The sequence below is a fragment of the Mycobacterium lentiflavum genome, assembly GCF_022374895.2.
Classification (GTDB): Bacteria; Actinomycetota; Actinomycetes; order Mycobacteriales; family Mycobacteriaceae; genus Mycobacterium; species Mycobacterium lentiflavum.
The window spans coordinates 173,015-224,738 of record NZ_CP092424.2; the positions used below are offsets into that span (position 1 = coordinate 173,015).

At 64.8% G+C, this 51,724-nt stretch carries 45 protein-coding genes and 4 pseudogenes; 19 read left to right on the forward strand and 30 right to left on the reverse strand.

The features are described from left to right. Positions 1 to 104 precede the first annotated feature (104 nt). Genes MJO58_RS28265 through MJO58_RS28280 form a run of 4 tightly spaced genes read right to left on the reverse strand, consistent with a single transcriptional unit; the run spans position 105 to position 4,146 of the window. Complete coding sequence (locus MJO58_RS28265; protein WP_232530498.1) at positions 105 to 1,853, reverse strand: hypothetical protein; 1,749 nt, start codon at positions 1,851 to 1,853, stop codon at positions 105 to 107. A 47-nt stretch (positions 1,854 to 1,900) separates the two neighbouring features. Then, positions 1,901 to 2,200, reverse strand: a complete 300-nt coding sequence (locus MJO58_RS28270) for a DUF2694 family protein (RefSeq protein WP_061559590.1) — start codon at positions 2,198 to 2,200, stop codon at positions 1,901 to 1,903. A gap of 4 nt (positions 2,201 to 2,204) precedes the next feature. Further along, the gene (locus MJO58_RS28275) at positions 2,205 to 2,522 is read right to left on the reverse strand and encodes a type VII secretion target (RefSeq protein WP_061559589.1); all 318 of its coding nucleotides are present in this window, start codon (positions 2,520 to 2,522) and stop codon (positions 2,205 to 2,207) included. A gap of 34 nt (positions 2,523 to 2,556) precedes the next feature. Beyond that, entirely contained in the window at positions 2,557 to 4,146 is a 1,590-nt protein-coding gene (locus tag MJO58_RS28280; RefSeq protein WP_239723496.1) for a DUF4226 domain-containing protein, read from the reverse strand. An 832-nt stretch (positions 4,147 to 4,978) separates the two neighbouring features. Between MJO58_RS28280 and MJO58_RS28285 the strand changes: the two genes are divergently transcribed. Next, positions 4,979 to 6,100: a helix-turn-helix domain-containing protein gene (locus MJO58_RS28285; protein WP_061559587.1), complete on the forward strand. Its 1,122-nt coding sequence runs from the start codon at positions 4,979 to 4,981 to the stop codon at positions 6,098 to 6,100. Positions 6,101 to 6,118: 18 nt separating this feature from the next. Here MJO58_RS28285 and MJO58_RS28290 read toward each other — a convergent pair whose 3' ends face one another. Continuing rightward, positions 6,119 to 6,424, reverse strand: coding sequence for a hypothetical protein (locus tag MJO58_RS28290; RefSeq protein ID WP_061559586.1), 306 nt, complete (start codon positions 6,422 to 6,424; stop codon positions 6,119 to 6,121). A gap of 342 nt (positions 6,425 to 6,766) precedes the next feature. Here MJO58_RS28290 and MJO58_RS28295 point away from each other — a divergent pair, with 342 nt between their 5' ends. Beyond that, on the forward strand, positions 6,767 to 7,300 hold the full coding sequence (locus MJO58_RS28295) for a hypothetical protein (RefSeq protein ID WP_061559585.1): 534 nt from the start codon (positions 6,767 to 6,769) through the stop codon (positions 7,298 to 7,300). Here the strand turns inward: MJO58_RS28295 and MJO58_RS28300 are convergent. The 4 genes from MJO58_RS28300 to MJO58_RS28315 form a co-directional block, all read right to left on the reverse strand. Continuing rightward, positions 7,297 to 7,662, reverse strand: a complete 366-nt coding sequence (locus tag MJO58_RS28300) for a hypothetical protein (RefSeq protein ID WP_061559584.1) — start codon at positions 7,660 to 7,662, stop codon at positions 7,297 to 7,299. The genes MJO58_RS28295 and MJO58_RS28300 overlap by 4 nt on opposite strands. Further along, positions 7,662 to 8,321 (reverse strand): DUF4226 domain-containing protein, encoded by a 660-nt coding sequence (locus tag MJO58_RS28305; protein ID WP_061559583.1) that lies wholly within the window; start codon positions 8,319 to 8,321, stop codon positions 7,662 to 7,664. Before MJO58_RS28305 ends, MJO58_RS28300 begins: the two co-directional genes overlap by 1 nt. 46 nt (positions 8,322 to 8,367) lie before the next feature. Beyond that, positions 8,368 to 10,797, reverse strand: a complete 2,430-nt coding sequence (locus MJO58_RS28310) for a S8 family peptidase (RefSeq protein ID WP_239723497.1) — start codon at positions 10,795 to 10,797, stop codon at positions 8,368 to 8,370. A 140-nt stretch (positions 10,798 to 10,937) separates the two neighbouring features. Then, positions 10,938 to 11,900: an AAA family ATPase gene (locus tag MJO58_RS28315; RefSeq protein WP_061559581.1), complete on the reverse strand. Its 963-nt coding sequence runs from the start codon at positions 11,898 to 11,900 to the stop codon at positions 10,938 to 10,940. Between the two features lie 739 nt (positions 11,901 to 12,639). Between MJO58_RS28315 and MJO58_RS28320 the strand changes: the two genes are divergently transcribed. The 4 genes from MJO58_RS28320 to MJO58_RS28775 all read left to right on the forward strand — a co-directional run bounded on the left by MJO58_RS28320 (position 12,640) and on the right by MJO58_RS28775 (position 16,775). Then, complete coding sequence (locus MJO58_RS28320) at positions 12,640 to 13,356, forward strand: ParA family protein (protein ID WP_061559580.1); 717 nt, start codon at positions 12,640 to 12,642, stop codon at positions 13,354 to 13,356. Beyond that, positions 13,356 to 14,246, forward strand: a complete 891-nt coding sequence (locus tag MJO58_RS28325) for a ParB/RepB/Spo0J family partition protein (protein WP_061559579.1) — start codon at positions 13,356 to 13,358, stop codon at positions 14,244 to 14,246. The genes MJO58_RS28320 and MJO58_RS28325 overlap by 1 nt, the downstream gene beginning before the upstream one ends. A gap of 341 nt (positions 14,247 to 14,587) precedes the next feature. Continuing rightward, complete coding sequence (locus tag MJO58_RS28330) at positions 14,588 to 15,673, forward strand: hypothetical protein (RefSeq protein ID WP_061559578.1); 1,086 nt, start codon at positions 14,588 to 14,590, stop codon at positions 15,671 to 15,673. Positions 15,674 to 15,731: 58 nt separating this feature from the next. After that, a complete protein-coding gene (locus tag MJO58_RS28775; RefSeq protein WP_276553231.1) occupies positions 15,732 to 16,775 on the forward strand; it encodes a C40 family peptidase in 1,044 nt (347 codons plus the stop codon). On the opposite strand, the gene MJO58_RS28340 is transcribed toward MJO58_RS28775, so the two are convergent. Next, entirely contained in the window at positions 16,723 to 17,349 is a 627-nt protein-coding gene (locus MJO58_RS28340; protein ID WP_239723498.1) for a helix-turn-helix domain-containing protein, read from the reverse strand. The genes MJO58_RS28775 and MJO58_RS28340 overlap by 53 nt on opposite strands. A gap of 346 nt (positions 17,350 to 17,695) precedes the next feature. Between MJO58_RS28340 and MJO58_RS28345 the strand changes: the two are divergent. After that, positions 17,696 to 17,869: pseudogene (locus MJO58_RS28345) on the forward strand (WhiB family transcriptional regulator); the annotation flags it as partial. 15 nt (positions 17,870 to 17,884) lie between these two features. Here the strand turns inward: MJO58_RS28345 and MJO58_RS28350 are convergent. After that, positions 17,885 to 18,070 (reverse strand): hypothetical protein, encoded by a 186-nt coding sequence (locus MJO58_RS28350; RefSeq protein WP_061559560.1) that lies wholly within the window; start codon positions 18,068 to 18,070, stop codon positions 17,885 to 17,887. A gap of 37 nt (positions 18,071 to 18,107) precedes the next feature. Between MJO58_RS28350 and MJO58_RS28355 the strand changes: the two genes are divergently transcribed. The 8 genes from MJO58_RS28355 to MJO58_RS28390 all read left to right on the forward strand — a co-directional run bounded on the left by MJO58_RS28355 (position 18,108) and on the right by MJO58_RS28390 (position 28,665). After that, the gene (locus tag MJO58_RS28355; protein ID WP_061559559.1) at positions 18,108 to 18,668 is read left to right on the forward strand and encodes a hypothetical protein; all 561 of its coding nucleotides are present in this window, start codon (positions 18,108 to 18,110) and stop codon (positions 18,666 to 18,668) included. Then, entirely contained in the window at positions 18,665 to 19,153 is a 489-nt protein-coding gene (locus MJO58_RS28360) for a hypothetical protein (protein WP_061559558.1), read from the forward strand. The genes MJO58_RS28355 and MJO58_RS28360 overlap by 4 nt, the downstream gene beginning before the upstream one ends. 678 nt (positions 19,154 to 19,831) lie before the next feature. Continuing rightward, entirely contained in the window at positions 19,832 to 20,743 is a 912-nt protein-coding gene (locus MJO58_RS28365) for an alpha/beta fold hydrolase (protein WP_061559557.1), read from the forward strand. Continuing rightward, the gene (locus MJO58_RS28370) at positions 20,740 to 21,147 is read left to right on the forward strand and encodes a hypothetical protein (protein WP_139043407.1); all 408 of its coding nucleotides are present in this window, start codon (positions 20,740 to 20,742) and stop codon (positions 21,145 to 21,147) included. The genes MJO58_RS28365 and MJO58_RS28370 overlap by 4 nt, the downstream gene beginning before the upstream one ends. Next, on the forward strand, positions 21,144 to 21,689 hold the full coding sequence (locus MJO58_RS28375; RefSeq protein ID WP_061559555.1) for a hypothetical protein: 546 nt from the start codon (positions 21,144 to 21,146) through the stop codon (positions 21,687 to 21,689). Before MJO58_RS28370 ends, MJO58_RS28375 begins: the two co-directional genes overlap by 4 nt. Beyond that, a complete protein-coding gene (locus tag MJO58_RS28380; RefSeq protein ID WP_061559554.1) occupies positions 21,686 to 22,273 on the forward strand; it encodes a hypothetical protein in 588 nt (195 codons plus the stop codon). Before MJO58_RS28375 ends, MJO58_RS28380 begins: the two co-directional genes overlap by 4 nt. Before the next feature lie 276 nt (positions 22,274 to 22,549). Beyond that, positions 22,550 to 23,155 carry a hypothetical protein gene (locus MJO58_RS28385; RefSeq protein WP_061560265.1) on the forward strand — a complete coding sequence of 202 codons (606 nt, stop codon included), beginning with the start codon at positions 22,550 to 22,552 and terminating at the stop codon, positions 23,153 to 23,155. A gap of 248 nt (positions 23,156 to 23,403) precedes the next feature. Continuing rightward, the gene (locus MJO58_RS28390; RefSeq protein ID WP_139043406.1) at positions 23,404 to 28,665 is read left to right on the forward strand and encodes a helicase-like domain-containing protein; all 5,262 of its coding nucleotides are present in this window, start codon (positions 23,404 to 23,406) and stop codon (positions 28,663 to 28,665) included. A 712-nt stretch (positions 28,666 to 29,377) separates the two neighbouring features. Here MJO58_RS28390 and MJO58_RS29010 read toward each other — a convergent pair. The 4 genes and pseudogenes from MJO58_RS29010 to MJO58_RS28410 all read right to left on the reverse strand — a co-directional run bounded on the left by MJO58_RS29010 (position 29,378) and on the right by MJO58_RS28410 (position 34,213). Beyond that, positions 29,378 to 31,429, reverse strand: a complete 2,052-nt coding sequence (locus MJO58_RS29010; RefSeq protein ID WP_276553232.1) for a serine/threonine-protein kinase — start codon at positions 31,427 to 31,429, stop codon at positions 29,378 to 29,380. Positions 31,430 to 32,666: 1,237 nt separating this feature from the next. Then, positions 32,667 to 33,503 (reverse strand): annotated as a pseudogene (locus tag MJO58_RS29015) (serine/threonine-protein kinase); the annotation flags it as partial. After that, positions 33,490 to 33,624: a hypothetical protein gene (locus MJO58_RS28405; protein ID WP_254902471.1), complete on the reverse strand. Its 135-nt coding sequence runs from the start codon at positions 33,622 to 33,624 to the stop codon at positions 33,490 to 33,492. The pseudogene MJO58_RS29015 and the gene MJO58_RS28405, both read right to left, overlap by 14 nt. Positions 33,625 to 33,709: 85 nt before the next feature. Beyond that, positions 33,710 to 34,213, reverse strand: a complete 504-nt coding sequence (locus MJO58_RS28410; RefSeq protein WP_061559439.1) for a hypothetical protein — start codon at positions 34,211 to 34,213, stop codon at positions 33,710 to 33,712. Positions 34,214 to 34,349: 136 nt separating this feature from the next. Between MJO58_RS28410 and MJO58_RS28415 the strand changes: the two genes are divergently transcribed. Together MJO58_RS28415 and MJO58_RS28420 are read left to right on the forward strand one after the other, a co-directional pair. After that, positions 34,350 to 34,616 carry a type II toxin-antitoxin system Phd/YefM family antitoxin gene (locus MJO58_RS28415; RefSeq protein WP_061559440.1) on the forward strand — a complete coding sequence of 89 codons (267 nt, stop codon included), beginning with the start codon at positions 34,350 to 34,352 and terminating at the stop codon, positions 34,614 to 34,616. Between the two features lie 4 nt (positions 34,617 to 34,620). Beyond that, the gene (locus tag MJO58_RS28420; RefSeq protein WP_061560252.1) at positions 34,621 to 35,016 is read left to right on the forward strand and encodes a type II toxin-antitoxin system VapC family toxin; all 396 of its coding nucleotides are present in this window, start codon (positions 34,621 to 34,623) and stop codon (positions 35,014 to 35,016) included. 180 nt (positions 35,017 to 35,196) lie between these two features. Here the strand turns inward: MJO58_RS28420 and MJO58_RS28425 are convergent, their stop codons facing one another. The 3 genes and pseudogenes from MJO58_RS28425 to MJO58_RS28875 all read right to left on the reverse strand — a co-directional run. Beyond that, positions 35,197 to 35,547 (reverse strand): hypothetical protein, encoded by a 351-nt coding sequence (locus MJO58_RS28425; RefSeq protein ID WP_061559441.1) that lies wholly within the window; start codon positions 35,545 to 35,547, stop codon positions 35,197 to 35,199. A 119-nt stretch (positions 35,548 to 35,666) separates the two neighbouring features. Continuing rightward, positions 35,667 to 36,923, reverse strand: coding sequence for a DUF5631 domain-containing protein (locus MJO58_RS28430; protein WP_338048819.1), 1,257 nt, complete (start codon positions 36,921 to 36,923; stop codon positions 35,667 to 35,669). 11 nt (positions 36,924 to 36,934) lie between these two features. Further along, a pseudogene (locus tag MJO58_RS28875) lies at positions 36,935 to 37,268 on the reverse strand (hypothetical protein); the annotation flags it as partial. Between the two features lie 526 nt (positions 37,269 to 37,794). Between MJO58_RS28875 and MJO58_RS28435 the strand changes: the two are divergent. Further along, the gene (locus tag MJO58_RS28435) at positions 37,795 to 38,910 is read left to right on the forward strand and encodes an IS110 family RNA-guided transposase (protein ID WP_239723499.1); all 1,116 of its coding nucleotides are present in this window, start codon (positions 37,795 to 37,797) and stop codon (positions 38,908 to 38,910) included. Positions 38,911 to 38,999: 89 nt separating this feature from the next. On the opposite strand, the gene MJO58_RS28440 is transcribed toward MJO58_RS28435, so the two are convergent. Beyond that, positions 39,000 to 39,731 carry a sensor domain-containing protein gene (locus MJO58_RS28440; RefSeq protein WP_082811594.1) on the reverse strand — a complete coding sequence of 244 codons (732 nt, stop codon included), beginning with the start codon at positions 39,729 to 39,731 and terminating at the stop codon, positions 39,000 to 39,002. 636 nt (positions 39,732 to 40,367) lie between these two features. On the opposite strand from MJO58_RS28440, the gene MJO58_RS28445 reads away from it, so the two are divergent. Further along, positions 40,368 to 40,532, forward strand: a complete 165-nt coding sequence (locus MJO58_RS28445; RefSeq protein WP_239723513.1) for a hypothetical protein — start codon at positions 40,368 to 40,370, stop codon at positions 40,530 to 40,532. 15 nt (positions 40,533 to 40,547) lie between these two features. Here the strand turns inward: MJO58_RS28445 and MJO58_RS28450 are convergent. The 11 genes and pseudogenes from MJO58_RS28450 to MJO58_RS28500 all read right to left on the reverse strand — a co-directional run. Next, positions 40,548 to 40,781: pseudogene (locus MJO58_RS28450) on the reverse strand (WhiB family transcriptional regulator); the annotation flags it as partial. Then, positions 40,739 to 41,206 carry a hypothetical protein gene (locus tag MJO58_RS28455; protein WP_061559444.1) on the reverse strand — a complete coding sequence of 156 codons (468 nt, stop codon included), beginning with the start codon at positions 41,204 to 41,206 and terminating at the stop codon, positions 40,739 to 40,741. The gene MJO58_RS28455 and the pseudogene MJO58_RS28450, both read right to left, overlap by 43 nt. Beyond that, entirely contained in the window at positions 41,203 to 42,201 is a 999-nt protein-coding gene (locus MJO58_RS28460; RefSeq protein ID WP_082811596.1) for a sensor domain-containing protein, read from the reverse strand. Before MJO58_RS28460 ends, MJO58_RS28455 begins: the two co-directional genes overlap by 4 nt. 68 nt (positions 42,202 to 42,269) lie before the next feature. Then, a complete protein-coding gene (locus tag MJO58_RS28465; RefSeq protein WP_090609997.1) occupies positions 42,270 to 43,337 on the reverse strand; it encodes a sensor domain-containing protein in 1,068 nt (355 codons plus the stop codon). 439 nt (positions 43,338 to 43,776) lie between these two features. Beyond that, positions 43,777 to 44,817: an FHA domain-containing protein gene (locus tag MJO58_RS28470; RefSeq protein WP_217809327.1), complete on the reverse strand. Its 1,041-nt coding sequence runs from the start codon at positions 44,815 to 44,817 to the stop codon at positions 43,777 to 43,779. Positions 44,818 to 45,158: 341 nt separating this feature from the next. Next, positions 45,159 to 46,202, reverse strand: a complete 1,044-nt coding sequence (locus MJO58_RS28475) for a sensor domain-containing protein (RefSeq protein ID WP_139813810.1) — start codon at positions 46,200 to 46,202, stop codon at positions 45,159 to 45,161. A 395-nt stretch (positions 46,203 to 46,597) separates the two neighbouring features. Next, positions 46,598 to 47,089 (reverse strand): DUF7373 family lipoprotein, encoded by a 492-nt coding sequence (locus MJO58_RS28480; RefSeq protein WP_061559449.1) that lies wholly within the window; start codon positions 47,087 to 47,089, stop codon positions 46,598 to 46,600. A 61-nt stretch (positions 47,090 to 47,150) separates the two neighbouring features. Then, complete coding sequence (locus MJO58_RS28485; RefSeq protein WP_061559450.1) at positions 47,151 to 48,017, reverse strand: NHL repeat-containing protein; 867 nt, start codon at positions 48,015 to 48,017, stop codon at positions 47,151 to 47,153. A gap of 25 nt (positions 48,018 to 48,042) precedes the next feature. Beyond that, positions 48,043 to 49,482, reverse strand: coding sequence for an FAD-dependent oxidoreductase (locus MJO58_RS28490; RefSeq protein WP_061559451.1), 1,440 nt, complete (start codon positions 49,480 to 49,482; stop codon positions 48,043 to 48,045). A gap of 83 nt (positions 49,483 to 49,565) precedes the next feature. Next, positions 49,566 to 50,660 carry a phosphate ABC transporter substrate-binding protein PstS gene (pstS, locus tag MJO58_RS28495; RefSeq protein ID WP_061559452.1) on the reverse strand — a complete coding sequence of 365 codons (1,095 nt, stop codon included), beginning with the start codon at positions 50,658 to 50,660 and terminating at the stop codon, positions 49,566 to 49,568. Between the two features lie 49 nt (positions 50,661 to 50,709). Further along, a complete protein-coding gene (locus tag MJO58_RS28500; RefSeq protein ID WP_090609996.1) occupies positions 50,710 to 51,384 on the reverse strand; it encodes an arsenate reductase/protein-tyrosine-phosphatase family protein in 675 nt (224 codons plus the stop codon). Positions 51,385 to 51,724 lie beyond the last annotated feature (340 nt).

Consider the following 51,724-nt stretch of genomic DNA (forward strand, 5'->3'; position numbering starts at 1 on the left):
CCCCCCAACGTCGTCGGAAGCTATGTCATGCTGCAGCGCGGACAAGGCAGTCGACACACGATCGATCCGCGCGATGGCCGCGGCGATCAGAAACCCGTTGACGGTCACTGGGAGTCGCCGCCGGGGTCGGGGTCGACGGGTCGGCTGCGTGATCTGACGGTCACGGTGCGCTTGGGCCCGCCTTTGGGGTTCGCAGCGGCATCGACGGTGGCCGTGTGCCGAATTGGGTCGCCGCGTTCGCCTTTGACCGGTTCGGAATGAGGTTGCGCCGGCATCTCGATCGACTTATCTGGGTTTTTGACTTTGCGGTTCGTGGCACCGCTGCCGGCCCCCATGCCCCCCATCGGTGGCATGAACATCGGCGGGCCGCCCATACCGCTCTCGGCGGCGGCACCGGTGAAACTCGGGGAGCCGCTCGCGCCGGCCAAAGGTGGTGACGTTGAGGCGGCGACACCCGTTCCGGAGATTGCTGACGCCGCGGGTTTGAGATCAGCGCCGCTACTTGCCGCTGGGGTGGTAGCGCCGTCGTCACCGCTGCCTGCGCCGGCACCACTGCCCAGGGAGTCTGCTGGCTCAATTTTGGCGGCGTCTTCGACAGCGTTCTTGCCCGCCATTCCTTGTGCTAACCCTGCGACGCTCTGAGTGGCTTGCTGGGCCAGCCCCTGCAGCTCTTGGCCCAGTTTCTGCGGTATCTGAGTGGCCATGCCAACTCCGGCGCCCAGCACGCCGGTCAGCATCGACGGCAAGGATGACGCCATTGCCGGCATCGAGCCCTCTCCCGTCGGCGCTAGCGGGTTAGCGGCGGGATCAGCATCTCCTGGGTCGAGACCGTCGAGGTCGCTGGGGTCGGTGCTGGGGTCGACGTCGCCCGCGTGGCCAGTGCCCGCATGATCGCGGGTCGGTTTGGGATCGGCTCCCTGCGGGGTCGTCGATGTCGGGGTGTCCCCTTGTCCGGCACCAGGTTCCACGATGACTGGGGCTGGTGGTGGCCCGGGCGGAGCCTCAGGTATCTGCTCGCCAGTGTGGTAGCCAGCGGCCACTATCTGGGTGTGGCTGGTTAATTGGGTCAAATTGGTGTGCGCCTTGGCCACCGCGGCCGCTGATCCGGGACTGGGATAGGAACTGTTGAGTGCGATCGCGTTGTGCAGTTCGCGGTGTCGGTTAGCGAACTCTGTGGTCGTCGGCGTCGCCTGTTTGACCTGAGTGAATCTGTGCTTGTGGTTGTCGGCTAGCTTTGCGACGGCGTCGGCATGGCGGGCCATCTCCTGCGCCCAGTCGGCGTAACGAGTCAACGCCGCCGTAATGCGTGGTGCCGCTTCCCCTTTGAGATGTTCACCGACCGTTGCCGCCCCGCGGCGGGCCGCTTGCGCGGCAGCGCTGAATCCTTGTGAGAGGGCGGCGCAGTCTGCCACAAACGGATCCCCAGCCGCGGGCTGGCCCGCTTCCATGATCGCCGCCGTCGCTTCGGCTGGGCGTGGTGCCGGCGGGGCGATCGGCACATCCGCAGCGACCAGGTTAACGGTCACCGCGGGGGTGAAGGCCGGCTTGGGGGGCGCAGGGTTACCGTGCAAGCTCACCACGGATTGATTGGCCTGGTCCATCTCCCCATATGCCAGTGCGGACTGTGTGATCGCCGCGGCGCCGGCCGCAAGGACCGCCGACCCGTCAGTGGCGCGCGACGCCATCACCCCGGCGTGTTCACTGAGGCGCGCGGCCACGCTCGCTGATGTCTCGTCGGTGGCCAGCGGGGGATGCACCGGCAGTTGGGTGCCGAGCTCGGCGAGGGTCTGCGCGGCGGCGACTAGGCCCGCGACCGCACTGTGCAGTCCTGCGACATCGACCTGCAGCACCACGGCATCCCCTCCCCTACTGATTTTTTGCTGACGTTGCGCTGAGTTGTCTAGAAATCGATCAGGGCCTCATAGCTGGCAACTTGGTCCTCGGTGGGCAACGCGGTCGACACCGTCACGTGTTGGGCCTCCCACTCTTGGCGTAGCGCCAACTGAGAGCGTAAATGAGCCAGTGTGTTCAATTTGATGATGCGGTTAGCCAATTCGGCGTCGCTGAGCTGCATCGCCGCCGCCTGAAGCTCCACGCCTAAAGAGTTTCCGCTACGGCCTACCGCCACCACGATCGAGTCATCGCGACTGACGGCCTCGAACACGACGGTGTCGTAGTCGGTCGACGGCGCCTCAGACATGACGCTAGTCCGTGGAAATCGTCAAGTTGGCGCGGTTTTCAGCGTTCATCTCCGCCATCTGCGCTGCGCCGGTGCGAAGCTGCCGGGCCATGGCCGCGTGCCGCTCTTGTTGGTCGCGCAAGGCGGTTTCGCGGTCGTTGACGGCGGCCACCGCAGCACGACGGGCCTCGTAAAACAGTGGTCCCCACGATTGGGCCGCGGCCACGGTGCGGGCATGGTCAGCACGGGCCTGCGCGCACGCCTCGGCAGCGCGCTCGTGGGCGATCGCCCACTGAATCAGCTTGTCGGTGCTGACCTGCAAGGCCTGCTCGTTCACGGTCATTACGGTACTCCCTCGCGTTGCTGTAGAAGGTCGCTTAAGTGGTCGACGGTGCGGGCGCGGTGGCTGCCGCGGCGACCGTTGTCGGTGTTGGAGCCGACACTCGGGTCCACCCCAAGAAATTCGGGCCAGTCTCGAGTTGGTCGATCGGCGTGACCTGGCCGTTGAGCCAAACATGGTCTTTGTCGAGGGCCATGACGCGATGATCGGTGTATTGGCCCACGTCGCCGAATTGCAGCCGCGAGGGAGCCATGGGCGCATTCACCGGGGAACCCAGCGGCGGTAGCTGAAGATTGGCTCCTGCAAAGGCATCGTCGATGCCGTCTCCGGAGAGCACCGCCCGCCCGGCCTGTGCGAGTGCAGCATTGGACGCTGTTCGCACCGACTGGTCGGGCAATTGGATCTGTGTCGTCGGCGTCGGCGTCTGCCCCTGCGCTGCAGGCGCTGATGGTGGCGGCGTGGCGCCGCTGCCGGCGTCTTCTGTGCCCGCTTTGTCCCCTTTGCCGCCTTTGTCTCCTGGATCGTGCAGTCCGGCTGGCTGCGTCTCGTCGTGAGATTTGTCGTCACTGTGCGAGTCGGACGGGTCTTTCAGCGCGTTGGCGTGCTCTTCAGCGGCTTGATCGGGATCGTGGCCGCCATCGCGTAGCGCTCCGCCGAGCGCGGAACCCAAATCGCCCAACCCGCCGCCACCGAGCCCACCGCCGCCGCCGAGTGAGGGAATCGCTGAACCAAGTGCGCCCGGCAGCGAGCCAAGAGCACCCATCGCCGGTCCCGCCATCATGCCCAGCCGCGACATCAATGGATCCGATGCCAGCCCGTCAAGCAGTGGGTCATTGCCACTGCTTGTACCGTCGCCGGTCCCAGCGGGCGTATCCCCGCCGCCACCCGCAGTGGGGTTGGTGGCGCCCGGGTTAGCGTCTGGGCCCGTGGTGTGAGGGTCCTCGCCGGAGTTCTTGTTTTGCAACGCCTGATAGCGCGCCGAGAGACCATCCAACACCCGCGCTTGTGAATCTGAGTCCAGCCCAGCGTTTTTCAACACGTTGAGGATGTCGCCGGTTTTGCCCTGCAAAAATTCTGCCAGCTGCTGCTGGCCGGTCGCAGTATCTAGCGATGACCCCAACTTGTTGACCTGGTCGATGATGTCTTGCTGCAAGCTTTGCAGCCGCTGACGGCCCTCAGTGCTCGAACTCGAGGCCTTAAGCACCGCGTCGGCCAGCTTGTCATCAGCGTCATTGAGCGCCGAATGGTTCTTGGCCAGCGCCTCGTCGAGGCGCTTGGCTGCCTCGGCCCCAGCCCCGCTTAGCCCCGGTGGCGGTGGCGTCCCGGCCGGGGTCGTCGGCCCTGGCGATCCCGGAGGGGGTGCAGGCGGCGGCGGCGACGCGGGTTGATCGCGGCCCAGCGCCTTATTGATTTCAGGCATCGGAGCCGTATCAGGGTTAATACCCATGTAGGTGAGCCTGGCCCGGTCGAGCTTGGTCAGCTCATCTCGCGACGTGAACGGTGCCGTTGGAGCGGGGTCCAGTGGCACCGGGCCGCCCGGTACCGGGTTTTGGGGAAACGGTGCCCCCAATACCTCGGATACTCCACCCAGCACTTGAGACAGCGCTACATCGGCCCAGCCAGTCATGTTCGGGACGATAAGTCCCGGGTCGACTGAACCGCTACCAACAACGGCACATTCACGAAAAACCGGCTGCCACAGCATGTCCACGCGGCCTGTCGACTTTTGTTGTCTTTCAAGACACGCCGCACCAGATGCGCGGTAGTACCGCGTCGGCGGTGTAACACTTTGCGCGATAGCACCACCTGTCCCAACGGAAGGAACGCCTCGCCATCGCCGATAACGGCAACTATTCCATGTGCCGCACCAACCGTCGAGCGTCCTCAACCCGCCTATGGCACAAACGCTTTCGGTGCTCACACCAAGCCAACACCACGGCCAGGCGCCTGTCCCGGCAGACACAGAGCCGATTACCGCGCCTGCCACCCGCACGTCGCGGGTATCGGCGACCACACCGACCACCACGGCCACGCAACCGCGACGGCCAAACCAGCATCGACTCAAGGAGGGATACCTAGCGCCGCGAGCCAAACACCCGCGCCCGCCCGGTCTTTCGGGCCGACGCCGCACATCTCAATAGCCGGAGTGACTGACCGCTGACATGACAAGAGCCCCGCCTCTGGCGGGGCCCGTGTCTGAGGTTCGAACTGAGGGCCAACTCAGTTCTGGGTCTTCACCCATCTCCCCGAAGGGACGTGTCTTGCCTGACTCGTCTCACGGTAGCGCATGCCTGTCTGCCTTGCCAGACCATCACGCGCTTCGTGATCAACTTTTGTTCCCACGCCGCAAAAACGGCTCGACCCTGCCGTATCGCGGCTGCACCGCTATTCGGGCGCGCCGCGGCGTCATCCGCACAACACGGCTAGCCGAGGTCTTGGCTATTCGGCGTGGACACCGTTTGCGTGGCGCTGTCCTCCCCCAGCCCAGCGCGTTCGTCAACCTTGAACTCGAAGCAGACGCCTACGCGGGCGTCCCCTGCTGGAGCGCCGGACCCACCAAGTGGGCACACATCACAGTCGCTGTGGCCTACGACCTGCACTACCCCACAATCCGGCCGCAGATGTGCGACGGCGGCATCGCCAAAAAACCGCTGATCATCATCGCCGCAGCCATGGCCCACTACGCCGACTGGGGCACCGGGCGCAACTGCCGGGCCACCAACGATCAACTCGCTGCCCGGACTGGCTTTCACCTACGCACCATCCAGCGCGCACGCGAATGCCTGCGACTGCTCGGCGTAGCCACCGAAATCCTCCGCGGCCGCCAACGCACCTACACCGAACGGATGGCCTCCTGGCGCATGGGCGATCGCCACCGCGGCTGGGCCTCGGTCTGGGCGCTGCACGACAACGCCCAGATTAACCGCGTTATTCACAACTTGTCACCCCATCTGGAACGGTCCCGACTAACCACAAGAACCTCACCTCACAAGAAACTGTTCACTACCCACGCGGGCGCAAGCGCCCGGAAAGGCGCCGCTACGCGCCGCCTCAGCCCAGACAAGGACGGACAACGCCTGGCGGCGCGCTGGCGCGCCGAGGCCCACGCACCGCCCTGGGCTCGCCGCTATGGCATCAGCAGCTGGGCAGCGATGCTCGCAGCCCCGGCCGCCGCCGGCTGGACACCGCGCGATCTCACCGCACTTGTCGGCGATTGGCTGGGCACCGGTCACCGGATACCGAGTAATCCGCATCGTCCGATTGCCCTGCTCGGCACACTGCTGGCCTGGCATACCAGCCACAACAGTCTCCAAGACCGCCCCGCCGCGCTCGACGAGGCGCGCGAAGCCGCCGAAGTCGCCGCTGCTCGGGAGCGCGTTAGTCAGCAGCTCGCACAGCGCACCACCACCCAGCAGGCACGAGATGCTGCGCGTGCCGCGTTAGGCGGTGATGGTCACCAGGCCGCCCGTGCGGCCGCGGCCGCCGCGGCGCGAAACGCCGCCGCACGCCGCACCATCAGCGCAGCCGCCGAAGCGGCTGTTGTCGATGCTGCAGTCCGGCGCGCCCGCGGTCTCAACTAAGCCGTGCGGTGCGTGCAGTTAGGCCGACAACAGCTCTGGCGTACCGAGCAGCGAGGTCGCTGTCTGGCGGATCAATTCCACCGGATCCAATCCCTGCTGCTCAGCCACCGGCAAAAGCTCGGTCAACAGATCGCCATACTGGCGAATCAGGTCCGGCAACTTGCGCCCGGCCACCGCCTCAAGCGCCTCGAGCTTGTCGGTGTCATAACGCACCTGAAGCCGATCCACTTTTTTCCGGGTCTCAGACCCCTGGCGCTTCTTGCGGCGCAACGCCTCGGCGTCGTGGGCCCCGCTGTGGTGCCTCAGGGCAGGCTGGCTGCTCATTGCGACTCCTTCGCTCCAATGTGACCGCCGGCGCGCACGGTGGTCTGCGCACGTAAGTAAGTCCAGCCCGAGACGGCAGGTCTGCTCGCTTCACCATCCGCACTCATGTAAGGATGTGCTTTCACTGCATCACGAGCTCGCGCAGGCCTCAGCAACCGACGTAAAACCGCTGATGAATCGCGAGAATGGGCAGCGCCGCCGTGGCGCCGCGAGTCCGGGCAGCTCATCGTCATGTAAGTAAGTCTCCCATGCCGGAGCTGACCGGTGGGAAAATTCGAGCGCGTGTCACCAAGATTGCGCTGATCTCTTACTTACATACGACGTCTTAGGCACAATAGAACCGTGTCAGCGCCAAGCAAACCGGAAGGCTACTCGTTGGCCGACGCCGGCGAGCTGCTCGGCGTCACAGCCCAACGAGTCAGCCAGATGCTGAGCGCCGGAAAACTCAGCGGCCCGCACTATCCACACAAGCGCGTCCCCAAACATGCAGTTCGCGTCTGGAAATGGTCATTAGACCAAGAGCTGGCCCGCCGGCAATCCACTCCCTCACCACGTTCCGCCCACCACCAACCCGACCCGGCCGCCGACCGCGATGTCTTCGCGCAATGGTGGGAACGTCAAGAAGCGCGCGTCAACGCCGCCGCTCACGAACTTAAAGTCGCTGCCGATCTGGCACGCCAACAGGCCAGCGAAGACCGCAAGAAAGCCCGCCAGCTGATGTCCAAGCTGGCACGAGTCACGATCCAGCAAGCCGAACTGATCGAGCAGTTAAAGGACGATCTCGCAGTCGATACCGAGCGCACCGAACGCATTCTCGACGCGTACTCCGATGCCTTGACCCAACTGCTGGCCCCCGACACGATCGGACCGCTCTAGCCAGGCTGGTCGATGGCAGCTACCGCGGCGTCGAGGGCAGCCGGCGTCCCGGCGTCGACGACGCGGTCGACGGTGTCGTTATCCAGCGCGTACACCCCGTCGATGGGGCCGTTTTCCAGGTATTGACGGACAGCTTCAATCTTCCAGTCGGCGTGGGTTGAATCGCCCATCCGCGACAGCTGTTCGGCGTGCAGCCGCTGGCGAGCCTCGTCGGCGTCACGGCCGCTGACTGACCAATCAGCGCCCGGATACCGGGCGATCCAGTTTCCGTCGGCCTGTTCGGTCACAGAAGGCCTGAACACGAACGAGACGTTGCGCTGCACCATCACCCGTTCGATATCTGCTTGCGTTTCGACGTTCACTACGGCATCCCTCCGGTGATGTCGATGGGCGAATGCCGCCAAATGATCGAGCCGTCATTTTGCAGGAATTCGCAGATGTATCCCCCCACGATAGCTGGGCTGCACCAAATGATGTATCCAACAGGAGGTTTCAGTGCAATCTGAGCTACCACGGGGCCCTCAGCCTGGTAACCCGCAGCAGCGGCATCGATGCGGGCCGCGAGCTCGGCGTTGTGTTCCTGAAAGTTCTGCACCAACCCTTTGGCCCTGTTGAGCTGACCTTGCAGATAGGTGGCCAACTCCTGCTGGCCCGCGGCGCTGCGAGCGCGCGGCGCTAGCGCGTCAACTCCGGCGCGGGTCTCGGCGATCAGGCTGTCCATGCTGTGTGCGCCGGCAGCTGCAGCCTGGCCGGTGGTGACGAACGCCGGAGCGATCTGGGCATCAGCGGTGCGCGCATTATCCAACCGTTGCAGCCGCTCGTTGTTGGCTGCGCGATACACAGGCCCGGCCACACCGTGCCAATCCGAAGCCGCGGCTTGGCCGGCCTCAGCCACGGCCTGGCGGCCAGTGACCAACGCCTGCGGGGATGGCCACCGCCCGTCGATCGGTGAGGATCCGAACAGCCTGCGAGCATCGCTCAGCGCGCGGCCAGCCTGCACTATCAGCTCGTCCAGAGACATACCGCCAGTATCACCTCCTCGTGGACGCCGTAGGGGCCCGTTGTGCTCATCTGGCTCGGGCGCGCAGGCGTATTTGGAGTTGTTGGCGCACCTCGGCCTGGATATCCGCGCGGACCGTTGCGCCGACTTCCAGGGTCGCTGCCAGGCCGTAGCGAACAGGTACGGACAGGCTTCCCGCATCGACTCGGCAGTCCACGTTGATCTCGAGTGCGTCGCCGGCGGCGAATGCGACGGCGCGATCTCCTTCGAGGATTTCGTGCTGGACGGTGCCCTTGCGGGCAGCCCAATACTCAGCTTCGGTGCGCTCAATGCCAAGGGCATCACCGGGTGGATCAAAAGACAACCGCGCCATCCGGTGCTGACGCGTGCGGGTGTTGACCTGCGACAACCAGCTCAGGGTGATCGTCAGGCGACGCCAGTCGGTGGTGGCCACCAGACTGGGCGGCAGCGGAAAAAAGAACGCCTGGCGCTGACCTGCTGAAATGGACCCGGCACCAACGATGAGCACTTTGTGCGATGCGGCGCTAACAATGCGGTCACCCTCCACGGCGCCGTAGCCGAGAAGCCGCGATACACCGCGGCGGCTTAAGTCCATCCCGGCGATCACCTGTTCCAAGCCGTCGCGCATCGGGCCCCAACTCGCAGCATGCACGAGCAGCGTTTTTGCCAGCACGGGGTGGTATTCGGCTGCCGGAAAAGGGGGTTCGCCCGGTTGCGGTTCGAGCGATTCAAGGACGTCAAAAATGCCGTCGACTGCGCGGGTCGCCAAGGCCGTGGCGTTGCTGGTGCCGTGGGTGTAGGCCGTGGCGTTGATGGCCCCTCCTGGACCGGGTGCGGCGACGCGGGTGCCCGGCCCGGTCACGGTGGTCTCGGCCGGATACAGCGTTGTTGCTCCTTCGGCGGCGACGGGGCGTTGATGCAGGCTACGCCCGCCGGGCAACAACACCTCGGGCTTGACGGAGTTGCGATGACCGAAACCCACAGGACTGTAGAGCGCAGGCATTCCCGCTTCGGCCGCGTCGAGGACGGTGTCACTTGTCGGCGCGGTGGCCGCGTCGGCATGCAGTGCACCCACGCTTATGACGTTGACCGCCTCGGCCGGCGATAGGACTCGCCGGTGGCGGGCGCGTTCGTAGATCCCGGTGGCCACGGCGCTGCGCAGCGCAGCGGGGTCGGCCAGGCAGACCGCGGGGACCTCGACTTCGATGGAGTGGTTTCCGGCGCTGACCAGGATCAGGACGTTGTAGCGGTGTGCGAGCCAGTCCAGCAGTTTGGCCAGTGGGCTGATCCGGCGCACGAACATCTGAACGGGATCGCCGATGGATAGATTGACGACTCGTACGCTGGGAGCTTGGGGCTGGCCGGACCCGTCACCTTCGAACATTCGTCGAAAAGCCTGGTGGACGAGGTCGACCAAGAGCCGGTCACGCAGGACGACTTCCTCGTCGAGGCCGAACGGGTGCGGCTGCATGATCGGGCGAACGTAAACGCGCCGTGCCGACGAGGTCCCGATGGCGTTGAGGTCTCCGTGGGATATCAGTGAGGCCATCGCCGTGCCGTGCTGCATTTGAGCGCTCGTGTAGGAGTCTGCAACCTGATCGGGATCGTCGATGACCAACCGCCCGTTGAGGGCGATGTGTCCGGCCATAGGAAGACCGTCCAGCAGGGCCACCCGCGGAACGTCGCTGGTGGGCGTAGCCGTGAACAAGTCTGGATCCAGGGCGTCGTCTGAGGCACTCACACCGGGAACGGACATGGGCCGAGCCGGCGACACGTACATGATGGTGTCGGTCATCAGCAGCGCGATTGCTTCTGGTCCGCGCTCGACAACCACTTCTACCTGGCTGTATGGGATGTCGGCGAGGATCGCGTGATAGGCGATACCGTCCAGTGCCGCCTCAGTGATGACCTCTCCCCCGGCCTCGGTGACGATTGCGCGTACGGTTTGTTCGGCCTCGGTCCTGCGCTGCGGGTCTTGGCGGTACCAAAGTTCGATCTCCACGCGTGCTGCGCTCGCGGATTGCCCGACGGTGGCAACATCCTCACGCCACTGCTCGAGTAGCCCTGTTTCGCGGATGCGGTCCTGGGGACCCCACCGCCGGATCTCGCGCAGCAGTTCGAACACGTTGCGCAGCGGGGCCAAGCCAGTTGGCATCTTCCCAGCACGATCCTGTTGCCAGCGTTCGAACAGCGATAGCAGTTCGGTGACGGCTTGAGCGTTGGACATGACCACATACAAGCTGTCAGTGACCGCGTCATCGCTGCGCTCACCTGCGCGGATGGCGTGGAAATCGTCGTCTGACTCGAATTCGTCGCCATCAATTTCAAGCAGAAATTCCAGACCAGGCACTCGGGCGGCGGCACGCGCGAAGGCTGCCACAGTGTCGGCCAGGTCGAATACGACCACCAGTTCGGGATCGGCTTCGGTGGTGGCGTCCACCACGTCGGCGCGACCTGCCTGCAGCGCTTGCTGCAACGCGGTGAATTGTGGTTGCAGGCGCTGTTGTTGGCGGGCTGGACCAGGGCCGACAACCCCGGGTGGGGCAAAACGCGAGACGCCAGCAGGGATCGGCGCCGAAGTCGGTATTCCAAAGGATAGGGGTGGGCGAGGCGAGGTCACGGCTCCCTCGTGGCCTGACGCTGTTTTAGACGGTCTCGCACGATGTCTTCAATCCGACCGTCTGGTAGCGACAGCACATGCCGGCGCATCACGTCCTGGGCGAACTGCTCAATGTCGGCGTAGCTGGCCCCGGCGAGCTTGTCAGCCAGGGTGCGAGGGGCCAACCCCAGGGTGCCGCCGAGCTGCACGCGCAGCCGTTCGATGAACTGCGTGGCTTGGGTACGCGAGGGCGGCTCTAGCGACAACTGCAGCTGAAAGCGGCGCCATGCGGCGCGATCGAGCAATTCCCCGTGGTTGGTTGCGCAGATCGCCACGACATGCGACGGGAGCCGGTCAATTTGCAGCAGCAACGTGGAAACAACCCGTTTGATCTCTCCGGTTTCGTGGGTGTCGGCGCGTTCTTTGGCGATGGTGTCGAACTCATCGAAGAACAAGACACAGCGGCGGGTGCGCGCAAATTCGAAGACATGATCGAGCCTGCTGGTCGTCTCACCGAGGAAACTCGACACCACTCCCTCGTATCGCACCACGTAGAACGGCACCATCAGCTCCGCCGCGACCGCTTCGGCCAGCGATGTCTTACCGTTGCCGGGCGGACCTTCAAGCAGCACACGATTGCGCGGTTCCAGTCCATGGCTGCGCAGCAACTCACTGCGATGGTGTTCTTCGATGACTTCGCTGATCGCAGCGGCGAGTGCCGGAACCATCTGTACATCGGCGAGCCGCCGCTTGGGAACAATCTCCTGCACGAGGTCGGCGACTTGCCGCGCCGAATCGTCGCGAGTGAGCAAACTGCGCGCTCCGGCTGTCGTGATCAGCTCTGAAAGTCGATCGGCGACGAGGTGGTGTTGATTGCTGCGTTCCTCGGCGATGATCGCTTCGACGAGCATGCGAAACCGTGCAGTGTCGCCACGTTGTTGGGCCTCCACCAAATCAACGACCAGGTCCGACCTCGCCACAACCCCTCCTTCGTGCACGACACCCGCCAGCCCAAGTGCAGCCACCCGGTGCTACGTGAATCATTCCAGACCACGGCGTCAAGACCAGTCAGGTCCGGTCACGCGCCGCGAAAAGTTCTACGCCCAGGGCGCGGCGTTTCGTTCAGGTCAATTCGGCGCCGGGATGGGCGGCGCGCTCATTGCGCCTAGTCCCGAGACGATGCCTTACCGGGACAATCACCGTGCCCCGAGCTTCTGGCCCGTCAGGTCGGCGCCTGGTCTGCGCTGCCCGCTCCCCCCGGGCCACAACGTGTCCCGCAGCCGGTGCGCACCGGGCCGGGCTGAGAGCATCAACGCGCACTGATCCGGGTCTCGTGCAGTCAGCCTTGAGCACCGCGGCCAGGCCCCCTCCGCTCCCGGCCACTAGCAACAACTGCGACACCCGCGCTTCGTAATCGTCGGATGTCGTGGCCCCGCTCCGGGTCTCAGCCGATCCAGTTTTCCGCGGAAAACTAGATCATTAACACGCAAAGGCACAGGTACGCCAGGTTATTAGTACTACTAATAACCGCAAAGCGCCCCCGAAGCGCCACGCACTCACCGTCAACGTTTGTGCAGTTTTCCGCGGAAAACTAGCGAGATGTAACGCACAATTCAGCGTGTCGGAGAGCGAGCCGTCGCGTCTTCGACGTACTCTTTGGTGGCCGGTTCCCGGAGTAGGTCGCCGTCGCGACCGAAGCACACAAAGGTCTTCTCCCCCATGACTAAAGTTGTCACTGTTTTGAACCAAAAGGGCGGTGTCGGCAAGAGCACCGCCACCGTCAACCTCGCGGCAGTACGCGCCCAGAGGCTGACGGCCGAACTGGACCCCGACGCCTTTTCTCCGGTCGCGGCGGTGTCGATCGACCCGCAGGGCTCGGCCAAATGGTGGGCCAACCGGGTCGACGAACTTCCCTTCCATCTCGTGCAAGCCCACGACGATCCCCTTGAATGGCTCCAGCAACTGAACAACCTGCCAGGCATCGTCGAGGTCTACGTCGATACCGCGGGTTGGTTCGACCTCGACCCGGACTCCTCCGGAGACGGTCTCGGTGATGGCTACTCCGCCGATGCACTGCGGACTGTCCTCGACGTCACCGACGAAGCGATCGTCCCCGTGCTGCCGGCGCCGATGTGCTTTGACCCGACCGCCCGCACGATCCGTAAGCTTCTCGAACCACGCAACATCCCCTACCGGGTGTTCATCAATGACTGGGATCCGCGCGACGGCGAACACTGGCTGGAGCAAACGCAGAAGTTCGTTCGCGGACAGGGATGGCCCTTAGCCGAGACAGTAGTGCGGCACTACAAGATCCACACGAATGCCTCCAGCGAGGGCATCGTGGTCACCCAGTACAAGAAGAGTGGCTCGGCAGCCAACGCCGCGGCTGACTTCTACAAGCTCGCCGACGAACTGAACATGGTAGGGGTCCGATAGTGGGCCGCGGTGGTGTCAAGACGTTCGATGCGCTCGTTGATGAGGTCGGTGACAAGTCATCTGTTGACGGCAGCGCGAACACTCCCGTCGTGGCCCCGCGATCGGGCATGTCGCGGTCGGTGGCTCTTCGTGATCTGGTGGGTAACCCACACAACCCGCGTGATTCCGTCGGTGACCTTGACGAGTTGGCGTCCATCGTTGAGTTCCAACTACAGCCCGTGGTCGCCGTTACCCGAGGTGCATTTCAAGCGCTCTATCCCGAAACCACCATATCGGCGCGGTGGGTAGTCATCATCGGCAACCGGCGCCTGGCCGCTGCTCACAAGTTCGGCCGCCCAGAGCTCGACATCGTGATCAAAGACGAGCTCGCTAAAGATCGCGCAACGTTGCTCACCGCCGTCATCTCCGAAAACGTCGACCGGTCAGGATTCGACGTGATCGAGGAAGCCAAAGCTGTTGAACGGCTCGTGGGGGAGTACGGCAGCGCTGACGCCGCCGCCGAGCACCTTCGCAAGAGCAAGACCTGGGTGTCACACCGGCGCGCACTACTCAAACTCGCACCGGATCTTCAGGAAGCCACCCGCCGAGGCGATCTGGCGATTCGCGAAGCGCGCACACTTGCCCAAGTTCCGCTCGCGCAACAGGTCGCCCGATGGAACGCCGCCCGCGGCCGACACGGTGACGGTGCCAACGCCCAGGACGACGCCGGGGAGCGCGATTCGGAATCAGCTGCCAAAAACGGCGCCACGACACCGCCGCTGCGCACCGTGACGCGGGCGCTTCGCAAGTTCGACACCGACCCAAGCGCGCTGGCGCTAGCCTTACGCGATCAACTTGGCGATACCGGGGCCAAGCTGCTGGTCACCCAGCTCAGGAAAATCCTGAAATAGCGCGCAGGGGTCAGTTTTCCGCGGAAAACTGACCTATCCATACAGGTCACGAAACATATTCTACGTGCGCCCGCGGCTGAAATCCGCTGGGCGTCAAACGCTTTCACCGCGAGGCATTCGGAACGGCAGGTCATGGTCGCCCCGACAGTGACCCGCGAGGGCTAGCAGCCACGTGCCTGGCGCGCGCTGTCGGCTGTTGCCGGTTGAGTGGTCGGTTGTAGTCGCTGCGGAACAACCCCGAGATGGGGTGCGGGTCGTGTGACCATCGCTACGGCGCGCTGATCGGCGAAGTTGGTGGTGGTGATAGCCGCTTGGGTGGGGTGTGGGTGATACTGCCTGCTATGACCTCGCTCGATGAGCTGGTGGCCGAGGCTGGCCGTGCGCTCGGCGATGGGCGCAGGCTGTTTGGGGCCTCGCCAGTGACGACCGCCGGCTGGTCGTCGACGCCGGCGTTGGTGACTGTTCGCCAGGGTGTGGCCAAGGCGGGGCAGGCCGCTGCTGCTGGTTGGGGTGGGGCGGCCGCCGCGAGTTACGGGATCGCGAACCGGGGTCAGCAGTTCGCTCTCGATGGTGCGATCGGCGGCGATAACGCCACTGGACCGCCGTTGATCGGCAGCGGCCAGAGCGCTGGTCGCGGTGGCGGGCGCATGGATGGGGTGATCACCGATACCCGTTCGGGGGTGGCCGCGATCGCCCCGGCGACCGGGACGCCGGCGGGGAAACGGGAGTTGGTGACTCATCTGCAAGGGCAGCTGGACCGGGCCAAGGAGCTGTTGCGGGTCTCTGAGCGGCGCAACGTTGAGCTGGCGCGGCTGATCCAGCAGGGTTCGGCCGGGTATGGCGGGATGGGCGGTGGCGCCCCGATGGCCGGGGGTGGCGGCCCGATGGGTGGTGCGCCGATGGGCATGGGCGGTGGTGGGGGAGTGGGCAGCCCGCTGGCGTCGCTTCCCGGCCTCAGTAGCGCCCTTTCGGCCCTCGACCGCGGCGACCACCACACCAACCACCACCCTGGCGACGAGCTAACCCTGGCCACCGAACCCGCTGGCCCCAGTGCAGAGCGTGTGCGCGCAGCCATCCGCAAGGCCCTCGATATTGAGGGCATCCACGATCCGGTGGCCCGCGCTCGGTGGGAAGCCGGGATGATGCTGGTCGCCAAGCGCGAGTCCGGATTTAACAACGGCGCTCGAAACCACGACGACAGAAACGCCCGAAACGGGGATCCGAGCGACGGGTCCTGGCAGTTCACCGGGGGGACCTTCCGGCAATATCATCAGCCCGGCACGTCGGGCAGCCGATCCGACGACGTGGCAGAAGCATGCGCGTTCATCAACTATGCCCGTGGCCGCTACCACGTTGCGGTCGATGCGTCGAACCTGGCGGCCAATATCCAACAGGCCGATCCCACCCGTCCACCGAAAGGTTATTAAGACCAAAGTTGGTGGTGGTGATAGCCGCTTGGGTGGGGTGTGGGTGATACTGCCTGCTATGACCTCGCTCGATGAGCTGGTGGCCGAGGCTGGCCGTGCGCTCGGCGATGGGCGCAGGCTGTTTGGGGCCTCGCCAGTGACGACCGCCGGCTGGTCGTCGACGCCGGCGTTGGTGACTGTTCGCCAGGGTGTGGCCAAGGCGGGGCAGGCCGCTGCTGCTGGTTGGGGTGGGGCGGCCGCCGCGAGTTACGGGATCGCGAACCGGGGTCAGCAGTTCGCTCTCGATGGTGCGATCGGCGGCGATAACGCCACTGGACCGCCGTTGATCGGCAGCGGCCAGAGCGCTGGTCGCGGTGGCGGGCGCATGGATGGGGTGATCACCGATACCCGTTCGGGGGTGGCCGCGATCGCCCCGGCGACCGGGACGCCGGCGGGGAAACGGGAGTTGGTGACTCATCTGCAAGGGCAGCTGGACCGGGCCAAGGAGCTGTTGCGGGTCTCTGAGCGGCGCAACGTTGAGCTGGCGCGGCTGATCCAGCAGGGTTCGGCCGGGTATGGCGGGATGGGCGGTGGCGCCCCGATGGCCGGGGGTGGCGGCCCGATGGGTGGTGCGCCGATGGGCATGGGCGGTGGTGGGGGAGTGGGCAGCCCGCTGGCGTCGCTTCCCGGCCTCAGTAGCGCCCTTTCGGCCCTCGACCGCGGCGACCACCACACCAACCCAGATCTAGCTGACACCCACGATGCGGCCATCGGCGGTGGTGGTCCATTAGCGCGCATCGCAGTCAAAGCGGCGCTGACGCGCTTAGGGCGTCCCTACGTGTGGGGAGCCAAGGGGCCCAATCAGTTTGACTGCTCGGGCCTGGTCCACTGGGCTTATGCGCAAGCTGGCATCACCTTGGGTCCAGACACCTACACCCAGGTCCACCAGGGTGCCGCGGTGGGTCACGGACAGGTCCAAGCCGGAGACCTGATCTTCCCTCACGCGGGACACGTGATGCTCGCGATCAGCCCTACCCAAGTGGTCGAGGCCCAACAATCCGGCGTGCCGGTCAAGATCTCGCCGATGCCATCCTCGTACGTGGCGCGCCGGCCGACGGGGTAGCGCTTTCGTCCGCTGCGGCGTCACGGATGATGTCTCGATATTCGTGTAATTGCGTTAGCGCCGACATGGTTTCACTAAACGATGATCCGCCGACGTGTGGCAGGCTCGCAGCGATCAGCGACTCTAGCTGCAACAGTTGGGTATCGAGATCGCGCAGCGCCGCCTTTGCCTGCGGATTATTGCTCTGAGACACCAGGATCTGCGTACACGTTGCGGCGATGGCCGCCACAGCTGTAGCAATCCCCAGCGCCTGCAGGTTGGTCCGAGGATCGGTCGGCGCCGGAGTCGGTGTCGGCGCCGTGGCGGGCCGCGGCGCGGATTGCGGGATGGGCTGTCCGCGGCGCAGCGCGTCAAGAGCGCCACGCGGCCATTGCAAGGCGTCTTCGAACTTGGCGCGGTTGACGCGATGGGGAAACGACTTCCCGCGCTCCAGCAGCGCAGCGGTGTTCAGCGACACGTCGGCGGCTTCGGCTAACTCCCGCTGCGTTTCGAACCCGACTTCGAGCCGGCGGTCGGCGACTGCCTTGCCCACCCGCTCCAACGGGGTCTCATCAGTTGGGGCTGACGTGCTCACCGCATCCCTTCGATATCGCGAGTCCATGTTGACCGACGACCATTAGCTACTTCCAAGTCAACTATAGAAGTTGACCACATTCACGCACGCTTGGACACGTAAGACGCCAGGATTCCGCGCGACTGAATGAACAGCAATACACATGATTAAGCGGGATCTGCGCGACCCGAGATAGAGCTAGCCCGCCGTGTCTGCATCATACAGAGCCATTTACCTGTGCGAATGCGTGGCTAGGAAACCTTTGTCCGCCCTGGTGTTGCCTAGAACAGCGTAAGCAGCTATAAACGTCTACAAGAGGCAACGTACACAGATACATGCACAGCTATGGTTAAGAACGGAGATTGCTGTGACAAACATCCGGCCCTTAAAAGCAGACACTGGCCTGTGCGAGTACGAGGACCGCGACAAGTGGTTCAGGGCCTATAGCGGCGAACGAGAGGCCGCCGCGATCTGCACTAACTGCCCCATCATCGTCAGCTGCGCTCAGCGCGCTCTGAAACTGGGCGTCACCGATGGCGTGTGGGCATCGGTCCCGCTACCGGGCTCCCGAAATGCCGACGCTCTGCGAGAGGCTCGCGCGCGTCTGCAGGAAGTGGTCGACCGCTACCAGCGCCAGCCTGCGGAATGGCGGCGCCGGTCCCTGCAGATTCGCCAGGCTGTGCACTTCGCCGCCACCCAACGCGAACAACGCCGCCGCCACGCAGCAGCGGCCACCCGCCACGCGCCCGTGGCGTCCCCAGCCCTCACGGAGCGAGCCAGTGCCTAGCACCAGCGCGGCCACCCGCATCCTGCGCGACGATCTGCTCGCCCAATTACGCAGTGCGCAACGCCCCCTGACCACAGCACACCTGCGCGGTCACGCCCCAGCGGTACCCGTCGCCGGCACCGCCGTGTCCTGCCCTCCCATCCAGGAACAGATCTACCGCGTCCTCTGCGCTCTTGAACGCCAAGGCCTCGTCAAACGAGGATCCGCCCCAGGCCGCGAAGTCACGTGGCTGCCGGCCCCAAATCCCGCCGACCGCGAAATCGCCGCCCTAGAAGCCACTTTCACCGACTCCACCACGGTGCAGCGCGCCGACCGCCCAGCCATCGCACGCGCCAGCGAACATCTCAGCGCAGGCGCCCGCTGCGCGCACCGGATCGCCATCGACGGCGATGACCACACCGCAGCGGCCACGCTCTCGCATGTGCTCATCCACTGTGCCGACTTGCTGGCGCACACCACAACACTTGAAAACCTGCCCGCTGTCAACGGCGGCGGGGGAGTGGTTGCGTTGCGCGGCAACCTGATCGACAACGGCAGTGAGGTTCGGCAATGATCACATGTCCGCTTCAAGCGGCGTTAAGCGATCGTGTTCCTGAAATCGCCAGACGCCTCGTCGAAGTTGTCGCCATCGCACGCGATCCTGGCCTACGATCCAAAGTCGCAGTCAGAGCCCGCATTCCGGGGATCAACCCAGTCGGCGTCTGCATTGGGCGGGGTGGGCTTCGAATCGCCGACGTCGAAAAGCGCTTACACGGCGAACGGGTCAGCATCATCGCCCACGACAGCGATCCGGTCACATACGTGACAAATGCCCTGGGCTTAACCGGCGCCACCGCTGAAGTCGCGAGCGCCGAGCAGCACCGGATACGCGTCTATGTCGACACCGCCGACTATCGGCTTGCAGTAGGCAAAGCGGGCAACAACATACAGCTCGCCCGACAGCTCACCGGCTGGAGCATCGAAATCTGCACCACAAACGGCGGCACCCGTCCCGCACCCACCGGCCGGCCCACCCAACGTCTCGCGCTAATCCAGTAGGAAGGCACTTTTGATGAGCACAGGGCAGTGTGTCACCTGTAACGATCTGCTCGGCCGCAACCTGCAGCCGGGACTCCGTGTTGCTCCCATCGCGCCCACCGATGCATCAGTGCCTGGCGCGCGAGCCCAAAGCACCTGCCCGCCTCGCGCACTGAGCACCGTCATCGGGTGCGCCGCAAGTCTTCTGGAAACCGCTGTCAACCACCACACCGGAATCGTTATCTGCGTCGCAATAACCGCCGCAGTGCTGGTGGCAGCCACTAGCCGTGCGTGGCGCGACGGTCCATGCGCGGCGCTACGCTCAATACGAAGCGCTGCCACCAATCGCACATCCCACGTCCTGATCGGCGTATTCACCCACGCCGGTGCGCCCGCCGAACTGTGCACGGCCAGCACCCCTTTGAGCGTGGCGGCCGCGGTGGTGTTCGTAGCCCTTCGACCTCGCCGACAAACTGCCTGCGCGCAGACCGTTTTCACTCGCAACGGGAGCTGGTAATGGCCAGCCCCGCACTGGCCCTACCAGCACCGGCCAGCAGCAAAACTCCACCACCGCTCGTCGCGGCGCCTTGGGTCCGACCGCGGCCCTCAACGCCGAGCAGCGCGCACCTGTGGTCTCACACCTGGGCGCCGGCAGCCACATCACCTCGGACACTCCGGGTCCCCACCGCCGACGGTGTTGTGCTGGCAGTCAACGACTTTGGTTCCCGACACCCTCGACACACGATCGTCTTCCTCCACGGTCTATGCCTCAACAGCAGCACCTGGGATGCCCACATCGAACGGCTGCGCCGCGAATACGGACCCGACGTGCGGCTGATCAGCTACGACCACCGCGGTCACGGCAGATCAGGAAGCGCCGCACTGAGCAGCTACACCATCGATCAGCTCGGCGATGACCTCGCCCAGGTGCTGCGCGCCCTCAACGTCGCCGGCTCCCTCACCGTTGTCGCGCACTCGATGGGTGGGATGACAGTACTGGCCTACCTGCAGCGCCCCATACCCCAACGCCCCGCGGACCCCACCGGTCTTGTCCTAGTCGCCACCGCGGCAGGCAAGCTCACCGAACGCGGTCTGGGCCGACTGCTGGGCGCACCGGGTATCGCCAGACTGCTTACCCTGGGCACATACACCCCCGAGCACCTGTTGTGCGGATTCCTCAAGCCGGTATGTGCTGCGATGACCCACCTCGGCAACCGACTGCCGGCGTCGACCTTGGCCGCCATGACGCTGACCGCGTTGACCATGACAGCGCCGAGCACTGCGTTGGGATTCCTTCCCGCACTTCGCACTTACGACCTCTACCCGGCCCTGCACGCCATTCGCGCACGAACCACCATCATCAGCGGCGCAGCTGATCCCATCACCCCGCCAGCTCATGGCCGCGACATGGCCGCCGCCATCCCCGGCGCGCGCTACATCAGTGTGCCCGGCGCCGGTCACATGTTGCCGCGACAAGCCTCCGCGGTCATCGACCGAGCCATCGCCGACGCAATGACCCCATGGCCGATTCGGCAGACGCCTACACGCACAGCCCGAAGCGGGCCATCGCAGTGCAGCACCGGGCACGATCGCCAGGAATCGGGATCATGACGTCGTCGACTCCTCACGCGGTGCGCGACCTCGCCTCACGGCGAGTGCAGCATCAGGACCTCGCCCAGCCCGACTACTGTGATCCACCGCTCGGCCCATGCCCTGTGTGGTGTGAAAAGCCCGCCGGGCACGAATGGGATGACGCCTGGGAAGCCGGGCCCGTGCGCTTTCACACCCGGCGACGCCAGATCACCAAGTACCAATCGATAACCGTCGAGGAAGTCGAACAATTCACCAGCCAAGGACCCACACGTCAGCGTGACATCGTCTTCGACGCCCAGTCGCCGACTCCATGGGATGTCCCCACCGCCCGCCGCGCCCAACGCCTGCTTGGGCAAGCACTCGCCATCGCCGCTGCCGAACCCGAGCCCGATAACCATTCCAGCCCAACAGGTATGCGATGACCAGCACGACCGAACTGCACAGCATCACCAAACACGTCGCGGCGAAACTACGTACGCGCGGCTACGCGGCCCGCGCCTATAGCGACTCGCGTGGACCCCATGACCAACCAGAGTCCGGTGTGGTGATCCATGTCGTATGCACCGAGGCCTGGCGTTACCCCGATGGCCGCTGGGAAATCATCGACCGCCCCGCACGATTGGTCCACGCCACCGGCTGCTGGCCACACACGTGGATCTGGAACTACCAACTTGCCGTGCCTGAGCCGTCGTCCACATCGGCGCTCGCGGCCTGGGTCGCCGAGCACCTGCCGCCACCTGATCACCCCGAATACCGCACCTACTGGCATTTCAGCTCACCGGGCGCACGGCCCGCCGGCGCGCCCCCACAGTGGGAGCAACGGTGGCGTGAACACCTTTTCGCCGAGCTTCGCCCGCGCGAGCGCACCAGCGCGGCTCCCGCATGCGACATCCACCCACGCCACTACCCGCGCAACACGATTCGCTCGATTCACACCAACCCGCCAGGAGGAGAACGCAAATGACCGCCATCCTGTTAGCACCCACCAACGACATCGTCGGTACGCTCAACGCCCGAGCCCGTCTTGATCGCCTCGCCGCTGCCGACCCAGCCACCGCACTCACGTGGCGCACGCCGCCACCGTGGGGCCCTGTGACGCGCCGACAGCATTTGTTAATCGGCTTACGATTGCGCCGCCACGAGCGCCATATCGCTAAAGCAATTGCAGCACTCGCAGATTCACGAAGCGGCCAGCGGGTCCGGTGGCAACGGGTCTACACCGCACCCCAGCAGGAGGCATCGCGGCCCGAGATCGACACATGGTTCCGGATCAACTGCGCCGTCGGCGATCTGGAGGGTCTGCGCCAGGCCAGCACAGTCGCGCCGATGGTCAAGAGCACCCATTGGGTCATCGCAGACGGAGTCACCAGGGTGCTGGTGGGGTGGGATCTCACCCAGCTATCCGAGGAGGGGGCCGCCCGCGCCGGTCGCGGCCTGCTACGCAGCATGTTTGGCTATCCTCGCCCGCACGCCGGCTCTCGGTTGGGTACAGCATCTGATGACCTTTGCCCATCGTGCTGCCACGGATTCACCGACCGTCAGCGATAGCACATCCGTGACGGCTACCCAAGGCGTCACGGCGCGCACGGAGGTCGTGTGGTCTAACCGGGCGATCTCTGCGCCGACGTTATTCGACGTGGCCACGATGCCATGACCCCCCGAGAGGGGCGACGGCTCGCTGAGCGTCGGCTGCGCCGATATATGGCCAACCACGGTTACCCCGACCCCGACACAATACGATCGGAGCGCACAATATGGCGCGGAGCAAGCGGCCAGATCCACAGCAACCGGGTCTGTTCGACATCTTCGATGGGGACGGTGGTAGTGACGAGCCCAGAGATTCGTCAGATCGTGGCGCAGGCCTACGCACAGACCCTGCAGATGCCCCAGGAGTGGAGTCCCGCCCAGCGCGACGCCTTCTTGGACGACGAGGCGAGCAGGATCAGCTATCAAGTCGCCGAGCTGGCAGCCCAGCTGGGGGCACAAGCGGTGGGGGAGTGGACCCAAGCCCGCGGACAGCACCCGGATTACCAAACCAAGGTGGGATTGCTGAACACCGCCCGCAGCCAGGCGATGGAGATCGTCCTGAGCAACGAGCTCTACGAACAGATCCCGACCGAGGACGACCAGCCGAGCACGCTGTGGGGCGAGGGCCAGCCGGTGCCCGATCGCAGCGACGTGCCCTGGGATCAACGCTGGACTCGGCCGCAGTACCGCAGCAAACCGGGCCAGGACATCGAGGACCTGATCGCCCGACTGTGGCCGGATCCGCGATTCTCGGCGGTGTTTCGGATCAAAGCCGGATACCTCCTCGCGGCCCGGGCCGAGGAGGGCCTCCCGCTGCCGAGCGGCCCGCAGGACCCGCTGACCGACCAGCTAGCGCAGATGGTCTACAGCGACCTGCGCCACGACGGCCTACCCGAGCGGTAAGCGCCCAGCCTTCGTTATTCGACCAGCTCGATCAGCCCACCGATCCGCGTGCGATCGATCCCGGCGGAACACCGCTGCCACCTGCAACATCGGCCAGCCCGGCACCACCGGAACAGGGATCGCGTGAGCGATCAGCAGATCAGGCTAGCGTCCCAACCCCGGCGGCCGAGGAAGAGCTTGCCGACGTCGACCCGACATCAGAAGCCTTCGCCACCCCCACCGACTTTCCCGCCAGCCTCGACACCCTGGTGCCATCGGGCGCCAAAGCCCGTATCCGCGCCAACATTGCCGCCCTACAGCTGCTGGACACCCTGCGCGACGCCCAACGCCCGGCCACCACCAGCGAACAACGGATCCTGGCCGCCTGGTCAGGATGGGGTGCCGTACCCCAGATCTTCGACACCCGCAACCACGACCTCGCCGCCGAACGTGACACCCTGGCCAAGCTGCTCGACCGCGACCAATACCGCCAAGCCGAAGCCTCCATCCTCAACGCCCACTACACCGATCCCGCCATCGCCGCCGCGGTGTGGGAAGGACTAGGGCGGGCCGGGTTTTCCGGTGGCCGGGTCCTCGAACCAGGTTGCGGATCAGGAACATTCATCGCCCACGCCCCCGAAAACGCGGTCATGGTCGGCGTCGAAAGCGACGCCACCACCGCCGCGGTCGCCGCCCAGCTCTACCCCTCAGCGCAAATCCGCCACGAAGGCTTTGAAACCACCCGCGTCCCCGAGAACAGCTTCACCGCCGCCATCGGCAACGTCCCCTTCGGCCGCTACGCCGTCACCGACCCCGCCCACAACCCAGCCCGCCACTCCATCCACAACCACTTCATCCTCAAATCCCTCGCCCTTACCGCGCCCGGCGGCTACGTAGCCGTGCTGACCAGCCGCTACACACTGGACGCGGCGAAAACCGCGGCCCGGCGTGACATCGCCGCCAAAGCCGACCTCATCGGCGCAATCCGGCTGCCCTCCAAAGCATTCGCCCGCGTCGCGGGCACCGACGTCGTCACCGACCTACTGATCCTTCGGCGCCGCGACCCCCGCACACCCGCCCCCGACGAACTGCCCGACTGGGTCAACACCGAACCCATCGAACTCACCGACCCCGACACCGGGCACACCGAAACCCTGCACATCAACGCCTATTTCGCGGCGAACACGCACAACGTGCTGGGCCAGATGCAACTCGGCCACGGGCTCAACGGCTCCGCCCAACTCGCCGTGGCCGGCACCAGCGGCACCCAGCTCGCCGATCAGCTACGCCAACGCTTAGGCCCGCTGATCGACTCAGCACGCCAGCGCGGCCTCGGCCTCACCGCCACCCCTACCGACCTCACCGACATCTCGGCAGACCTCTTCGACCCCGGACTCCTCAGCGCCGGCGACCGCGCGGAGGACACGCCCCTGTACACGCTGCGCTACAACGAGACCAACCGCAGCATCGAGTACTGGGCCGGCCACCAATGGGAACCCCACAAAACCCCCAAAACACTGCTGGCAGAGACCCGCAAACTCATCAGCCTGCGTGACGTGGCAGCCAGCCTGATCGCCTCCCAACGCGACGGCCGACCTCCCGCCGAACGCGACCAGCTGCGCGGCCACCTCAACACCCTCTACGACAACTACGTAGGCCGCCACGGACCCCTCAACCGCTTCACCTGGATCTACCCCAGCATCACCCCAGAACGTCGCGCCCGGCGCCTCGACGACGCCGAAAAAGCCTGGCGCACAGCCGAAGGCACCCCCGCACACCCCTACACAGGGCCGGTGCCCGACGAGCTCGCCGCCCAATGGGACACCGAAGCATCAGAAGCACCCGCCCCCTACAAAAAGCGACGCCACCTCGACGGGGGAATGCGCCACGATCCCGGCTGGGCGCTGGTGGCGTCCCTGGAAATGTTCGACGAAGACACAGGCACAGCCCAAAAAGCGCCCATCTTCTCCACCGACCTGCTCACCGCGCCCCTCGAACGAGACACCGCAGACACCCCCGAAGAAGCGCTGGCGATGTGCCTTGACCGCACCCAGCGGGTCGACGTCGACCTCATCGCCAGGCTGCTTGAAGTCGGCGCCGACGACGCCCGCGACCTGATCGCCGGCCTGGTCTATCCCAGCCTCGACGACCCCGACGAACTCGTCCCCGCCGTCACCGCCCTCTCAGGCAACGTGCGGACCAAACTCGCTCGCGCACTCGAGGCCGCCCAGACCAACCCGACCTACAACGACTACGCCGCCGCCCTCCAACAGGTGCTGCCCCCACAACGTGAAGCCCAAGACATCAAAGTGCGCCCCGGCGCGCCCTGGATCCCCACCCCCCTCATCGCGGCGTTCGCCGAGAAAACCTTCGGCGCCACCGGAGTCACCGCCGAACACATCGGTGGACGCTGGATCGTCGACATCGCGTCCTACAAACGCCACGGCCGCTTGATGACCGACGAATGGGGCATCGACCGGCGCGGCTGCGACGCGGTCACCCTCCTCGAGGCCGCTTGCAACTCCAAAGCCGTCCTAGTCAACACCGACGAAGGTGTCCTCGATCCGCAAGCCACCTTCGCCGCGCAAGCCAAAATGGCCAAAATCAGTGAGGAATTCAGCCGATGGCTCTGGTCGGACGACACCCGCCGCGACAGTCTGGTCACTGAATACAACCGGCGCTTCAACTCGCTTCGCGCGCCCGTCTACGACGGGGCGCACATGCGCTTTCCGGGCATGTCAGATCACTTCAGCCCGCACTTCTACCAGCGCAATGCGGTCGCACGCATCCTCTCTGAACCGACCGTCCTGCTCGATCACGTTGTCGGAGCCGGCAAGACGGGCAGTCTGGTGGCCGGAGCCCTTGAGCTCCGGCGCCTTGGGCTGGTGCGCCAACCCTGGCTCGTCGTGCCGAACTCGATCACCGAACAGGTTGGCCGAGAAGCCAAACAATGGTACCCAGCCGCCAAAGTGCTGCTCGGGTCATCAGCCACCACCGCAGACGGTCGACGGCGTTTCATCGCTCAAACCGCTTCCAGCGACTGGGATCTCGTTGTTATCCCCCAATCGGCGTTCACCGCGATCAACGTCTCCAAGGACATGCGGGTCAACTACATCGAAGAACAACTCGACACCTTGCGCGGGCAACTCGAATCCGCTGAAGCCGATCGCAGCAAGAAACGCATCGAACTGGCGATCAAATCCGCACAAAACCGCCTAGAGAAGCTGCTCGCCGCCAACACCAAAGACGCCGGCCTGCGATTCGAGGAATCAGGCTGCGACTACCTGATGATCGACGAGGCACACACCTACAAAAACCTCGGCCGCACCTGCAACATCGAGGAACTCTCCTGCCCCAATGCCTCGCAACGCGCTGAAGACCTCGCCCTCAAACTCAAAGCGCTGCGCCAACGACGCCGCGACGAAGCCCGAGCCAAAGGGATTCCCGCGCACCGTTGTGTCGAACGGGTGGCCACCTTTGCCACCGGCACCCCCATCGCCAACTCACTCGGCGAGCTGTGGGTCATGCAAACCTACTTGTGCCCAGACCTTCTCGAACAAGCAGGAGTCGCCGACCTGGGGGACTGGGGTGCCGCATTTACTGCCACAACCACCACCATCGAGGTCAACTCCACCGGAACCAAGCTGCGCCCGGTCACCCGCGTCGGCAAATTCACCAACCTGCCGGAACTGCTTGCCCTGTCCTCGATCTACACCGACGTCGTCACCCGCGACCAGGTGCCCGTCGCACTTCCTGCCCTGCACACCGGGCAACGCCAAATCATCAGCTTGCAACCCGACATCGAAGTCGTCGACTTCATCACCGACCTGGGATACCGCCTCGATCACCTCGATGCCCGAAAACCCCAGCGTGACAACCAGCTCAAAATCAGCACCGACGGACGCAACGTCTCCCTCGACCCACGCCTAGCCCACCTACCCGCACCACCGCACAGTCGAGCCGCCGCCGTGGCCGAACGCATCATCAGCGTGCACCACCAATACCGCGACCACACCTACACCCACCCCGACACCGGCGCACCCGCCGGCACCGGCGCACTACAAATCGTATTCTGCGATCGCGGCACCCCTTCGAGAAACCCTGCCCAATTCAGCATCTACCAAGCGATCAAAGACGAACTGACACAACGCGGTATGCCCGAGACCGCAATCCGATTCGTCCACGACGCCAAAAACCTCCAAGAACTGAAATCCCTTTTCGCCCAATGCAACAGAGGAGAGGTGTCAGTCCTCATCGGCAGCACCGAAAAGATGGGCACAGGGGTCAACGTGCAAGCCCGAGCCGCCGCCCTACACCACTGCGACGTCCCCTGGCGGCCATGCGACCTCGAACAACGCGAAGGCCGCATCCTGCGTCAAGGCAACCAAAACCTCGACGGCATCCACATCTTCAACTACGTCACCGAGGGCTCCTACGACACCGTCATGTGGCAAAAAGTGCAAGCCAAAGCGCTGTTCATCGAACAAATGCATCGCAACGAAATCATCGACACCGAGATCGAAGACCTCTCGGGCGGCGACATCGGCGCCGCGGCCGCCGAAACCAAAGCCATCGCCACCGGCGACCCCCGCTACTTGCGCCAAGTCGAGCTCGACGACACTGTCAAACGCCTCACCGCCTTGCAACGCGCCCACCAACAATCCGTCCGCAACCGCGACTGGCAAGTCAGCATCCTCGAGCGTGCCCTCCCCAACAAGCAGCGCGACATCGACGAGGTCGCACCGATCGCCAAAGCTGCCGCCGCTCACGCTGCCGCCGGCGGGCCGCCCCGGATCGCCGTCGCGGACACCACCTACACCGAACGCGTCCCCGCCGCCCAGGCCTTAGCGGCCGCCTTGCGCCGCGCCTACACCGCCGGAAAAGACCGCGGCGCCAGCCGCTTCGAACCCACCGACGCCCGCATCCACGGCATCGAAATCCTTGCCGCCCGTGACCTCACCCACGACCAACTCTTGCTGCGGCTCGCCGTGCCGTCACGCACCACCGACATCGACGGCCTCGAGCTGCTCGCCACCGGCGCAGGCTTGGGCGCCGATGTCAACGGCCCCAAGCAACTCGGCTTGCTACGCCGCGTCGAAAACCTCTACACCGGCCTACCCGAGCACCACGCACGCCTGCGACACGACCGCGACCGCGACCAGTCAGCACTCGACGACTTCCTGGCCAACCCACCAGAGCCGTTCGAGCACACCGACGAGCTGGCCTCCAAAGACGCAGAACTCAAGACGCTCACACTCGAGCTGCGGATGGCCGCCGAAAGTCCAGAAGCAAAAGCCAAAGCAGCAGCAGCAGAGCAACGCCTACAAGCCCGCGGTCGCAAACCCGGCTGGAGCTTGCTCCTCAACCCCACCCCGGCACTGCTCGAAGAACTCGGCTTCCCCAGCGCCGACGCCCTACGCAGAACCCTGCGGGCCCGCGAACACCTCACCCTGGAACAACACCAACGTCAACAAAGCCTCGACCATCCCGGCGCTGTCGGACACATTGCCACCTTCATTGGTGCTGTCTAACATGTGTTTAATAGCCGTGACTTCGGTAGGAGCCACTCGAATCATCTGAAGGCATCCGTCATGTTGCACCTACTACCCAAATTCCACTCACTACCCGATCCCCTGGCTGCGGTGGCACATCGTCATTGGCCTGGTCCAGCATTCATTACGGCAATCGGGCACATTCACATCCGGCTGCCTGAGCCGCGCCCGAGTTACCCGACGCATGAGGCCAGCTATTTCGAGGCGGGGGAAATGTCTCGCCTGATGGAGCACCTTTGATGCGCCAGCACACCGCGTAAATCAAACTGACCCACTACCCGTTGCTTTCTAACTGCGTTGCCGCGAATCGCCAACAGGGCCGCCAGAGTGGCCGACGATGGCACCGGTGAGGACCCCAGCGGTCCTGGTCGCGCATGAGGTGGCCGGTTGGCCACAGCGGACCGTGGGAACCGTATGCCGCGCAGGGGGATTGGCGTGCGGGAACGGTGGTGTTGGCCGCCGGCTGCCACCGCGCCCGTGTCTGGTGATCAACTCGAAGCCAGGCGCCCCTACCCAAACTTCTGGAAAGGTGTCGTGCGGCGCTCCCAAGGCGAGTGATACCTTTTCGGCACCGTTAACGCGTTCAAGGAATAGTGTTGCTTTGCAACGCCTTCGCGGCAGCGGCACTGCTCGGTGGCTGCCGGGGCTTGATTGGCCACGACGCGTGCAGCGGCAGTAAACCAATGCACCGTTACTTCAGTTCTTGTCTTCGCAGGAAGACCGGTGGTTGGGTGCTCAGATCGACACCGCCGTCGACGGGGATTGTTTCGTGCAAGTTCACGGGTCGACCTTGCTGGGTTGCGTGGGCGCGGTAGTGCAGGACACCAGTGACGTGAACCCTCAGGGTGTTGGCGTCGAGGTCGTAATGCATGTTGTCGGTGGTCTCAAGAGAGTCCAGGTTCAAACTGTCGTTGTCGATGGCGTTGGGGCCGGTGGTGACGACTTGCCGACACCCTTCAGGGGGGCAACACCCTTCTGGCGGCGCGGCCCCGGCATAGCAGTAGTGCGCTCGTCTATCGACCGTCTCTAGTGATACTTGACGGCCGACGTCGTTGAGCGCGATCGCCGGTGTGATGGTGGGCGGGTCGGCCGCCGTCAGTGCCTCGAGCATCAGTGGTGTCGTGTCTGCGGTGATGTCGATGTAGCGATTCGACGAGGAGACATGTGGTGTTCCGGGGAACACAGAGATTGTGCTGGCCCCATTGGTGAGTGCGCCGGCGACGACGAGGGCTTTCATCGCGGCCGCCGAGTTCGGCGGTGCGGTGATTGTGACCGCGATGGTGGTGGTGTCCAGCTTCCACTGGCCGTCCTTTTTGTGGACGGTGATCACCGCTTGGGAGGGGGTGAGCCCGAAGCGAGCCGACAGCACGACGCGTTGGGTATCCGGCGAGGCGTCCGGATTCCGTGCCGCGTCGTTAGTCGCGGTGATCGCGCTGATCGGCGTCGCCGAGAGCTCGTCGACGAGTGCCTTGTCGGTCAAAAGTTGCGGGGTAGCCGGTTGTTGGCTGCTCAGCGACACAGCGGTCTGGGCATCTCCGGTGGCTAGCGCCTCCAAATAGTGCTGGCCCACCAGGCGCGCGGCCTCGCGGTCTTGCGCGGCGCGCTGGGCCGCGTCGGGACCGCTGAATTTGGCTACTGCGAAGATGCCGCCGCCAACCAGCAGGGCCACCACCGCCAGTGCCGAAACTGCTGATGCCACAAGGCGTTTGCGGGAGCGCCGCGGTTTAGGTGCTCTTTGTGGTGGCGGGGTGGGGTAGCGGGGGGCCGTCGGTGGTGGGAAGGCGGGGTGTGGGCCAGGCCAGGGTGGGGAAGTGGTGGGCGCGAAGGTGGGTGGGGGAGTCGGGGCCAGGGGCGTTGAGGTGGGCAGGGGCAATGCGCCTGGGGCGGGGCTTTGGAGCTGGCTGGTCAGGGCGGCGGCGAAGTCGCTGCATCGGGGGAAGCGTTGGGTGGGGTCTTTGGCCATGGCGTGGACGAACACCACGTCGGTGATGGCTAGGTCCGGGCGGGTGTTTCCGGGGCGCGGAGGTGGCGAGGTCAAATGCGCGTGGATCACTGAGATGGGATCTGTATCGGAAAAGGGTGGGACGCCGGTCAGGAGGTGGTAGGCCGTGGCGGCCAGAGCGTATTGGTCGGCACGGCCATCGAGTGTGGCGCCGCGCAGTAGTTCGGGTGCGGCGTAGGTGAAGGTTCCCAACGTTTTGACGGTGTCTGTCATCAGGCTGGCCGTCACGTCGTTGTCGTCGGCGGGCCGAGCGATACCGAAGTCGCTCAATAAGATTCGGGGAGTGCTGCCGTCATCGGGGTGGCTGATCATGATGTTGGCGGGTTTGACGTCGCGGTGCAGCAGGCCGAGCTGATGAGCGTGATCCAACGCGGCGCCGACGGCGCTGACCACGGCGAGGACCTCGGCCGGCGGCAGGCCTAAGCCCTGGCGTTGTGTGAGGACCGTATCAAGATTGGGGCCGTTGACGTAGTCCATGGCGATCCAGAGCTGGCCGCTGAATTCGCCCCGGTCGTGGACCGCCACGATGTGGGGATGCCACAGCTGCGAGGCTCGATCGGCCTCACGGATGAATCGTTTCTGGAAATTAGGGTCGGCCGACAGATCCGCGCGTAGCACCTTGAGGGCCTCCAGCCGCGGTAACCGGGGGTGGCGCGCCAAGTACACCTCGCCCATCTCGCCGGCACCCAAAAGCCGCACGACCGTGTAGCCGGCAAACGAGGCACCTTCGCTCAACGGCATCGGTGCTCACCTTCCTCAGTTCACGCTCGACTGTTTAGCGATGGATGGGGGTGGACCCATACACCGGGGGATCTTTGGTCAAATCGACTGTGCCCGAGGCTTTGTAGATCACCCTGCTGGTGGTCGGTGAGTGAGCGTTGTACACGACGCTGCCTGATACGGTCACCAACATGGTGTTGGGATCGAAGCTAAACCGGGTGTCGGAGAAATCACCGGCACCGATCACCGATACTTTGGTGTCACCGGTGTCCAGGGTGTTGCACTCCGGTGGCGGGGCGACTCCTTGGTAGCAGTAGTGCTGCCAGTTGTCGATGGCCGTTTTGGAGGCTTGCAGGCCGGCATCGTTGAGGGTAGCTACGGGTTGGATGCTGGGGTGGGTGGCGTTGGCGCCCAAAGCATTCAGCAGTACCGGGGGCGCCTGGGCGGTGATGTCGATGAAGCGGTTCGACGAGGCGACGGCAAGGGCGCCTGGGAAAACCGAGACCGGGGTTGTTCCGTTCGTTGCGATGCCGAACAGTGCGACTGCCTTGAACGAGGCACTAGTGGTGCCTGGCGTTCCGATGTCGACGGGCACGGTAGCGGTGTCGAGTTTCCAGTCGTCGCCGTGGCGGTGCAATGCGATACGAGTCTGCGACGAGGTCGGCCCGAAGCGGGCGGACAAAATCACGTACTGGACGCTGGCCGGGTCATCGCCGGATGCCGAAGGAGCTGCGGTGACCGTAATGTCGGTGATCGGTGTTGACGCCAATTGGGTGCGCAGGGCGTCGGCGCTGACCCACTGCGCTGTGGCCGAGGCGGTGGTGCCCAACGACAAAGCCGTGTCGGCGTCCCCACGCGACAGCGCCTCAAGATAGCGCTGCGCGGCCAACCGGGCAGCCTCTTGAGCCGATGTCGTGCCCGGTGGCGCGGAGGTCTGAGCGCCGTGCGGCAGGACGAAATACGCCACCACGCCACCGACGGCGAGCACCGCGGCCGCCACGAGCGCGGCCGGCAGCCACCGGCGCCCTCGTGCCGGCCGCGGTGGTGCGCCTTCATGATGCGGGTGGGGCGGCGTCGGCGGCCATCCCGGGCCTGGATGCGGTCGCCCAGCTGGCTGTGGTGGCGCAGTGAACGCGGCGGCGACCAGCTCAGACGACGGTGGAGTCCGATCAGGCCGCGTCGTCGTCCACGGCCGGGTCTCGCCGGCCGGCTGGCCGCCTGCTTGAGCCGCCGCGTTGTGTGAAGACGGCGCCAAGCGGAGTTGATCGGCCAACGCCGCCGCGAATTCGCTGCACCGTTGGAAGCGCTGCCGCGGATCTTTCGCCAGAGCCCGGGCAAACACGGCATCGGTGATGGCCAGGTCGGGACGAACGGCTCCAGGAAGTGGCGGTGGCGCGGTCAGATGGGAGCTAATCACTGCCACCGCAGGCAGATTGGCAAACATCTTGGTACCGGTCAACAGGTAGTAGGCGGTAGCCGCCAACGCGTATTGGTCCGCCCGGCCATCCAGTGCCCCACCCATCAGCTGTTCGGGTGCGCAGTAGTTCACGGTTCCCACCGCCATGTTGGTCGCGGTCAGGCCGCTCGCGTCGTCGATCGGGCGCGCGATACCGAAGTCGCTCAACAAGATTCGCCACTCTCCGGCGTCATCGGCCCGGCTGACCATAATATTGGCGGGCTTAACGTCACGGTGCAGCAGCCCGCGGTGATGAGCGTGATCTAACGCGTCGCTCACCGCGGCGACCATCGCCACGACGGCCTCGACCGGCATTCCGGACGCATAGTTCGCGCTGACCACCGCGCCCAAATCGGCGCCATCAACATAGTCCATGGTGATCCACAACTGGCCGTCAAACTCACCGCGGTCATGCACCCCCACGATGTGGGGATGCCACAATCCCGAAGCCAACTCGGCCTCCCGGTTAAAACGCTGTTGGAAATCGGGGTCGGCCGAGTACTCAGTGTGCAACACCTTGAGCGCCTCCAGCCGCGGGAAACGGGGGTGACGGGCCAAGTACACCTCGCCCATCCCTCCGCTACCCAGCAACCGCACCAGCGTGTAGCCGGCGAACTGTGCACCCTCACTCAGCGGCATCGATACCCCGATACGTCGCGCAGCCCTCGCGGGGCTGATCACGGCACGACGTGACACCCGCCTTCTCGATTGCGTTGTTGCCCAGCAGATTTGGCTGAGCGTCGTCGACAGAATGTGCCACGCTCACCGTCCCTTCCCAGACAGACAGGCCTTGGCGATCTGTGGCCAACCTCTTCACACCCACTGGTGGTCTCTTCTGCATGGCGTTAGGTGCCTGCCGGTTCGGTCTGTCGGCGCCGCCGCCCACCACGCGGATTACGGGCAGCCGTCCAGCGTTCGTGGAAAGCCCGCACGGATGCCCTTGTGTAGAGACGGCCAATGGCCGCATGCACGACGGGTGCGGGAAAGTCCGGGTCGTCGGCGAGTTGTCCGACGCGCTGGCGGGAGACACCGAACTCACCAGCGATCTCGGTGATTCCAATGAGGTCAAGGTTCAACGGTGGCGGGTGCTCAGCGTCCGCAACGAAATCGGCAGTGCTCTGCACCAGCAATCGGATGGGCGCCGCAAGACCGGTAGCCGCGGCCGCGGCACTCAGACTCACACCGGTGGCCTCCGCCAGGGTCGAGGCCTCCACCGCCAGCGTGATCTGCAACCGATTCCTGCCAGCGTCGTAGCTGACTTCGGCCCTACCAAGGGCCTCGGCCAGTGCCGCCGTGTCGGCAGCAGTCAGTCCTGCGGCGGGGTAGATGAGCTGAGTCGTCCAGGTCATCACACACCAGCCCCCTTGTCCGGCGCGAACCGCATCGCGTGGCGTGAGGACATAGTGGGCCACAACTATTGACAGACGCAAGGGTCTACGAACCATTAGACCACTCCTATCGCCCTCATGTGCTACCATGTAGCACATGAGGGCGATAGGAGTTCGCGAGCTTCGGCAGAACGCCAGCAAGTACCTCGAGGACGTCGCAGCGGGGGAGTCGATCGAGATAACTGACCGCGGCCGCCCGGTCGCGCGTCTCGTGCCCGTTACAGGCGATCCATGGCAAGACCTCGTCAACTCCGGCGAGGTTGTGTTGGCGGCTCGTCCTTTGAAGGCCGACGACCTTGAGCCGCAGAGTTACCCGCACAGTCCCACTGAGGCTCTAGAACAACTACGGCACGATGAACGCTAGCCAGATGCGAATCTACTTGGACACGTCCGCGTTGGTGAAACTCGTTGTCGTCGAGGCGGAATCGGTAGCGCTGCAAAACTTCCTCGCTGAGCAACGCCACGACACCCTGTTCTCAGCAGCCCTGGCGCGCACTGAACTGATACGGGCAGTCTCCCCGAACGGGCCCCAAGCCATTGGTCACGCACGCGACCTCCTGCACGGCTTGGACATCATCACGCTGAGCCGACAGTTACTCGACGACGCAGGCACGTTGCAGCCACTAACCCTTCGCAGTCTCGACGCCATTCACCTCGTTGCCGCACAGCGTGCCGGCGACACCCTACGTACGGTGATCACCTATGACGCCCGGATGGTCGCAGCGGCAGCCGAATTGGGGATCCCCACCGCAGCACCAGGCTAGCCCTCTGACCTTCACACGCGGCCTAGAAGAATCGTAAGACTCCAAACTGCCGAAATCCGCTGCCGGCTCAATCCTCGCAATGGCGTTCGTAATCCCAGCGTTCCAACCATGCGGAGAGGTGGTGGACTCCGATGCTGACCACGATCAGCACAACGCCTTCGGCGACCATCAGAAGCTCGTTCACAGTCGGTCCATCTCACGGGCCGTCGCCGCCTGCTCGAAGTAGCTGATCCTCCGTGGCGGGTACCGGCGGCGCGGCTCACGCTCGACGCTGACGCTCCGCACCAACCGTTGCCAGAGCGCGATAAGCCCAGGGCGCGGGGCGGTGCAGGGCCGCGGTGCCCCAAGTGCGACGGCCGTTGCGAACGTCACCTGGCGTTCGCTGATGAGCACCGGCTCCGGGACCACACTGGTGAAGTTTCGTGCTTGCGCGACGGCTGATGCTTCGACCGCCGCATGGCTAGGTTGCGTGGCTGCAGCGGTATCGCGATGTAGCACCGCTGTTTTCGGGATGGCTAGCATTTCGATCACCTGAGGGAGGTTTGCGCCCGGTGGGTCCGGCCGTTGATGAAAATCTATGAAGGCATCGACGTTGAGCGCATGCGTAATCGACTACCTGTTCTGATTCGAAGAACCCGCACTAGTAGCCATCAGGTCTCGGCAGTCCACTGGCTGGCCGGCGGTTCATCGAGCTTCTGGAACCACGCCAGGTGATAGTTGGCCGACGTCGCGTCACCCGCGACGCTGCTTTCGGTGGCGGCCAGCAACAGGCAGTTGAGCAACAGCGCTGGCACGACATCCGGATACTGGCTCAGCAGCTGATAGCGGGCGGTGTCGAGATGCACACGCAGCAGGTCGGCTTCCTCTTCCACGACACCCGTTCCCGCGGTGGCGGCTTTCGCCAGGGTGTGCACCAACCGTGGAAGTCCGTCGCGCCAATGCGTGACTCGACCCAGCTCCCATCCGAAATCTTCGACCGCCGGCAGTTCGCGGGCCTGCACCGAAGATTCGGTCGCGGCGAAGTCGGCCGGCCGGCCGACCCGATCGCCCGGGGTGTAGGTGGCGGACCGGATCGCGTCACCGAGCAGTGCTGAGGCTTTGCCGGTCTGGCGCCCGGGCGCCAACAATCGCACGCCCACCGGAAGGGTGATTCCGGGCGGAATCCATCCGTGGGCAAGATCGGTGACCAACAGCGTCGTGCCGTCCGCGTGATCGCCGACTGCCCAGTTCAGCCCGGTTTCTTGACGAACGACGAACGCCAAGAGCCGGTGCAGTCGTTCGGAATCTGATTCGGCGTTGATTGGGGCCGCCGGGGCATCCACGAGTTCCGGCTCGGGCGCCGGCTCTAGTTCGGGTTCCGGCTCGCTGACGGCCACCTCCACGGGTGCCGGCTCGGGCTCGGGTTCGGGTTCCGGCTCGCTGACGGCCACCGGCACGGGCTCGGGCTCAGGCTCCGGCTCGGGTGCCGGCTCCGGCTCGCTGACGGCCACCTGCTCGGGTTCCGGTTCCTGTTCGGGTTCCGGTTCCCGGACTTCCGGTTGCACCGGAATCGCCACGTCCACCGTGGCATCCTCGGACGGAGCTCGATGCCGGCCCCGCGAAGAATCGAGGTCATCGCCGTCGACCGCGAAAGTCTCAGTTACCGGCTCTTCAGCAGCGGGCTCGTTGGCGACGGGCTCTGCGGTGACGGCAGGTATGACTTGCGTCTGATCGAGCGTCCGATCACTGACGACGGGCTCTGCAGCCGGCACCACCGGGATGACTTGGGTTTCGTCGACCGCCGGCGTAGCGACATCAGGTTCCGCTGCCGGGACCGCGGGGATGACTTGCGTCCTTTCCAGGTCAGCCGTGCTGAAACGTCGCGCGACCTGCGCGGTTTGACGTCGTGCGCGCGTCTGCGCCTTCATCAATTCCAGCTGCCGAATCGTCGATTCGACTCGCCGCACGGCGCGGGCGCGGGCTTCGTCGATGACGCGAGCCTCCGCCGCGCGCCGGCCCATATCAGTGAGTCCGGCTCGCTTGACCATCCCCAGCTGCTTATTCGCACTACCGGTGATTTGCTGCAGGTCTTTCTCGAGATACTCTGCAAGCGTGGCGGTTTCGTCTGTCACCGTCGACAGCTCGGCAGGCCAAAGCCCACCGATCACCCACGGGGTGCAATCGACAGGAGAGCTGAAGGCCGGCATCGACAATGATTCCCGGGTAGCTCTCCGGAGGCGCTGGCGCGCCGTCTTTCGACCGAAGATCGCCACCGGATCAGACTACCGATACGTGCCGAACGCTCTTTACCAAAGGTGAATTGTGCGCGTGGGAGCGTCGTGGCGGGTGACGTCTTGCCGCCTCCGAGGTGACCGGGTGATGGCGAAAAGGCAGCGCCCGCACATACATTGATTTCTTCTGCGCCGTTCTGCGCGCGAGGCACCTGCGATATCATCGAGACGTCCCGACGGGTGCATGTCTGGCTCCCCGTAGTATTGCCGCCCCAGCGGCTGGCCTGTTTGCGGTACTGCCGGCACGTTCTTCTGAGGGATGGGATGGCCGAACCGAAAGCAGTACGCCACTCGCAAGTGTCGCAACCGCCATGCGCGGCGGCCGGATGCTTGCAACACCTGAGGCCTGGCTTAGGCCAGTAGTGCGCGCCTCGGCGCGCTAAGGCGAATACTGCCGGCTCCAGGCGGGGGAGGAGGCTTGTGGTGTCTCACGCGCACACCACAAGCACGGTGAGCGGCCGCAACGCGGCCGACAATCCCTGCTGCACACAAAAGCGAGGTGGTGCCAATGGATGTCGTGATCGGTGTCGATGCACACAAGGCCACCCACACCTTCGTCGGGGTCGACAGCGGCGGCCGAAAGCTGGCAGAAATTACCGTGGCGGCAACCACCGACGGGCACCTCGAGGCGCTGAGCTGGGCCCGCGCCACCTTCGAGGGTGGCCTGGTCTGGGGGGTGGAGGATTGCCGCAACCTCAGCACGCGATTAGAAAACGACTTACTCCACGCAGGACAACACGTCGTGCGGGTGCCACCCCAACTGATGGCCCGCACCCGTGCCTCGGCCCGCACCCGGGGCAAGTCGGACCCCATTGATGCCCTGGCCGTGGCGCGCGCGGTGCTGCGCGAACCGGACCTGCCCGTGGCCAGCCACGACGACACCTCGCGGGAATTGAAGCTGCTCGTCGATCGCCGCGAGCACCTGGTTCAGCACCGGCGCGCGACCATGAACCGGTTGATGTGGCGCGTCCACGAACTCGACCCGCCCCACGCCAGCAAACGGATGAGGCTCGACCATGAGCTTCCACGTCAAGTGCTGCGGAGCTGGCTGGCCACCCAGCCCGGCTTGCTCGCGGAGCTGGCCTACGACGAGTTGACCGACATCGCCAGGCTCACCGACGAAATCGACGCCCTGGAACGCCGTATCGCCGTGCGCGTGCGCGCCGCGGCGCCCTCACTTTTGACGCTGTTTGGCTGCGCCGAACTCACCGCCGCCAAACTCATCGGAGAAACCGCCGGCGTGCACCGGTTCCGCAGCGAAGCCGCCTACGCCCGCCACGCCGGCCTCGCCCCCATCCCACACACCTCGGGAGGCAGCCAAGTGCGGCTGCGCGGTAGCCGCTGCGGCAACCGCCAACTCAACGCCGCGCTGTTCCGCATCGCCTTCACCCAACTGCGGGGCGGCTCCGGCGCCGACTACTACCGTCGGCGCCGCGACGCCGGTGACACACACGCCAAAGCCCTGCGGTGCCTGGAACGCAAAATTGTGCGCAAGGTTTATGCGCACCTGCGTACCGATGAAGCCAACAGACACCAATCCCAGCCAGCCCCAGGGCATTTCGAAGAACTCGAGCGGCTCAACGACCAGTGGTCACGCGCGCTGGCCACCCTGGGGGACCGATGACGCGCAAGCGGCATAGGAGGTCAACAGCGGAGCGTCCTCCTCGGGGCGGGGGGCATCTTCCTCGGCGGCGGCCTTGGCGAGGTCGTAATTTAGTGGGGTAGCTTGGCGGCGATCGCGTTCGCGATTGTCACCATCTTGTCGGTGACCATGGCGGGGCCTTGTGCAGCGACGTCAATGACGACATTGGAGCGTGAGGTGATTGCGCGTACGTTGGTCTGTTCGCCCTTGCCTTCCGGGTGGATGACGAGTGTTGAGATATCGGAAATTATCGGATATCCCACTGTGTACCAATCGGTTCGGGTGTTCGGCGGCGGCCCGGTGAGCCCGGTGTCGCTGAAATGGGCGTCGGCGCAGTGCTGCCAGGCCAGTGTCACGCGCGCGACGAATAGGGTGGCTGCATCAGCGGTGGGAAACGTGACCACTCCTTGGTCGACGGAATGGGTATGCCGGTTGCCGGGCTCGCGCAACCCGTGTCCGAGCGCTCCGGTGTAGCCAGAGCCGTGGTAGGCGGTCCACATGGTGTTCCAGACTGCTTCGGCACAGCTCGGATCTGAGAAGGTCTCGCTGGCATCGGCCGGGGTGATTGTCGAATAGGTGTGGAAGGTTGCCAGCGGGTCGGCGCCGACGATGTCGCTGATGTGTTCGTCCGACAGCAGCAGTTTGTCGAGATCGGTCGGGGCCACGCTCGGGGCCGCACTGTCTCGAGCCGACAGCGCGCGCGGCTGTCCGCTGAGGACGTGTGAACACGCCGACGTCATGATCACGCAAGCCAGTGCGAAGGCGGCGACACTCCGATAGCCATGGCGGCACGGTGAAATCATCTATGCCACCTTACTTTCGCTGCCAGCGCCGCGGCGCAACGGGAATATGCGAAACTCGGCGAGTTGGGACCCGAATGCATCATCAGCGAGTACCGGGTTGTGCGCCTAAGCGGCGAAGCGTATGCCACATTGGCTGGTGTCGACTCAGTCGGAGCGGTGAGCAGGCGTGAGGCGAGGGCATCTGTTTGTTGCGGTGCGGAAACTCCTGGCTTTGGCCGGGAGCGGAAGTGCCGCTTCTCCTTTCGCTGTGTTGTCGGTGTCCGGGGTGTAGGTTGTCGGTCGGCCGATTGGCGAGGCAGCGCTCCAGTGCCCTGCTGATGTGTGCGCCAACAGGTCGGCGCAGTGGATCAGCACCTGCGAGCCCGTGGCCGCTGAGATGTTCGCTGGCGCGTGCGATGGCGGGGCGGTCGGCGCGCTGCGCCGTGGTGGAGTAGGTGAAAGTGGCTTCTAGGGCGGCGATTTCGCGGTCGGCGGGATTTGGGGCCGGCAGCCACGTGACGTCGCGGCCTGGGGTGGATCCTCGTTTGACGAGGCCTTGGCGTTCACGAGCGCAGACGCGGTAGATCTGTTCCTGGATGGGAGGGCAGTACTCGGCGGTGCCGGCGACGGGCACCGCTGGGGCGTGGCCGCTGCTGCGTGGCGGCGGCGTTGTTCGCGTTGGGTGGCGGCGAAGTGCACGGCCTGGCGAATCTGCAGGGACCGGCGCTGCCATTCCGCAGGCTGGCGCTGGTAGCGGTCGATCACTTCGTGCAGACGCGCGCGGGCCTGTTGGAGAGCGTCGGTGTTTCGGGAGCCGGGTAGCGGGACTGATGCCCACACGCCGTCGGTGACGCCCAGTTTCAGAGCGCGCTGGGCGCAGCTGACGATGATGGGGCAGTTGGTGCAGATGGCGGCGGCGTCTCGTTCGTCGCTATAGGCGCTGAACCACTTGTCGCGGTCCTCGTACTCGCACAGGCCAGTGTCTGCTTTTAAGGGCCGGATGTTTGTCACAGCAATCTCCGTTTGGGTCAGCGAATTTCGCGGTCGTGAAAACGTGCCCCACCGGCCCACAGGCCGGCCGCGAAGAGACCCAGCGCAATAAGAAGGCTGATCACGTAAGCGGCGATCTCCACCCAGATGGAGTGAGCGTGAAACAGGTGGGTTATCACGTCGGCAAGGCCGTCGTCGATGAAGCCCCACAGCATGATCACGGCAAGCAGTACGCCCCAAACGCGGCGGCGATCGGCCGGGGTGGCTCTATTTATCCTCTTGAGGAGAAACCAGACCACCGCCACGGATATAGCGAGGGTGGTCAGGGCGAATGACCACCATGCCCACAGGGGGGCCGCCGTGGTTGGGGCTGCGGACGGAAACATCGCGTCAATACCGCTGCGTCCGGCGATGTAGAGCGGTGAGAGAAAGACCAGTGTTCGCCAATTAAGCATCCTTTGCCAGCGGTTGGCGGTCTCGGCGACGCGCATCGCTGGGCCGCTCATGCCGCACGCCCTGCAATGGAGGCTGCAATCTTGGCGGCCTGGTCGGTCGGAGCGTCACTGCATGCCCGAACGTCGATCACGACGTTGTTGTGCGCGGTCAACGCGCGCTGACATCCCCAACCAGCCAGACCCTCATAGGTGAAACGCGCTGTGAGCGTGCCGTTTTGGTTGTCTACGCGGTCGACTGTGAACGTGTAGCGTTCGTGGCTGGTGGTGTCGGTGACGGTCGCAGCTACGCCCATGCACCTTTGCCATTTGGCGCCCTGCTGGGAAGCGAAATCGGTTGCGGCTTGCGCCGAGGCGAAGCTGATCACCGCTTGGCTCACGGAGTGCGTCCAGTTCTCACCGGGCTCGCGAAGCATTTGAGTTTGCACTGCAATCCAGCCGCTGCCTTGGTAGTTCGCCAATTCGGCCGGGTGATAGGTCCCGAGGCAGTCAGGCCGATCGATATCGGCGGTCCACATTTTGTCGGGCGCCGGATCGGGCACGAGCACCATCGCGCTGGTGCCCATGATCGCGTTGATGGCCGCCGGATCTGGTAGCAGGCCGGTCAGCGCGTTGACCGCGATGGTGGGGGCGGGCGAGGGCGGTGGCAGGCTTGGTGATGCCGGTGCCGTGGTGGTGTCGCTGCCTTGGGGTGCGGGCTGTGACGGCGTTGATCCCGTGGCGATCACGGCCACTACTGCGCACATCGCCACGGCGGCGGCGACGACGCCGACGATCGCGTAGGTGCGTGATGTGCGCCGCGGCCGCCCGGGCGGCGGGTAGGCGCCCGGCGCCCACTGAGCGGGCGAAGCGACGGGCCACGGAGGAGCGGAAGACGAGGGTGGCGTCCAGCCGGTGAACGGCGTGGGTGCCCCGGCCGGGTGTGCGGTGAAGGCCGGCCGGCGCTCGTCCGTGCGCTGGGGTGCCCACGGCGAAGGCTGCCACGGCGAGGGCGATGCAGCTGCCGAGGCGTAGGGGTATCCGATTCCACGCTGATGCAGATCTGACATGGGATGCAACCTCCGGTTGTGTTGGCGCACGGCGTGACGGCGTGCCCGGGCTGTTCAGGGGTGGGGGCTTAGCTCGACTGGCCAAGGCGCTGCGAGATCTGCGCCGCGAGGGTCGCGGCCGTATCGCCGGGGTTCTGGCTGCAGGTCGTTATGTCGATGACGACGTTGCGTTTGGCGGTAAGGGCGCGCTGGCATAGCGTGCTGCTGTTCTGCAGGGCGGTGCTTGCGGTGAGCGTGTCGCCGCGCTGGGCGACGTCCCTGACGGTCCACGTCATCGGCTTGTCGTTCTTGGGGGTCAACACAATTGGGTTCGCGCGGCAGCCCTGCCAGGTGCCTGCTTGCTGGTTGACGAAGGCTGTGGCCGCGGATTGCGTCGAGAACGTCGTCACCCCGTTGAAGACGGTGTGCACCTGGCTTTTATTTTGATCGCGCAGGGCCTGCACGAGCGTGGTGCGCGGCGCGAAAGGGGAGTAGGCCACGCTGGATACGGGCACGACGAGACCTGCGCACTCGGGCGGGTTGGGTTGGTCGTTGAAGATGCCCGACCCAGACAGCTTGTCGATGGCTTCGAGGCGTGCGCCACTCATGACTTGGCCGACGGTAGCGACGTCGGGAAGCAGTGTGGGCAGGGTCTCATCGTCGACGAGCGAGCCGGTATTTCCTGGCGCCGGCGCGGCAACGGTGGTCTGCGGCGCGGGAGACGACGTGACCGGTGGGGCGGGGATCGGGACACCGCTAGCTGCGGTGGTGGCCGATCCGTTGTGGTCGGCCAAGCCCTCCATCGCGATGGTCGCGGTGATGACGGTGGCCACCGCGGCGACCCCCGCCGCGCCAACCAGCCACCAGTGCGTCTTGCGCTTGGCGGCGGCGTTGACCGGCGGCATCGGCCAGCCACTGGGGCCGGGCCAGGTGTTCGGTGGGCCCCAGGGGCCGGCGGCCGGCGGCACGATCGCCGGTATGGGGCGGCTAAAAGCGGGCGGCGCGGCGGGCGGTCCCCATGGCTGGCCGGGGCGACCTGCGGTGCTGATGCCCGGCTGGGGGGCAAAAGCTGGGCCTGCCTGCTCGAACGGTCGTTGATAGGGCGTGCCGTATCCGGGGTAGCCGCGGTGCTGGTGCGAAGGGATGGTCTGAGTCATGGTCTGGACTCCTTACCGTAGGACCCGCTCTAATACGTGCCCTTGATGCTACGTATTCAACCACATGAGTCGTAGCGTATGCAAGCGGAATCGTAGCGACATGGAATGATGACGTAGCAGGAGCGAAATAGCAGTTCAGAGTCGTATAGCTGCTTGGATAGCGCAGTGGGATTGGAGTATGTGTGCTCTGCATAGCCCGAAATCATGAGCTGTAGATGAAGCGCTAGGGCCGACTAGACGCAGCGTGCTGCTGTCCTAGTGGCGAATGAACACGCTGCAGCGGCCGGCACGGACCATAGGCCGGCCAGTTCCTCGTTGCAGGCTGGCCTCAATCAGCGGCGTTATCGTCGCGCCGCGTAACGGGAGATTCGCCGTCGCCGCATCGCAGCGTCTCGGCTGGCCCGACGTCCACATCCGATGGTGGTAGTGCGGGCAGAACTTAGCGGCGGGTGAGCACGGCAAGTGCACCTGAGAGCGCGGCTGCGGTGTTGGCGTCCAACGGCACTTCGGCCTCGGCGGCGGCGACAGCCTCGACCGGCACGTCGGCTGCGTAGGCGGTTTCTTCGACGGTCAGTTCCGCGCGATATCTGGCCGCATACAGCCGTTGACCCAACGTGGCGCCGGGCGCGCGGGCGGCCCGCAACATGAGGTCCTTGTAGCACCTGCGGACCGAGCTCAACCCCAGCGCGACTTCGGGAGCTCCCTTGGCGGTGTGTGCGGCATTGGCTGCCACAGACTCGAGTGTGCGCAAATCGGCCAAGATAGTTGCGGCGCGGGCGCTAAACGCGGGATCGGTGACGTCTTGCGGCAGCGCGGTGATCGCTGAGTTGATCGTCATCAGCGCAACTTCTACGGCCTGGGCCATCAATGGCGCGCGCACCGTATTGGTCAGCACCTCGGTGCGCTCGGTGTCGTCGATGTTGGCGCCGCGGCGAATCCGTTCGATGGTGCCGTGCGGCCATTGCAGCGCGTCTTCGATTCTGGCCAGGGTGGCTCTGCGTGGCCAACGCCGCCCCTTCTCGAAGTCGATGAGGGCGCCCGCGTTGACGATTCCCTCGCGGGCCATGAAACGCTGGGTCAGCTTGAGTTCCTCGCGGCGGGCGGCCACCGCGGCGCCAGCGCGTGCTACCCCCGGGTCGGTGACCAGGGTCTGTTCAGGGTCGTACCCGTCATCGTCGTCGTCGGGCTCTGCCTGATTCGCAGCAGCAAAGCCGAAGGCCACCGTGATGCCCTGAGGATGTCCGAGCTGGATCGTCATGCCCTCGCGGATGGCAAAGGTGGACTGGCGGATGCCGTTGATGAAGGTGCCGTTGCTGCTTTGGTCGGCGCCGACCCACCCGCCAGGGGTGTGGTCGATGCGCAGGTGGGTGCGCGAGATGCGGTCATCGCTGATAGTGACCTGAGCCGGAAATTCACGGCCGATCACGATTGGCGCTTCGCGGGGACTCAGGGTGTACGTCTGATTCTCTGCTTTAATCACCAACGCCGGGTGTGCGCGGATGGGCTCCACAGCTAGCGGTGACTGTGACGTGTTTCGGGCGGTCTCCATGTGGTCACTCCAACATTGCGCTGCGTTGCTACTGCTACGTAAACGCTACCACGACTGCGATAATAGATATCGCACCATGCTGTACTTTATTGCGCGCATTGCCGAACAGTCATCGCTCTCCCTTGCGCGCAAGGCAGGGACTCAGCGGATCACGATCAGTGCGGCGGACGGCTGCAGCGAGTACCTCGCTTGCGTGTGCTCCGATTACTGGGCGCATCATGCAACGTTTGTCACGCCTGCGGCGTCCAAGGCGGCGTAGCGCCGCGCTGGCGTCACGCCCCGATTCGGCCGTTGATCGCAGCGGCGATCGCCGTCGCCTGGTCGTCAGGAGCAAACCCGCAGGCCGCGACATCGGCGACGACGTTGTTACGCGCGGTCAGCGCATGCTGGCAGCGCCAACCGCCACCGCCCTCTTGGATCATCTGGGCTGTGAGGATGCCAGTCTGGAACTTGACCGCATTGATGATGTAGGTCTCGGGGCCGGTGTCGTAGTTGGCCGTGGCCGGTTTGTTCACGCACTTGGACCAACTGTCATGTTGTGCGGAGACGAAATCGGCGGCGGCCTGTGCCGTGGGAAAGCTGACCACGCCTTGAATGACGACGTGCTTCCACTGCGCGGTCCCGCTCTCGTGCAGCAGCTGCCCTTTCATGGCGATCCAGCCGCTGCCCTGATACGCCGCTTGCTCGATCGGGTGGTAGGTGCCCAGGCAGTCGGGCGTATCGGATTTGGGATCGTCCATGCCATTTACCGTCTGCTGCACGGCCATCGCCGGACTGCCGACAATCGCGTTGAGGGCAGCCGGGTCGGGCAGCAACCCGGGCAGCGCAGTGACCGGCACGACCGGGGCGGTCGCCGGCGTGGTCGTCGACGGTGATGGGGCGGCGGCCACCGGTGCCGTCGTGGCGCTGGCGCTACTCGATCGGCCGGTGTCGCCGGCCGTCAACGCCACTGCCGTAGCTGCGATGACCAGCGTCGCGGCTGTCGCAGCAGCAGTGATCGCCCAGGTGCGGGTGTTGCGCCGCGGGCCGCGGATCGGGTACGGCGCGGGGGCCCACCCGGCGGGCGGGAACTGCGGGCCGCCGGGCCACGGGTGCGGTCCTGCTGCCGGCATAGGGGCAGGGGTGCGCAACAGCGGTGCACGACGCGGGTCGACGACCAGGGTGACTTCGTCCTGGGGCGCGCGGCGTGGGCCGGTGACCACTGTGACCTCGTCTTCGGGCCGTGCGGTCGGCGCGGGGTGCCGCTGCGGCGTGGCCACCGGCGCCGAAGGGGCATGCGGGGCTGCGAGTCCTAGGTGGTAGTGCTGCAGTGACATTTCGGCGACCTCCGTGTCCAAGCTGATGCTACGTATACAACCATATCAACACGTAGCATCGCAATATGTTCAGATTTTTGGACGAGCGGGTGAGGTCGGCACACCTGCGCCAACGCAATAGAGCACCTTGAACAGTCGATATAGCGCGATATGGCATACGCTGCGCGGGGTCGATCGTGAGTGAATCTGCAGACAATCGGCGGCGATGATACTGGTGCGTCACGCGGAGAGCCGTAGCTTACTGCTGTATTTATGCGGCTATACGGAGCAGGCCAGGGCCGCGATAGCGGTCAGAAACAGGCAGAACCCGCCGGCCATCACCAATGCTTGAACACGTGGCCACTATCGCTAGCACTACCGACCCGCTGGAGCATGCAGCAACCACACATGGAGGGTCAGTCGCCCACTAGGCGGTACTGGGCCGAGAGTTGTTGCTGTGCCTTATCTAGTTGTCGGGCAATGGTTTTGATGGTGTAGCGACCGGCGCTAGCTAAGCACCAGTAGCGCGGGACCAGACCGTTAGAGCCGGCCACGCGGGTGCAGTGGCTTTGGGGCATCCCCGGCGCTGAGGCGGCGTCTTGAGCTCCCGGTGTGGCAGCGGCGGCATCGGCCAGCGTGCTGGCCAGGGCTTGCGCGGCGGTTGGGTCTTTCGCCTGATAGAGGGTGTCCAGATTGATCGACACGTCGTCGACGCCGGCTGCAGTCAACGCGGGCCCGGTGTGGACCGGATCTTCATCCAGATGCAGGGTCCCGACCGGGGGATAGGCACCCGAGGTGGGGGTGGCCTGGTCGGCGGGCAGCGGCAGAGTCTTGGCGATTAATCCAGTGGGATCTTGTGGCAGCGTGGGGAATTGGCGCGGATCGGTCGGGGTGAAGGTGTCGATCAACGGCAGCTGAAGATCCAGGGTGCGGGCCGCCCCGAATATTTGGTGCTGGGCGTCGACGGTGTCAAGAGTGCGCCGCCAGTTTTAACACCTGGTGATTGTGTAGATCGGCGATGTAGATGTTGCCTGCGGTGTCGACGGCAACACCGGCGGGGTCGTACTGTCCAGCGGACAGCACGACTTCCTGGGAGGTTGCTCCCGCCGCCAGTTTGAGCACCCGGCTGTTGCCCCGGTCGGCGACGTAGACATCTCCTGCTTTGTTGGCGGCAATTCCCCTGGGGCTATTGAGTCCGGTGAATGGCAACACGCTTTGGGCACCGGATCCGTTAGCCAGCTTGAGGATTCGGTTGTTGCCGCTGTCGCTGACATATACATTGCCTGCGCCGTCGACCGCGACTCCCTTGGGGAATTTGACATCAGTGAGCGGGAGCACGGTTGGTGCAGTGGCGTCTGCTGGCAGTTTCAGCACGCGTGGGGTGCGGACGTGCGATTCGGCGATGTAGACGTTGCCTGAGCCGTCCACCGCGACGCCGTTGGGGTCGGCGAGGTCGGCTAGCGGCAGGACGGTCGGCGTCGTGGACCCGGCGGCCAGTTTGAGTACCCGATCATTGTGGCCGTCAACGACGTAGATATCACCGGCGGGTCCCACGGCGATGGCCACCGGATCCAGGCCGACACCGTTGGGATTTTCAGGGCTGGGGATATCGAATGGTATCGCGACCTGGGTGGTCGAACCCGGGGCCAGTTTGCGTACTTGGCCGCCGAGTTCGTCGGCAACATAGACCTCGCCAGTACTGCCGACCGCCACGCCGTTAGGACCCTTGAGGTCGGTAAACGGCAGCACGGACACCGGATCGTTGTCGTGACGCGTGATGACGGCCGAAATGCCTAGGACTGCAACGACGACGGCGACGAGCACGGTTGCGCCCACGATGAGGCCTATTTTGGCGCGTCGGTTAATGTGCATGCGTAGATCGCGATTCGGCCGTGCTGGGCATCGCAGGACGATGCTGACGTACCCACGTTTGGGCCGCCATTTGAGTGGCATCCCACGGCGATCCGAGCGGGGGCGTGTACGAGAGGTCGAGCTCGCTGAGGCGGTCGACGGTCATCGTATGGAACAGCGCGGTGGCGTAAGTGTCGACACGCTTGGCGATTTCGGCACTACGGTGTCCCACCAGTTGAGCACCCAGAAGGAGACCGCTTTGCTCATCGCCGGTGATGCGGATGTGGATGGGCGTGGCACCCGGGTAGTAGGCCTTGTGGTCGTCGGGACTCGATTGGCTAGTTGCAGGCACCCAGCCGCGATTTGCGGCGACAACTTCGTGTTCGCGGAGACCCGTGCGGGCGGCAACAAGGTCGAAGACTTTGACGACCTGGGTTCCGAGACTGCCCGCGAAGCGGGCGTCGCCGCCGAGCGCATTCTCGCCCGCTACGCGACCTTGCTTGTGAGCGGTGGTGCCCAGCGGGAGCCAGGTGATGCCGAGGAGTCGGTGGTGGGTGTGTACACAGTCGCCAGCGGCGAAGACGTCGGACAGGTTAGTGCGCATGGCTTCGTCGACGACGATGGCGCCTTTGGCGCCGAGGTCTGCGCCGGCATCGGCGGCAAGTTCAGTGTCTGGGCGAACGCCGACGACGACCAGAATGAAATCGACCGTGCGCGAGACAGGTCGGCCATCGTGCTCGGCGGTAATGGTAAGTCCGCCCGTATCGCTACGGCTAATCGCCGTGACGGCGGTTTCGGTGAGGACTTCGACGCCATTGCGTTCGAGTTCGGCGTGCACGAGGGCGCCGAGTTCGGGATCGACGGTGGGCAAGACCTCCGGCAACGCCTCGATCTGCGAGACACGGATGCCCCGCGAGGTAAGGGCTTCGGCCATCTCGAGCCCGATATAGCCGGCGCCTACGATCGCGGCGGTCGAAGGCTGGCGTTCTTGTAGCGAGTCCATGACGGCGAAGGTGTCACCCATGGAGTGCAGCAAGTGCACGCCATCGGCGGGACCCAACGCATCGGGGCCGCTGAGGCCGCGGATGGGCGGCCGGACACTTACCGCGCCGGTCCCCACGATCAGGGCGTCGTAGGGCAATTGCCGCGGTGCACCCTTCGAGTCCAGTAGGTCGAGTGTGTGCTCCTCGACATTGATGCCGGTGGCGCGGGTGTCGGTGAGCACCCGCATGCCGGTGGCGGCCAGATCGGCAGCAGTGCGATGGGCCAAGTTGGTCCAGTGTGTGACTTCACCGGAGACGTAGTAGGGGATCCCGCAGATAGAGAAGTTGGGGTATGCGTCGGCGACGACCACGGTGACATTGGATTCAGGGTCGAGTTCGCGGGCCCGAAGTGCCGCGCTAATGCCGGCATCACTGCCGCCGACTGCGACGATATGACGGTGACTCATGAAGGATCGGCTCCTGCGTTTAAGTAGTTGTCACGGAGATGTTGCAGCACTTCGAATTTCGATCATGGCCATCCGGCCCGCATTCAGCGGATGGCGTTGGCTGCCTTGAGCACTCTTTCCTGGAACTGGCCGGGTAATGCGAAGTATCCGTAATCCTCCAGGTCGGCTTGTCCAGGGCCAAGGGTGGACTGCAGGAACGCCCGCACCGCCAGCCCGGTCTGTGGGTCAGCGTATTTCGAGCAGACCAGTTCGTAGGTCGCCAACATGATTGGGTAGACCCCAGGCGCGACTGGTTTGTAGACCATCGACATATCCAGCACCAGGTCGTTGCCTAGTCCCGTGATGCTGGTGCCAGCGATGGCCTTGCCGACAGAGTTCGCGTCAATGGCTACCGAATCCGGTCCGCCGGAGGTCACGATCCTCGCGGCGAACAATCGCTGTGCCTGGGCGAACGACCATTCGTTATAGCTAATAGCGCCTTCGGTGTGCTTGACCAGCTCCGACGTACCTTCGTTACCTTTGGCGCCCTGCCCGACCCCGCCGCTGAACACTTTGCCGGTTCCCTTGCCCCATGCGCCGCCCGAAGCGGCATCAAGATAGCGCTGGAAATTATCGGTTGTTCCCGACGCATCGCTGCGGAATATCACGTGAATGGGCTCCGAAGGCATCCTGTCGTTGAGCGCCTTGATTACCGGATCATCCCACCGGGTGATCGTCCCATTGAAAATCTTCGCCAGCGTGGGGCCGTCGAGCACGAGCCTATCGACGACATCGAGGTTGTAGGTGATAGCCAACGGACCAAACACCACCGGCAGATTCCAGGCGTCCGAACCGCACCGCTGCCTGGCCATGTCGTACTCGCCCCCGGCCAGCGGTGAGTCCGATCCACCGAAATCGGTTACACCTGAGATGAATTCGCTCACCCCGGCGCCCGAGCCGTTGGACGTGTAGGTGAGCGTTTGTCCGTGGCAAGCGTTTTCGTAAGCCTTGATGAACCTGGTCATGGCGTTCGCTTGCGCGCTGGAGCCGCTGGCCTTCAGCGCCTGCTTGCCGCTGCACTCCACAACCACCGAAGTGGCGTATGACGGCGCGACTTTGTCTTTGGCGCACCCGGCGACCACCAGCGAGATGGCAGCCAGCAAGCTCATAGCGGCAGAAAGCTTAGATGAAGATCGCATCGTGGTTAGCCTCCGGACTGTTAGTGGAATACGCTGCGACGGAATGTATTTAGCGCGGCCTCAAGGTCGGGGCCACGTGATCGATGCGAACGGTCAATTCATCGACGACCCGGTCGAAGTCGCCCGTCCGGCCGGTACGCACCGGGTCGGGAATCGACCAATGCAAGCGCCTGCTGTCCGCGGGTAGCTCCTCATGCGCGCTGTCGCAGACAGCGATGATCACGTCACTCGACTTGACAACCTCGTCGAGATGGCGCGGGGCCTGGGGCTGCATCGACAGCTTGTGACGCCTTGCCGCGGCAACTGCCAACGGGTGTATTTTCTTGGCGGGACGGGTCCCGGCCGATGTTGCGGGTAGTGAACTACGGCGATTCCATACAGCAACGGCCAATTGACTGCGCGCCGAGTTCTGGGTACAAACAAACACCACCCGCTTGGCACGCCGGGACGTTGAGGGCAGCAACAAATTCAGCGACTCAGGAATGAGCTGCAGATAGCTGCGACGTCGATCCCCCTCCGAGCGGACACGGCGCACGATGCCCGCCCCCTCAAGAACTCCAAGATGGTGAGCGATCAGGCTAGATGACATCTCCAGCACGGCTTGCAGCTCGGACGGTGACGAGTCCGCAAGCATCAATCGATCGACGATCACTAGCCGACCCGGGTCCGACAACGCGGCGTGGACCTGAACTCGGCGAAGCGCATCTTCCGATAGCTCAATCATAATTAAGTCAATTTCTACTGACTGACCAGCGAAAGGTCAAGATGAGTACTACGATTGACTGGTCCCGCCACCAGCTCTTTTGTTTCACCCCGCCACCTGTTAACCCATTGTTTGCTTGCTCACGGTTTCGACGACGATCAATATCGAACCGTGTCGAAGTCGCGGTTACCCGTGAGCGATCAGCACCAGGCTGTGCTGCAACATCTCTCAGAGCCGCTGAGACTCGACGGCTCAACTCGGCAGCACGATGACCATTGCTCATTCTTGTCTCGGCGTCCTTGTGGTTATACCGGCGGCTGACGTGGCCGCAACATTCGAAATACGTTTGAGTGGAGGATCG

What these genes read in the sequence shown, in the direction of transcription:
- MJO58_RS28270 (WP_061559590.1), bottom strand. Translation starts at nt 2,200, where the DNA reads ATGTCTGAGGCGCCGTCGACCGACTACGACACCGTCGTGTTCGAGGCC.
- MJO58_RS28275 (WP_061559589.1), bottom strand. Translation starts at nt 2,522, where the DNA reads ATGACCGTGAACGAGCAGGCCTTGCAGGTCAGCACCGACAAGCTGATT.
- MJO58_RS28280 (WP_239723496.1), bottom strand. Translation starts at nt 4,146, where the DNA reads ATGACTGGCTGGGCCGATGTAGCGCTGTCTCAAGTGCTGGGTGGAGTA.
- MJO58_RS28290 (WP_061559586.1), bottom strand. Translation starts at nt 6,424, where the DNA reads ATGAGCAGCCAGCCTGCCCTGAGGCACCACAGCGGGGCCCACGACGCC.
- MJO58_RS28305 (WP_061559583.1), bottom strand. Translation starts at nt 8,321, where the DNA reads ATGTCTCTGGACGAGCTGATAGTGCAGGCTGGCCGCGCGCTGAGCGAT.
- MJO58_RS28320 (WP_061559580.1), top strand. Translation starts at nt 12,640, where the DNA reads ATGACTAAAGTTGTCACTGTTTTGAACCAAAAGGGCGGTGTCGGCAAG.
- MJO58_RS28330 (WP_061559578.1), top strand. Translation starts at nt 14,588, where the DNA reads ATGACCTCGCTCGATGAGCTGGTGGCCGAGGCTGGCCGTGCGCTCGGC.
- MJO58_RS28775 (WP_276553231.1), top strand. Translation starts at nt 15,732, where the DNA reads ATGACCTCGCTCGATGAGCTGGTGGCCGAGGCTGGCCGTGCGCTCGGC.
- MJO58_RS28360 (WP_061559558.1), top strand. Translation starts at nt 18,665, where the DNA reads ATGATCACATGTCCGCTTCAAGCGGCGTTAAGCGATCGTGTTCCTGAA.
- MJO58_RS28370 (WP_139043407.1), top strand. Translation starts at nt 20,740, where the DNA reads ATGACGTCGTCGACTCCTCACGCGGTGCGCGACCTCGCCTCACGGCGA.
- MJO58_RS28375 (WP_061559555.1), top strand. Translation starts at nt 21,144, where the DNA reads ATGACCAGCACGACCGAACTGCACAGCATCACCAAACACGTCGCGGCG.
- MJO58_RS28380 (WP_061559554.1), top strand. Translation starts at nt 21,686, where the DNA reads ATGACCGCCATCCTGTTAGCACCCACCAACGACATCGTCGGTACGCTC.
- MJO58_RS29010 (WP_276553232.1), bottom strand. Translation starts at nt 31,429, where the DNA reads ATGCCGTTGAGCGAAGGTGCCTCGTTTGCCGGCTACACGGTCGTGCGG.
- MJO58_RS28410 (WP_061559439.1), bottom strand. Translation starts at nt 34,213, where the DNA reads ATGACCTGGACGACTCAGCTCATCTACCCCGCCGCAGGACTGACTGCT.
- MJO58_RS28415 (WP_061559440.1), top strand. Translation starts at nt 34,350, where the DNA reads ATGAGGGCGATAGGAGTTCGCGAGCTTCGGCAGAACGCCAGCAAGTAC.
- MJO58_RS28420 (WP_061560252.1), top strand. Translation starts at nt 34,621, where the DNA reads ATGCGAATCTACTTGGACACGTCCGCGTTGGTGAAACTCGTTGTCGTC.
- MJO58_RS28430 (WP_338048819.1), bottom strand. Translation starts at nt 36,923, where the DNA reads ATGAAGGCGCAGACGCGCGCACGACGTCAAACCGCGCAGGTCGCGCGA.
- MJO58_RS28435 (WP_239723499.1), top strand. Translation starts at nt 37,795, where the DNA reads ATGGATGTCGTGATCGGTGTCGATGCACACAAGGCCACCCACACCTTC.
- MJO58_RS28440 (WP_082811594.1), bottom strand. Translation starts at nt 39,731, where the DNA reads ATGATTTCACCGTGCCGCCATGGCTATCGGAGTGTCGCCGCCTTCGCA.
- MJO58_RS28455 (WP_061559444.1), bottom strand. Translation starts at nt 41,206, where the DNA reads ATGAGCGGCCCAGCGATGCGCGTCGCCGAGACCGCCAACCGCTGGCAA.
- MJO58_RS28460 (WP_082811596.1), bottom strand. Translation starts at nt 42,201, where the DNA reads ATGTCAGATCTGCATCAGCGTGGAATCGGATACCCCTACGCCTCGGCA.
- MJO58_RS28465 (WP_090609997.1), bottom strand. Translation starts at nt 43,337, where the DNA reads ATGACTCAGACCATCCCTTCGCACCAGCACCGCGGCTACCCCGGATAC.
- MJO58_RS28475 (WP_139813810.1), bottom strand. Translation starts at nt 46,202, where the DNA reads ATGTCACTGCAGCACTACCACCTAGGACTCGCAGCCCCGCATGCCCCT.
- MJO58_RS28490 (WP_061559451.1), bottom strand. Translation starts at nt 49,482, where the DNA reads ATGAGTCACCGTCATATCGTCGCAGTCGGCGGCAGTGATGCCGGCATT.
- pstS (WP_061559452.1), bottom strand. Translation starts at nt 50,660, where the DNA reads ATGCGATCTTCATCTAAGCTTTCTGCCGCTATGAGCTTGCTGGCTGCC.
- MJO58_RS28500 (WP_090609996.1), bottom strand. Translation starts at nt 51,384, where the DNA reads ATGATTGAGCTATCGGAAGATGCGCTTCGCCGAGTTCAGGTCCACGCC.